Annotated in this window: 39 protein-coding genes and 1 tRNA gene (1 of these 40 cut by a window edge); 22 read left to right on the top strand and 18 right to left on the bottom strand. The window is 42.1% G+C overall.

The features are described from left to right. On the bottom strand, nucleotides 1-252 hold the start of the coding sequence (locus QGN29_RS14265) for an NAD(P)/FAD-dependent oxidoreductase (protein WP_310798550.1). The gene continues 714 nt to the left of window position 1, outside the view; the window shows 252 of its 966 coding nt (coding positions 1-252); the start codon lies at nucleotides 250-252; the stop codon falls past the left edge of the window. 105 nt (nucleotides 253-357) lie between these two features. Beyond that, complete coding sequence (locus QGN29_RS14270) at nucleotides 358-1137, bottom strand: ThuA domain-containing protein (protein ID WP_310798551.1); 780 nt, start codon at nucleotides 1135-1137, stop codon at nucleotides 358-360. A gap of 188 nt (nucleotides 1138-1325) precedes the next feature. Here QGN29_RS14270 and QGN29_RS14275 point away from each other — a divergent pair, with 188 nt between their 5' ends. Then, a complete protein-coding gene (locus QGN29_RS14275) occupies nucleotides 1326-1745 on the top strand; it encodes a hypothetical protein (protein WP_310798552.1) in 420 nt (139 codons plus the stop codon). A 62-nt stretch (nucleotides 1746-1807) separates the two neighbouring features. Here QGN29_RS14275 and QGN29_RS14280 read toward each other — a convergent pair whose 3' ends face one another. Continuing rightward, a complete protein-coding gene (locus tag QGN29_RS14280; protein ID WP_375164612.1) occupies nucleotides 1808-2902 on the bottom strand; it encodes a tryptophan halogenase family protein in 1095 nt (364 codons plus the stop codon). Nucleotides 2903-2963: 61 nt separating this feature from the next. Here QGN29_RS14280 and QGN29_RS14285 point away from each other — a divergent pair, with 61 nt between their 5' ends. The 4 genes from QGN29_RS14285 to ybiA all read left to right on the top strand — a co-directional run bounded on the left by QGN29_RS14285 (nucleotide 2964) and on the right by ybiA (nucleotide 6309). After that, the gene (locus QGN29_RS14285; protein WP_310800037.1) at nucleotides 2964-3290 is read left to right on the top strand and encodes a hypothetical protein; all 327 of its coding nucleotides are present in this window, start codon (nucleotides 2964-2966) and stop codon (nucleotides 3288-3290) included. Between the two features lie 30 nt (nucleotides 3291-3320). Continuing rightward, nucleotides 3321-4244: a polysaccharide deacetylase family protein gene (locus QGN29_RS14290; RefSeq protein WP_310798555.1), complete on the top strand. Its 924-nt coding sequence runs from the start codon at nucleotides 3321-3323 to the stop codon at nucleotides 4242-4244. A 131-nt stretch (nucleotides 4245-4375) separates the two neighbouring features. Further along, nucleotides 4376-5248 (top strand): endonuclease/exonuclease/phosphatase family protein, encoded by an 873-nt coding sequence (locus QGN29_RS14295; RefSeq protein WP_310798556.1) that lies wholly within the window; start codon nucleotides 4376-4378, stop codon nucleotides 5246-5248. 590 nt (nucleotides 5249-5838) lie between these two features. After that, nucleotides 5839-6309: a riboflavin biosynthesis intermediates N-glycosidase gene (ybiA, locus tag QGN29_RS14300; RefSeq protein WP_375164613.1), complete on the top strand. Its 471-nt coding sequence runs from the start codon at nucleotides 5839-5841 to the stop codon at nucleotides 6307-6309. A 122-nt stretch (nucleotides 6310-6431) separates the two neighbouring features. Here ybiA and QGN29_RS14305 read toward each other — a convergent pair whose 3' ends face one another. Further along, nucleotides 6432-7835 (bottom strand): hypothetical protein, encoded by a 1404-nt coding sequence (locus tag QGN29_RS14305; protein WP_310798558.1) that lies wholly within the window; start codon nucleotides 7833-7835, stop codon nucleotides 6432-6434. A gap of 281 nt (nucleotides 7836-8116) precedes the next feature. Between QGN29_RS14305 and QGN29_RS14310 the strand changes: the two genes are divergently transcribed. Then, complete coding sequence (locus tag QGN29_RS14310; protein ID WP_310798559.1) at nucleotides 8117-8587, top strand: hypothetical protein; 471 nt, start codon at nucleotides 8117-8119, stop codon at nucleotides 8585-8587. Nucleotides 8588-9152: 565 nt separating this feature from the next. Here the strand turns inward: QGN29_RS14310 and QGN29_RS14315 are convergent. The 10 genes from QGN29_RS14315 to QGN29_RS14360 form a co-directional block, all read right to left on the bottom strand. Continuing rightward, nucleotides 9153-9662: a hypothetical protein gene (locus tag QGN29_RS14315; protein WP_310798560.1), complete on the bottom strand. Its 510-nt coding sequence runs from the start codon at nucleotides 9660-9662 to the stop codon at nucleotides 9153-9155. Nucleotides 9663-9682: 20 nt separating this feature from the next. Then, nucleotides 9683-10444: a hypothetical protein gene (locus tag QGN29_RS14320; protein WP_310798561.1), complete on the bottom strand. Its 762-nt coding sequence runs from the start codon at nucleotides 10442-10444 to the stop codon at nucleotides 9683-9685. Nucleotides 10445-10447: 3 nt separating this feature from the next. Beyond that, entirely contained in the window at nucleotides 10448-12211 is a 1764-nt protein-coding gene (locus tag QGN29_RS14325; RefSeq protein ID WP_310798562.1) for a type IV secretory system conjugative DNA transfer family protein, read from the bottom strand. A 688-nt stretch (nucleotides 12212-12899) separates the two neighbouring features. Next, on the bottom strand, nucleotides 12900-13361 hold the full coding sequence (locus tag QGN29_RS14330) for a hypothetical protein (RefSeq protein ID WP_310798563.1): 462 nt from the start codon (nucleotides 13359-13361) through the stop codon (nucleotides 12900-12902). 471 nt (nucleotides 13362-13832) lie between these two features. Beyond that, nucleotides 13833-15050 (bottom strand): hypothetical protein, encoded by a 1218-nt coding sequence (locus QGN29_RS14335; protein WP_310798564.1) that lies wholly within the window; start codon nucleotides 15048-15050, stop codon nucleotides 13833-13835. Between the two features lie 12 nt (nucleotides 15051-15062). After that, nucleotides 15063-15656 (bottom strand): hypothetical protein, encoded by a 594-nt coding sequence (locus QGN29_RS14340; RefSeq protein ID WP_310798565.1) that lies wholly within the window; start codon nucleotides 15654-15656, stop codon nucleotides 15063-15065. After that, complete coding sequence (locus QGN29_RS14345) at nucleotides 15640-17565, bottom strand: UvrD-helicase domain-containing protein (protein WP_310798566.1); 1926 nt, start codon at nucleotides 17563-17565, stop codon at nucleotides 15640-15642. Before QGN29_RS14345 ends, QGN29_RS14340 begins: the two co-directional genes overlap by 17 nt. Next, on the bottom strand, nucleotides 17558-19513 hold the full coding sequence (locus tag QGN29_RS14350) for an ATP-dependent nuclease (RefSeq protein WP_310798567.1): 1956 nt from the start codon (nucleotides 19511-19513) through the stop codon (nucleotides 17558-17560). Before QGN29_RS14350 ends, QGN29_RS14345 begins: the two co-directional genes overlap by 8 nt. 121 nt (nucleotides 19514-19634) lie before the next feature. Then, on the bottom strand, nucleotides 19635-21722 hold the full coding sequence (locus tag QGN29_RS14355) for a hypothetical protein (protein ID WP_310798568.1): 2088 nt from the start codon (nucleotides 21720-21722) through the stop codon (nucleotides 19635-19637). 51 nt (nucleotides 21723-21773) lie between these two features. Then, a tRNA-Met gene (locus QGN29_RS14360) sits at nucleotides 21774-21850 on the bottom strand. 265 nt (nucleotides 21851-22115) lie between these two features. On the opposite strand from QGN29_RS14360, the gene QGN29_RS14365 reads away from it, so the two are divergent. Next, on the top strand, nucleotides 22116-22946 hold the full coding sequence (locus QGN29_RS14365; protein WP_310798569.1) for a response regulator: 831 nt from the start codon (nucleotides 22116-22118) through the stop codon (nucleotides 22944-22946). A gap of 11 nt (nucleotides 22947-22957) precedes the next feature. On the opposite strand, the gene mnmA is transcribed toward QGN29_RS14365, so the two are convergent. Then, the gene (gene mnmA / locus QGN29_RS14370; protein ID WP_310798570.1) at nucleotides 22958-24100 is read right to left on the bottom strand and encodes a tRNA 2-thiouridine(34) synthase MnmA; all 1143 of its coding nucleotides are present in this window, start codon (nucleotides 24098-24100) and stop codon (nucleotides 22958-22960) included. A gap of 302 nt (nucleotides 24101-24402) precedes the next feature. Between mnmA and QGN29_RS14375 the strand changes: the two genes are divergently transcribed. The 15 genes from QGN29_RS14375 (at nucleotide 24403) to QGN29_RS14445 (ending at nucleotide 43123) form a co-directional block, all read left to right on the top strand. Further along, complete coding sequence (locus tag QGN29_RS14375; protein WP_310798571.1) at nucleotides 24403-26592, top strand: flagellar hook-length control protein FliK; 2190 nt, start codon at nucleotides 24403-24405, stop codon at nucleotides 26590-26592. Between the two features lie 18 nt (nucleotides 26593-26610). Then, nucleotides 26611-27279, top strand: coding sequence for a flagellar hook assembly protein FlgD (locus tag QGN29_RS14380; protein ID WP_310798572.1), 669 nt, complete (start codon nucleotides 26611-26613; stop codon nucleotides 27277-27279). 122 nt (nucleotides 27280-27401) lie between these two features. Continuing rightward, nucleotides 27402-28811 carry a flagellar hook protein FlgE gene (locus QGN29_RS14385; protein ID WP_310798573.1) on the top strand — a complete coding sequence of 470 codons (1410 nt, stop codon included), beginning with the start codon at nucleotides 27402-27404 and terminating at the stop codon, nucleotides 28809-28811. A gap of 183 nt (nucleotides 28812-28994) precedes the next feature. Beyond that, entirely contained in the window at nucleotides 28995-29249 is a 255-nt protein-coding gene (gene sciP / locus QGN29_RS14390) for a CtrA inhibitor SciP (protein ID WP_310798574.1), read from the top strand. A gap of 253 nt (nucleotides 29250-29502) precedes the next feature. Next, nucleotides 29503-31233: a flagellar basal-body MS-ring/collar protein FliF gene (gene fliF / locus QGN29_RS14395; protein ID WP_310798575.1), complete on the top strand. Its 1731-nt coding sequence runs from the start codon at nucleotides 29503-29505 to the stop codon at nucleotides 31231-31233. A 17-nt stretch (nucleotides 31234-31250) separates the two neighbouring features. After that, nucleotides 31251-32267 (top strand): flagellar motor switch protein FliG, encoded by a 1017-nt coding sequence (gene fliG, locus QGN29_RS14400; protein WP_310798576.1) that lies wholly within the window; start codon nucleotides 31251-31253, stop codon nucleotides 32265-32267. Nucleotides 32268-32285: 18 nt separating this feature from the next. Then, a complete protein-coding gene (locus QGN29_RS14405) occupies nucleotides 32286-32915 on the top strand; it encodes a FliH/SctL family protein (protein ID WP_310798577.1) in 630 nt (209 codons plus the stop codon). Between the two features lie 66 nt (nucleotides 32916-32981). Further along, nucleotides 32982-33320, top strand: a complete 339-nt coding sequence (gene fliN / locus QGN29_RS14410; RefSeq protein WP_310798578.1) for a flagellar motor switch protein FliN — start codon at nucleotides 32982-32984, stop codon at nucleotides 33318-33320. 29 nt (nucleotides 33321-33349) lie between these two features. Next, entirely contained in the window at nucleotides 33350-34114 is a 765-nt protein-coding gene (locus QGN29_RS14415) for a motility protein A (protein WP_310798579.1), read from the top strand. A gap of 67 nt (nucleotides 34115-34181) precedes the next feature. Continuing rightward, entirely contained in the window at nucleotides 34182-35633 is a 1452-nt protein-coding gene (locus QGN29_RS14420; RefSeq protein WP_310798580.1) for a sigma-54-dependent transcriptional regulator, read from the top strand. 33 nt (nucleotides 35634-35666) lie between these two features. Next, nucleotides 35667-37772, top strand: coding sequence for a flagellar biosynthesis protein FlhA (flhA, locus tag QGN29_RS14425; RefSeq protein WP_310798581.1), 2106 nt, complete (start codon nucleotides 35667-35669; stop codon nucleotides 37770-37772). Nucleotides 37773-37854: 82 nt separating this feature from the next. Beyond that, a complete protein-coding gene (locus QGN29_RS14430; protein WP_310798582.1) occupies nucleotides 37855-38904 on the top strand; it encodes a flagellar biosynthesis protein FlhF in 1050 nt (349 codons plus the stop codon). Beyond that, a complete protein-coding gene (locus QGN29_RS14435) occupies nucleotides 38904-39689 on the top strand; it encodes a nucleotide-binding protein (protein WP_310798583.1) in 786 nt (261 codons plus the stop codon). The genes QGN29_RS14430 and QGN29_RS14435 overlap by 1 nt, the downstream gene beginning before the upstream one ends. 37 nt (nucleotides 39690-39726) lie before the next feature. Next, nucleotides 39727-42141, top strand: coding sequence for a hypothetical protein (locus QGN29_RS14440; protein WP_310798584.1), 2415 nt, complete (start codon nucleotides 39727-39729; stop codon nucleotides 42139-42141). Nucleotides 42142-42214: 73 nt separating this feature from the next. Next, a complete protein-coding gene (locus QGN29_RS14445; protein WP_310798585.1) occupies nucleotides 42215-43123 on the top strand; it encodes a DMT family transporter in 909 nt (302 codons plus the stop codon). 38 nt (nucleotides 43124-43161) lie between these two features. Here the strand turns inward: QGN29_RS14445 and QGN29_RS14450 are convergent, their stop codons facing one another. From QGN29_RS14450 to fliI, 3 genes are all read right to left on the bottom strand, one after another. Then, nucleotides 43162-44559: an aminotransferase gene (locus QGN29_RS14450; RefSeq protein ID WP_310798586.1), complete on the bottom strand. Its 1398-nt coding sequence runs from the start codon at nucleotides 44557-44559 to the stop codon at nucleotides 43162-43164. A gap of 142 nt (nucleotides 44560-44701) precedes the next feature. Further along, nucleotides 44702-45127: a flagellar FliJ family protein gene (locus QGN29_RS14455; protein WP_310798587.1), complete on the bottom strand. Its 426-nt coding sequence runs from the start codon at nucleotides 45125-45127 to the stop codon at nucleotides 44702-44704. 9 nt (nucleotides 45128-45136) lie between these two features. Next, entirely contained in the window at nucleotides 45137-46489 is a 1353-nt protein-coding gene (fliI, locus tag QGN29_RS14460; protein WP_310798588.1) for a flagellar protein export ATPase FliI, read from the bottom strand. Between the last annotated feature and the right edge of the window lie 221 nt (nucleotides 46490-46710).

A 46710-nucleotide genomic window follows, 5' to 3' on the forward strand; every position in this document is an offset into this window, starting at 1 on the left:
CACAAATTGACCCTGCCATTCTGAGACATAGGGAGAAAATATTTTCTTTTCCAAGAAGGCTTTAAATTCTGGAGAATTAACCGTAAAAAATTGAGCGCCGTGATCGAATTGATAAGGGGGCGCATGACGCGTTGACATACGCCCACTCACGCCCCTTGCTTTCTCAAACACTTGAACCGAATACTGGCCTTTCAAATGATGAGCCGCTGTTAATCCAGACAAGCCAGCCCCAATGATTGCAATTGTCTGCATCCAGAAATTCCTTATTATTCCGCTTACACTAGGGTCATCTTGATAGGGTGATTTTTCAGCCCCCAATCAGCGGCCTACCCAACTCAATCAACCGTGGAAATGCGTTTACAGTCCTTTACCAGTGGCGGCCCAGTAAATCCCTCCCAGAACGTGCTGAAGAAAGATTGGATTGGTATAGTTTTGCGGCGTATGCCCTAGTGCTGTGTAAAAGGAGCGACCTCCATCAAAGTTATGATACCAAGATATAGGATGAAATTTACCCATCCCCTTCCCCCTAGCGGGTTGCCCCCAATAGGCCTCAGTGTCATATGAGCTTTCGTCCACTGTCAGCAAATAGGTAAGCCCTTCAACAGCTTCTTCACTAAAATCATACCATTCGTCCGTCCATAGAATTTCATCAGGGAACAAGGACATACCGGGGAATTTACGTGTTACAACCTTAAGCTTTGCTGTCTGAGTTTCTGGATGTGTCACAAAATGGCGCCCAATTAACTTTTGATACCAAGGCCAATCATATTCAGTGTCTGACGCCGCATGAATACCTACAAACCCCTTACCAGACCTGATAAATTTCTCCATAGCCGCTTGTTGGTCAGCATTAAATATATCCCCTGTAGTCGAAAGAAAAACGATCACATCAAAGGATTTTAAAAAGTCATCGGTGATCCGATTACTGTCTTCGTGCCATTCAAGGGTGAAATCATGATTTTTAGCCATTAACTTTAATGCTGACACGCCGTCATGAATAGTTTCATGGTGCCACCCAGCTGTCTTTGTAAAAAGCAATACTTTAAACTGCGAAGCGCTCGCAGGCATAGTAGACCCGATCATCATAACGGTTGCTGCAAGCCAATATTTGATGACAGTCGGTGTAAATCTCTTCATTCTTTATCCCCTTCTCACTCATAGAACCCTCAGCTAAGGATAAGGATTATTCTTTCTATGTAAATTTGTATTTTTGAATAGGCTGGGAAAAACTGCGTTGAAAAATTTGACGTGACAAATTTTTCATTGTTAAACTTAAGATTATCTAGGGACAACACTACCCCTTCTACGTGGGAAAGGAATGAGCAATGAACAGACTGAATACAATGAGCCTAACTATTCTTGCGCTCTGCGCCTTTCTCGGGTCGCTTTGTACGATCACATCGCCGATTGCTGCGGAGGAGAAAGAATATCTTACGGCTTATATTGTGGTAACTGTTCCTGAAGGCACACCGGATGTGTTTATTACAGGCAATCTTGAATTTTTCGGCCCTTGGTGGGCAGATAAAGTTATTATGCATAAGGATGCTAACCGCAGAATTTATCAGATGGAAGTCCCGAAATATTTTCGAATGCAGTATAAATTCACCCTCGGGGACTGGAAGCATGAAGCCATTAAGAAAAATGGCCGAAAATATAAGAATTTCAAAATGAAGGTGACGAAGAATAATCAAGTTTTCCAGCATACCGTTGACGATTGGTCAGGCGAATGGAAAAAAGCTCAGTAATCTGACCATCTCATACTAAATACGCCTTTCACACCCTTCAAAAGAGGCATTGTGGTTTTTAACTATGACTGCACTTCTGGAGCCATTGCGCAATTTTGGGCAATAAAATCAGACTGACTTGGCATTGTCTCCACTGAACGGTCGATTACAGACTTCACGTTTTGTAGCCGCCGATCAATCTCTTCTTCGCTGTGGATATCGACAAGGGGATGATAGCCTGAAGGCCGAATTCCCTGTCCGTTTAAGACAGCCAGCCAACTTACGTCATTGAAGAGTTCATCATTTTCTCTAAATATCCGCCCACTGGCTTTGTAAATATCAATTTTATCCTGCAGAAAAGAAGGGATTTCCATCTGTTTGCAGTAGCGCCAAAACTCGCTATCTTCCCGCTCTGTCGCTTTATAATGCAAGATGAGAAAGTCTCTAATCCGATCATAATCCCAATGAGTTTGTTCATTATATTTATCTATGGTGGATTGATGAAAGTCCCGGTCAGGAAATAAGGCGAGAAGCTTCGCTATGGCTGCTTGAATTAAATGTATGCTCGTGCTCTCAAGGGGCTCCATAAATCCAGATGACAATCCTATAGCAACACAGTTCTTATGCCAGAATTTATTCCTTTTTCCTGTTGTAAAAGGGATCACCCTTGGCTCTGCCAAAGGCTTACCCGGTAAATTATTCATTAGGATAGATGTGGCCTCATCTTCACTCATATAGTCAGCGGCAAAAACATGCCCATTGCCTGTTCTATGTTGCAGCGGAATACGCCATTGCCACCCAGCTGAATGTGCTATGGACTTTGTGTAAGGTTCTGGCGCGCGCCCTGTTTCACTGGGCACGGCTACTGCACGATTGCAGGGCAACCAATGGGTCCAATCTGTATAACCTGTCTTGAGCGCCCCTTGAATAAGCAGTCCGCGCGTTCCCGAACAATCAATGAATAAATCACCATCGATTTTCGCCCCTGATTTTAAAGTGACAGCTTCAATAAAGCCATTCTCTTTGCTTGAAGCAACAGAATCGACCATACCTTCAGTTCGCCTAACTCCGCGATCCTCTGCATATTCTCTTAGATATTTAGCATAAAGGCCAGCATCAAAATGAAAGGCATAAACGATATTAGATAAAGGAGAATTTCCTGCATTCACAGGCCGCATAAACTTCCCCTTTTTTGCGGCCATGCAGGCTAGTGAATATTCTTGAAGGTCTGGCGCCTTATTGAAAAATACAGTTTGCCTTATTGAAAATATGCTGGACCCAGAAGCCATCGTTATCGGCGGTTCAGCGCCCCCACTTCTAATAAGAACCATTCTTGATCACATGACAGCCCTCCCCGCTTCTGTCCGCGGAGGCATGACCCCTGATCATGACAGAATTCTAATTTCAGAACATCAGGGGGATAGTTCTATTCTTGGAGCGGCTGTTTTGCCAATTTATAAAATGCTTTCACCGCTCTATGATGTTTTGCTTCAAGGCGATAACGCCAAACAGAAAAGGTCGGATATACTGGGGCACAGGTCTATTACCGGCGCTGGTCGATTATAACTTCTAACTTATGCCACATGGAGACATTTAATGAGACTCACCCTGATCACCATCCTTTTGCTACTCATCTCAGAGTCTGTATACAGCGATGACGTTCGTCAAAAAAGAATTGTCCTGAGCTATGATGACGCCCCCATGAGCGGCACACGATATTATTCAGGAGAAGCGCGAACAGCACAGCTGATCTCTTCCCTACGAGAAGCAAAAGCAGGGCCTGTTCTTTTTTTCGTGAATACAAAGGGAATAGAGAAGCTTGACAAAGGCATGGCTCGGTTAAAGTCATATGCAAAGTCTGGGCATTTGCTGGCAAACCACACCCATTCTCACCTATATGCACATAAAGCCTCTGTCTCTGATTTTTTAGAAGATATTGATAAAGCTGAGGCCCATTTATCCACCTTACCCAATAACCGTCCATGGGTCAGGTTTCCGTATTTAGATGAAGGACGTTTTCCTGAAAAGATTGCCCAATTGGCTAGAGGGTTAGCGAGCAGAGGTTTGTCCAATGGTTATGTGACTGTTGATACGTATGACTGGTACCTCAATGACCTTTTTCAAAAAGCCCTAAGGGATGGTAAACCTATAAACCACGATATTCTTCGCGATCTATATGTCCGCCTGTCTCTTGAAGCAGCAGAGCATTATGATAAAATTTCTTTATCAACTTTGGGCCACTCCCCTATTCATGTTTTGCTACTACATGAGAATGATCTAGCGGCTCTCTATGCCAAGGATTTGGTTCTTGCTCTGCGAAGAGCCGGTTGGCAAATCATGCATCCTGACGAAGCCTATAAAAATCCTCTGCCGGCACCCACAACACTTCATACATCACAGGGGCGCTTAGCTGCCCTTGCCATTGACAAGGGCATGGCTCCTAAAAAAACTGCGCATTGGAGCATCATTCAAACTGCGATAGATAACGAAATTGAAACACTGGGTGCATTTAAAAAATAAAACGCTTGAAAAGCCATGAATGCAAAGGGCAATGTTTAGAAAGCTGCTTCTTTCACTTAGAAACCAAGCAACACAGTCATCAAAAGGGCTTCCAAACTATTGAGGACACCCATTAAGGAAAAGACCGCACTATGTACCGCCTATTGATTGCCATCAACTGCATCCTATTTTCTGCTCTCGCGCATGCAGAAGAGAACCATAATGCCTTGACAATAATAACCTATAACATTCGAACAGATTGGCAGCAGGACGGGCCAAACAATTGGCAGTTCAGGCGTGACAACATGGTATCCCTTATTAAAGATCACACGCCTCATATCATAGGCCTTCAAGAAGTCCGACCTCACCAAATGATTGAAATAAAAGAACAATTAGGAGATCACTATATCTCATACGGTGTTGGTCGTGAGGATGGTCAACAGAAAGGGGAATCCGCACCGCTCTTCTTTCTTCAGTCTCGGTTCAAAATGATTAAAGCTCAAACTCTTTGGTGTTCCCCTTCACCGAATAAGCCTAGTAAAGGGTGGGACAGTGCCTATAATCGCACCCTGACGATTGTACATCTCCATGACAAACAAGCTGACCGCAGCCTTTATGCCATCAATACACACTTTGATCATGTGGGAATAGAAGCAAGAAGGGCCTGTGCCGCTATGCTCCTCCGACAGCTTCAGAGCCAGCAACTTGACCTCGCGGTGGTCATGGGAGATTTTAATTTTGACCGGGGCAGCCCGCCGTACAAGATTTTAAACGGCGCTAAGATCAAGAGTGGCATCAAACTTCTTGATAGTCGCCACCAAGCGCAACAGCGTGAGGGCCCAGACTATAGTTTTAATGGCTTTAATGCGAAATTCAAAGCCAACAGTCCTATTGACTTTATCTTCACGACCTCAACTCTGTCAGTGCTAACTCATCTAACTGATGACAGGCGCATAGACGGACGCTATCCCTCAGATCATTTTCCCATCTTAATTAAGACCAAGTATAAAAGTCAGGCCAACTAGAAAGATAGAAAAGAAAAACCCGCGATCTCTATTGAAATCAAGGGTTTAACTTATAAAATTGGTAGCGGAGGAGGGATTTGCCAGCCTCTGATACCAAAAATTAAATCCATAAATTTCAATATGTTATACAATATCACATTTCGTAGTGGCTCATTGTTCACGTAAATAACGTAAAATCAAAATCCTCTATTATGCAACAACTAACTTTGGCACCATAAGTGTTAATGGCGGACACAATTGCGAACAAGCTAAATAATTCTTATAGCCTTTAAAGGAAATAGACATTTGATGAGTTTGAAGGCATCTACTCAAGCATCAACTTAATTTGAGGGCGCACAGTGATTTTGAAGAAAAGGAAAAAGATAAAATAAAAAAACATGAAACAAAGGCGCTTGCAACACTGCAGTCAACTTGCTTAATATTAACTAACAATCAAGATAATGCACTCTCTTAGTTTAAACGCCATATGGTAACAATTTATCTGATAACGGACAAATATGACCTACAATGTAAAAGATTTAATCGCTCTAACCAGCAGGAAAAAATGTAAATACGTGCTGTTCTGGGGGCATAAAAATCGGGGAAAGGAGATGACCAAAACCTGTCTCAGCCAGTGGTACCCAAGCCCCTTTTCTGAAACAAATGGGATCAGATACGCTACTGCCGAGCATTACATGATGGAGCGCAAGGCAGTGATGTTTAATGCATTCGACCTGGCTGAGGAAATACTAAAGGACGATGATCCGGCCAGAGCCAAAGCTTTGGGGAGGCAAGTACCTAACTTCGATCCTGACATCTGGGACGCTAGGAAATATTACCTTGTGATTGCAGGCAACAGACTCAAGTTTTTTCAGAATGAGCCGCTCAAGACTTACCTGCTCTCGACTGGCAAAAGAATTCTGGCAGAAGCCAGTCCTAAGGATCTGGTTTGGGGAACAGGATTAACCGAAGACCACCCGGATGCAAAAAACCCAGCTCGCTGGAGAGGCAGTAACTTGCTAGGTTTTGCCTTAATGCGAGTCAGGTCCGAGTTATTTATGAGAAGGCAAAGGGGTGGATAAGTTATAATTCGCCATTAACACCTATGGTGCCAAAGTTAGCTAGCATTGTTAGAGTGATCTTACTGGGATTAAATATAGCACATCCTTAAAGTTAATTGCTCATTGATTATCATTTTAAAGTGCTATCCTCTCCTATTTTTATGCATATCTTTGTCATACTTTGCAATAGCAGGGATAAGCTTTGGGCTAAGGTTTTTTCTATGTAAGTAATCGTATAATCCCTTAGCTGTGTCTAAAAAATATTTATAATTATGTTGGAATTTTTCTGTGGTTAAGCCTCGAGCTTTAACATCGAATGAAAATGCTAAAATAACATGTTCTGTTGCTTTTCCAGCAAGAAGATAATATTCCCTCTTCTGTTGGAATTTTAGTTTCCCATACCAATTATTATCTTTTTTTATTAAAGATAGTGTATATGGATCATGCCATTCAGTTCCCCATGACTTTTCTTTTGTCCCTGAATAAAATTCTTGAGGGCCTTTCTGTTTTATTCTTTCAATTTCATTTCTGATAACACCTCCTGTCTCAATTGAGGTTTTTACATCGCCTATAGCAAGGAGCATGTCAGTGATTTTATAGTATTGGCCATCTTTACTAGTAGAGCCTATTTCGTATTTATAATTTGGTAATCCTCCCTCTTTAGCGTGTTTCACGAACTTGATTTTCCAATCCTTAGGGAAACCTAAATATTCATGCATGCTATTAGAGTTTATCATTGCAATTGCTATGTCCATAGCCTTATCAGTATGTATTCCTTCAGGGTAATGATCATCAAATTCTTTGTAAGCTTTAAAAGTATTGAGCTTCTTCGCAATCATCCAAGTAATATCTTGCGATAAATTATAAAAGGGGCTCTTCTTTTTATTCTCATACAATGAGGCTATATTATGAGGGTCATTTGATTGAGCTGCTTTTAGTAAATTATTTGCTTCAATAATGTCTTTGATGGCTTGACCGTATTGAGTTGAAGCCTGATCAATATTAAGTATAATATGGTTGCGAGATGCTTCAGTAAGGAGTTCCTCAATCAGTTCGATTGTCTGGTTAAATCCCATGACATTATTTGAATATTTTTCATTCAATGATTCCAATGTTTTATTGGCAACATCTTTTGAATAATCAATTGCTGTTGATAGAGTATCTTCAATAGTTAACTCACTAATTTCTTTATCTATTTCTTTAAAGTGGAGATAAGAATTTACTGAGTTTGATATATTGGTGTCATAGTTCTCATATATGTCGGGCCCAGTTTTAAATTTGTTCTCTAATTTTAAAAGAGAGTTTTCTAGATTTGATAAAAGTACAATTGTAGCTTTTGAGTTTAAAGAATGATCGAGACGATCGTATGTCTTTACTTGCTTCTTGATTTTGGAAGTTAAAATCAGACTGTTGCTTATATCCTGAGAAAGATTGTACTTAAATTCAGATAGCTTATCAATTCTGAGGTTATTGTAATAGAAATATGATCCATATCCTAGTGTAACAATAACTAAAAACATTACGATTTTAGATAGTAAATTATTCATAAATTCTCCCCTTAAAAATAACTTAGCTAATTACTTACTTATTTGTCAATTTCCCGGCCTTAAAGGCCTTTAAAATTATTAATAATTGAAAAACACTTTTTATTAATGCTTTGTAAGTTGAGTAATAATATTAAGCACGTGATTTGAATTTTAACTTGGCTAGTTATTAAAATTAATTTGAATTATTTATAACTTTACATAAGTCTTATCAGCTAATAACTTTCTACTCTGAATTAAGTGAAACTGTATTAAAAATAAATTTTATCCCCTAAGGAATTACAATGAATAAACCTGGTATTATTAATATGTTAGTTGGGCTATTTTGGGGAGTTGCAACTTTGATTGGTGTTTTTGTTTATGAGTATTTACTTTATATTTTAGCCATATTAGCACCTCTGCAGTTTCTATACGGTTTGGGGCAGTTTATTCACTATAAATTTCTTATGGACCCAGATGAAGCCGCGCAATATGACTTTTCGCTTGATACAAGTCATGTAAAAACTGGAAAATTTTGGTTGATTATTGCTTGCTGTATTGGAGTGTTTACAGGTTTTGACATTTATACTCGTATTGATATGGAATTTGTTGCAGTCCCTACATTGTTATTAGCAACATATTGTTTTTTCTGTTTATATGAAACTTATGATTTTGAAGGCTGGAAAAATAGGGCTTATTATACAAAAATGTTGTCTTTAGCTTGTTTAGGTGGAGCCATTTATAATGGCATTCGTGCATATAATATAATATTTTAATTATTAAAATTTAACGGATGACTATCTCAGAAACTCTGTCACTCGAAACCTTTTAATATATGAATATAAACAGTAGCTTATTCTTTTAGCTAAGCATTGTTCTTTAGTTTTCAATTATAGACGTAAATCAAAATAGCTTGTATTAATGAGAAAATTCTTACGGAGATAGTAAACCGCACCACGGCGGATTAAGTTCTGCACTTTTGGCAGCTTCAAACTCCTGCGAGGGAGCTTTTAGCTGTCATTTTAAGGTTAAACGGAACGCCCTAAAGGACCACTAAAAGAAAAACCCTCGATCTCTATTGAAATCAAGGGCTTATCTTAAAATTGGTAGCGGAGGAGGGAAGCGAAACCAATACCCTCTCAGTCTGAAACCAACAGTAATCCTAGTTCTTCAAAGCATATTGTTAACATGCTATTGGCACAGCTGTGCCAATAGCACTATTGAATCATTGTAAATGATTTTTGTCAACTGAATAGAACTGAACTATTAAAGAGAGTTATATGGCGATTTCATCCGACAAAAACCAATAAACGAAAGGCATAGATATACTCTTGTAAGCGGTTATTTAAATAGCCGCTTAATGCCAGCAATTACAGACGACCCTAAGCCACCCTCGTCGAATACTTGTTGTGATTTTATTTTTGTAATTCGTTCTTGCTCAGAATAATAGAAATAATCATTATTGGTAAAAGACTCTTCGGTACCGAAAGCCTTTTTCAGCATCTTTTGTTCTTCTTCTTTTGTAACCTTGAGCGCACTGGATAGATAGTGGGATAAAAACATTGGTTTTGCTTCTATCTGCAGAAAAATTTGACGTAAGAGTTCTTCACCTTCAGGAGATAGTTGTTTTGCACCCACCATTAACATGCGGTTAAAGTCTACGAATGAAACATTAGCGTCTAATTCTTGAATTTCGCTTTCAAATTCCTCTTTAGTGATATGTAGATGGTTCATAAAATCATATTCATGCAAATTTGAGAGAATAAAAGCTGCTTTAGCGATTAATTGACCTTCCGGTAAATCTTTAGTGGCGCCTAGCTTAATTGCTTTCAGAACGGTAATTTTAGACATAGTTATTTGTCCTCTTCTTTCTAGTGTGCGTTTCTGACAGAATTTTCTTGTTTGTCAGCACGTGCATTTTCTGCATATTCACGAAATTTCGTCATAGTGATGAAGGTGAACGGTTTTCTGTGTTCATCTCTGATATTAATAAGGCGTTGATTGTGTTTAACACTCTCAATACCCATCATGATTTGTTGAAGGCGCCGGTTAAATGCATCATCAGGTGTGATGTATAGTACCTTGTGGTATACGCCCTTATTCAGCTTTAATATGTGCTGATATGTCAATTGCTGATACCTAATGTGCGACTTGGTGGACCTTTCACACTCGATGCAGATAATCTGACCTTTCTTATCTGTAACAAGCGCATCTGGCTTTTTCTGTCCCTTGATTTTCATCGTGTTTTCATAATGAAAATCTGCCCAACCAAATGTATCGCAATGGATTTGAACTTCACGCAACATGACTTCATGGTCATACGTGCCAAAATGAAACTTTGCTGGCTTAAATAGCTTATAGGCAGATAAGTCTTCGTCGGGTTGTAGAGCCATTCCCAGCCCGTGAGGGCTCAATGACCAGATGGTTTTGCGTCTGCCATCATCTAAGCTAAATTGATGACGTCTGATCAATCCTTGTTTCTCCATGTTACTCAAAAGACGGTGGGCCATTTGGCGGGAGTTAAACCCACACAAGAGCTGAATTAAATCCTGTGAAGACCAGCCACTTACTTTCAAGTGGCAAAGAACCATCATAATATAAATTTCATGCTTTTTATTGTTAGAGATAGTCATGGTCTATCCTTTCGGCAGTAAATCATCATCAAAAGACGAGAAAGGCATTAGCTCGTCATTAATACTGCGTGGTGGTGTATGATTTGTAACGATTGGCTTATAGGGAACTGGATCAATCAAGATAGGCGCTGTAATCCCAAGCTGAGGAATGCCTCCTGCTCCCATAATAAGGCAGCAACGCTTAGGTAAGTTCATAAGAACATTAGTTGAAAAGTATGGCACTTGAGTTTGAGCTAATGTTCTTCCTCTTTTATGAAGTTCAGAATTAGCTTCATTGGTCTCAGTTTGTTGAATTTCATTATCCACCAAAATTGTTCCAGTTAGATCAGAGAACATCTTTGCAGTCTTTGGATTCTGACAACGATAAGACAGTTTAAGTCCAGTATTGTCTGTTACCGTCTGATAAACTACCTTTGGCTCCAGACCTGCTACCGCAATTTCAATATCACCTAAACTTTGATGACAAAGCCAATACGAGGCATTACTTGACCTTAGGGCCCCAAGACTATCACAAATTACACGCGATAATGAATATTTAAATTCATCTCCCACGATAGTAACATGGCTGGATTTATCGTCTCTATTTTCTACGATTTGAGGAATACGAGCAAAGATTAAACGCTGAAGCATTTTCACTGCATCATCCCGCATGGCACCCTTAAAATACCAAACTCCCTGTGAAGAGAGAATTTCCTCTAAATCATTCGGCGCATCAGTCTGCACGGCAGGAATCAGTGCAATTTCTTTGATTTTTTTATAAACATCACCCAACTCATCATTAATATCTTCTGCTAAATCCAAAAGTTTTGGAAAGCTGGGGTTCTCATCAATCATATAACATAGTGTATATAATGGATCGCGCTCATTAATACGATAGTGATCACTATCTTTATCGCTTAAGGACAAACCGAACGCCGAGATTAAAAGCTCATACAAATCTTCAGGCGTTATATTATGTAATGGATTAAACTGAGGTGGTTGATCTCTTTTTAAGTTAATTTCACGATAAGGAACACCTGCAATTTTTGCCGAATTTTCTAGTAATGCAGGCAAATAGACATCGTGCTTAGGGTCAATTGTGACAACAACATGCCTGCCCGAAAGGACTCTCTGGCAACAAGCAATAGCACATACCATGCTTTTACCTGCAGATGGTGCACCAACAAGCTGAACATTCGTTTCACGGTAGTAGTCTTCATCCAAAAAAATTGGTTTATGGTTTTCATCTAAACACAGAAAAACCTTGTTAAGTTTTAAAGCCTGCTGAAAGTATTTTGTGGGGTCATATTTAATGACTTCAGGAAATAATTTTGCCAAATCTCTGACATCTGTAAGCCCCTTCTTGTCGACACTCTTAAGTGCCCGTTTGGTCTTTCTATTCATGTATGGCTCAAGATATCGTGCAATCAAATGACGCAATACGAAGCCTGTTGGTAGACCTACCACTAATCCTGCAAATCCATACATATAAACCTGTTCAAAGTGATGTTTAAGCTGAAGGATGAGATCATATCTGGTGATAAATGCTGCAATTAAGCCTGTTCCAACAAAGAATGTAGCAGTATAGAAGATAACAATTAAACCACCCGATAGTAGTCGTGTAACAGATGGTAAGAATGATTTATCACCTTTGCATACGACAGATGTGCGATGAAGTGCAGGTAAAAGGCTGGCAATAAGAAAGGCATAGGTGAACAACCAATCTTTTGAGTGAGCGAGTGTGATGATAGAATATTGTACGAGGTCATGTGACGATAGCGAAAACATAAAGTTCTCCATTCTGAATATCGAAATTGGTATTGAAGGGGATGCCAAGCGCGTAGCGTGCGGAAGCCACTAGGCTGAAGTAACGGCAAGGATCATTTACACTTCAGCAGATGAAATACTGGTGAATGATCTTTGATCTCGTCTGCCGACCGTCAGAAATAAAAGACGGCATAAACGAGATCGCAGCAAATCAAGACCCCAGTCTTGAATTGACTGCGACCAAAGAGGTAGTGAAGGTTCCCCAGAACCGGAAAACAATGTGTACACCCAAGTGTAGGCATGGTGGCTGCCTCGCCGCCTGTCGGACTGCAAAGCGGTCCCGACCATCCGAGAGTTGGTATTGCGTACAGCAAGCCCTTGGGCCCTTGAGTGAGGACGGTCAACAGCAGATAATAAATCTGCCGTTCCTCGCACAAGAGAGTGCTCAGTGCTCGGATGGTCGGGACTGATCACCTCACTGAGGTAAGGACCAGACAGGCGGCAATTTGCAGGGGTAATATTGAACGGTACAGCATCGACTAGATGCCCGTTTAAGCCTGCAATACTAACGGTTTCAAGATATAAGGAGTGGCGTCCAGTAAACGAAGAAATATTCTTGAAACCCACATTCTGTCGTTGACATACCTTGTTGACGAGGATTGTTGACACCGCTTTACAAGCAGTGTCAACAACAGATGATGCCTTAAGCCTAGGCATTCCACTTACTCATGAATGTGTGTTTTTGACTTTCAGTAAAGTCGAAAATAACAGACAATGACTTTTCAACAAAGTCTTTCGTTGGTTGGATTTGAGCAAATGCATTATTGGTACATTTGATGAATGCAGCCGAGAATTGAAGGTTCTTCACATCAAAGCCATTAAAGCTCTCGCCACTCATAGGCGTAAAGATAAATCGGCGAATTTGATCTTCAATATGATCCAAGGTATCCACGCCGTAGCTATTTGCAACAGCATGCAAAGCAATAATGAAGTCTGTTGAAGGTGAGTATTCTGGGCTGTCTTTACCTTCATTGATCATGAGACAAACCATTTTCTTAACGAAAAGGTTTAACTCATCGTCAGACATCAGGCGGTATTGCAAACAAATGCCAGACGACAATAAATGAAAAATGGATTTTGGACATAATTGTCCTGTATAGTGAAAACTCATCAGTTTTCTCCTCTAAATAAATTCAAACAAAACGATACACTTCACCTGCAACACAGATGTTGACCGTATTTTTCATTTGTCAGTGAAGAGACTTTAAGGTAAGCTTCAGGTCTGAATCGGAGCTGACCTTGTGTCTCTTCATTAAAAAGCGTCATAGCCCTTGGGCATTGGCGCTTTTTTACTTTCCCACCCATTACGTATGCAATGAGCATCGAAGCTGACAATCTAGATATTAACAAAAAACTGCTACCACCGCAACCCCGAATAAATATTTTTTCTTTTGTAACCAATAGGTTACACTATGTTTTTTAATAAAATAGTATAATTATCATTTCTTCATACATTTCTATTTCTACTCAAATATTAAATAACACATCGACAACAAATTGATTATCAAGTCAGCCTGATAAATTTGAAAATGAATTTTCACCGAAGACGGACATAGCTGACTGTTTAACTGGCTTGGGGAGTTTAAGCTTTACCTGTATGAACAATTTTAGGAAACACACCTCTTTCAAGAGCGTGATTAGCGATATCAATTAAGTTATCAAAAAAATGATCTGAGCTAGTCGAATTTTTTGTTAATAGATGTAATTGAGGGTAGTCCGTCAAAACCACAGGAAGTTCCAAATCAACCATCAAATTTATAACTGGGTCACTACATTCTTTATACTCGTCATCAAACAATTCCTTAACAATAACTAGTCCAATAAGCTGTTTATCCAAATTCATGATTGAAATTGAGTTAGTTGCAGTTTTTATTGATATTCCATTGTTGTTTTTTGCATGGGTCATTGCTCCACACAATTGATCTATTGCTTTCGATATATGCCTTTTTATGGTTTTTCTTTTCCTATCTATCTTTCTGGTAAGAGACTTAGGCGTATTAGGACTATCTTTGGCTTGAATGAATAAAACTTCATGCTCGGTTACAACTAATATATCCGTTAATTCCTTATCTGTATCTATCCTGTATGGATTTACATAAATCTCAGATTTATCGAATATTCGTCTCATGAGGAGTGCTATATCACGCTCTTGCATATCCCCAGGATTTTTATCTCGATCGAGACTGGTCATTGCAATCGACTGCATATCATCATTAAAGCCGTCGAACTCTTCGCGGACATCTATAATAAGCGTATCATCAGGATAAATTCTTTTTTCGAACTTGATAGTAAAAGCATTAGCATCATCCGCAACATCTCTGACAGAAAATCTTCGTTGTAATCGTTTTAATATGCCTACAACATCACCTTTTTCTGAGTTATAAAACTTTGCCTGAGTAAGAAGATTGCCAAATATTTCATGCTTTTCATTGATTGCTGAAATTCCCATTATTTCTCGGTCAAGTTCATCAAAAAAGTATATATCAAACTCGGACTGATTAAGGGCATGACAAATATTTAGCATTAACTCGTCATCATCAAAAATTGGTGTCGTTAGTGTCAGAGGTTCGTCATGGTCATCAAAGAACGCAGTGATCAAACCTAAACTGTATAAATCATTCTCATAATCCTTTAAAAAATATACTTTAAATTCATTCTGTGTACGGGCTGTTAAAATCATTTCCTTTGTTGTTTTTATTACAAAAAACCATTTGCCAGTCTCATTATTTTTTAAAGGTATATACCCACCATTAAATGGTTGAATGTATTTGATAATTTCTGGGTATAAAATAGAGATCATTGTCATGTGTCTTTAAGTAGAGATGTTTAATACGCTAGCTAGATGTGAAAAAACGGCTGTTGTGAAATACTCAGAAAGCTCAATAGCAAGATACGCATCATCTTTAGATACTGGATTACAAGAATGTACTGCAGAATTTCTAATTTTTTTCTGTCTTTCCCATTCTTGTTTCAAGGTTCGCCCTGTATCACCAAACTCTTCTTCACTTAGGTTTACGCCATATTTTTCAAGAATTTTGAAAAGCAAATTCAAGAAATTCTTGTTTTGCATAACAATCGGAGCAATGATCTCATCAACACTTTCATCATGAATAAATCCCGCAACTACGGGTTCTAATAATACTTTTTTGATGAAATATTCCGTTGCCGCAAATGCAAAAACAAAAGAAGCAGTACTATCTACTTTTAAGATAGCTTTTGCTTTTTCTAAGTATTCTAGAGCTGGCGCAGCTAACTTCTTATTAGCTCTATAGTATGAAGATAATCGTTCATCCTGAAAATCAGCTATGATTTCATCTCGAGCACCTTCGATTATTTCTTCTACCATTTCATCATAGGCCGCTTGTTCAGCATACCAATAATCTCGATCTTCATCTGGGTGTGCCATTTACATTCCCCCAATCCAGTTTCTTTAATCCTAATGTCGATAATTTAGTCTCGTCAGCGCCTTCAGGAACCGCCCAAATGAGTAACTTTCTTGGCCTTGAGCTCGCTACGTAGGCAAATCGAGCTGGCTCTTGAGAACTATCCTCCAACCACTTTTCCCAATGGCCGTCCTTGCCCTTTGTTGGTGATGATACGAGCATTACTGCATCTAATGTATCCCCTTTGACTGAATGGATTGTTCTAATAGGAATATTCGTGGCGTTTCGCTTTACATATTTAATCGTCTGAATAACATTTTTACTGGCATCACCACTTGGCGAGCTAAAAACAAGCTTGCTAGGTATGCTGAACTGATATGATCTATCATTATATTCTAACAAATAATGACTGTTAGTGACTGCATTATGAAGAGTTACTTTTAGCTTTTTTGCCCATGCTGACCATTGCAGTTCTAGGTTTTTAACCTCATTGTCATCACATACCTTTGTTAAAATAGAAGCAATAAATGTACGCCAATTAGAAGCTGTAGAAACAATTGATGGTAAATGGAATTTGGAGGGGCTAGCTGAATTATCATTAAAATATTTATTGGCTAAGAATTTTCCCATCAATTTTAGCGCATCAATTAAACTCTCCTCCTCACCTTCACTCCAAATTTTAATAGCTAAAGCGACTTCATGTGAGGGCTTTAGATTGGCATTTGATGCAGGGCGCATTCTAGAGATCATCGAATGACCTCGTGTGATTATAGCTGAAGTTTTAAATAGACCTGAATTATCACGTTCTAGATATTGTTCAAAACTTTCAGATAGATCACTAATGTTCCTTTTGTCATATAATACATAAAAGCAATCTAAAGCAGGGATTTTGGCATTGCCTTTTATTGGAGTACTTAAATCAATAACTTTATTACAGAAATCGACAACACCTTGATGGCTTCTAAAGTTATTTGTTAACTTCAATACTTTCATCTTATTTTCATCAGCAAAATTTTGGACTAAACTGGGATCAACTTTTTTAAAGTTATAGATTGCTTGATCTAGGTCCCCTACCAAATTGATAGAAATTCCTTTGTCATGTAAAGTTTGCAATATAATTAATTGCCCAGCAGATAGGTCTTGGGCTTCATCAACAAAAATACAAGGAAAACGTTTTGCTAAGAAATCACATAATTCATCTTGCTTATCGAGCAACTCTTTACACATAAGCTCTATATCTTGATAATTAGCAAAGCCTGCTTCCCAAAATTTCTTTTTTGTATTTAACAATTCAGTATTTTGCCATATTTCTAAAGTCATACTGTTTCTAGCGGAATCTACAGTGCGTTTTCCACTTGCAAATTCCCATTGGCTACTTGAAACATCATAATGGTACTGATTAGCGAATGGTGTACCAGTCCCATTATATTGATACTTAGTAGAGTAACTATTAAGAAACCCCGCTTCTGATGATGGATCAATTAATCTGAACGACCTATCCAGATCATTTTGATCCTCTCCATTATATTTAGTGAGATGATGCAGGAAAGGGTGAGCAATATAAGAATGTAACCAGCTATCGAAGGTGCCAACAAAATGTGGGTAAACGATACTGCTCAACCCTGTAAATTCAGAAATTCGATCTGTGATGACATCTGCTGCATTGTTAGTAAATGATAGAATTGCAATGCCGCCATTTATCTCCCACCTAGAAATTTCATAAGCAGCTTTTATTGCGACTACTTCTGTTTTTCCACTTCCTGGGCAAGCCTTAAGAAATGTAGATTCATCTATTGATGAAAAAATATAGTCTAATTGTTCCTCAGTTTTTTCATCAATACGGCATGCCCCGTAAGATTGGCATTTATTACAGCTTTTATGTTTAGTTCCTGAAGGACATAATGCATTAAGTAATGATGATTTATTAGTCATCAACACTGCCTCCACATGCCCAAATGACAGCTTTATTTATGTTGTCAGGAATCGTGAAATTACTATCTTCTTGTAATACTTCAGATAATAACTGCGCATAATACCCTTTCCCCATATTATTATCTTCAATTCTTTTTAGAATGATATTTGCATTACTCCCCTTTATCTGAGGCTTTTCATCATTCCATTCTTTCTCTGCTATACTTTTAATCTCTTTGTAAACTGTTCCACGATTATGCCAATTATCCTGTAAGACTTTTGCCATGACCTGAAGGTTGTTACCTTCCATAGCCAAGTCATATTCTAGTGTCTTGTATGCTCCTGTATATAATCGACAATAATCTGATGAGTTAATCTTCGTTAAAAGGTTTAAAACAGGATTTTTACCGTCATTGTGATCAGGATCGATTGGAGTAGCGGGTATCGTTTTTTCATCCTTTTCGTCTTTCAACTTTTCAGGGTCTTTATCGGTAATCCCTGCGCATCTAATTTCTATGTTTTGGCAATCTTTGTCTTGCTTGCCAAAATTACAGAAAAGACGCATGAAATGCTTAAAATATATACCATTCATATTGACGATACTAACACCTGCCTTTTCTAAACTGTCTGGCAACAAATCTTTTTTGTCTTTGCCTTCATTATAATTTTTAAGGATGCTTTTTGCTAATTGTGGTACTAAAAAAGCCTCTGCGATGCCTTCGACCAAAATAACACCCTTGGCAAATAGTAAGGTTGATTTTGTCGTATCCAGCCACCTGCTTAAAAACAAATTACTTGCAGGTATTAAAACGTCTTCTTTACCATCAATTTCATGCTTAATATCTTTATCAATACCTGTACATATTATTGGCGTTGCATTGATGCTACTTGTGTTGCCTGAGGAAATATGGATAAGGCTCTCAATTGACGCTGAAGATGCCAACACAGGTGAGTGTGACGTAACTATTACTTGTATAGGAGATGTTTCATTTTTTGAAATCTCTTCAAGATATTTTAAAAGTCTTATTTGAAGCTGTGGATGAAGATGGGCTTCAGGCTCTTCGACCAACAATACTTTTAATCGTTCATCCTCTTCACCTGAGTCTATCAATTCTGCCAATACGGTTGCTAAATATAATAAGTTATTATGACCTAAGCTATTCTCATTTAACGAGCGATAATAATCTTTGTTTGTTCCATCACTTATGAAGTCTGGGAAGAAAAACAACCGTAAACTTTCCGCAATTCTATTAAAGCCTACTTCTGAAAATCCAATATGAGTATCTTGACCAAATACTTCACCAACAGCATCTGTTAGCTTACTCTTGATTAAGTCATTCATCTTTTTTATTGGAAGATCATCGCTTGTTGCGATGTCATGGTTGAATGATTGAACCTTCTTTTCTAATGAATGTATCTCACCTTTATCTTTAAGTTCTTTAAGGGCTTTTGCTTCTATATTTTTAAGTAATTTAGCCAGTCGAGAAGCTTTTCCTTCTTTAAGTTTTGCTTCAGCATCTCGAAGAGGCGGTAAATAAATGCAATTGAACTTTTCGAACAATTCCCATTCAAAGGCCGAAGATTTTGAACTGCCACCCCAAACGTGTCTTTTAAAGCGACCGTATTTTTCTTTATTTTCTACTTTTAAATTTAATGTGGCGTGCTGGTCTATATCATACCAAGGTAAGAAAGTAACTTTGTCATCCTTAGTTAATCCTGCAAAGCTTGCTTGAATAACAAAACTTTCAGAGGCTTGAGCGCTTACTTCGAAGGGTTTGTGAAAATCACTTTCTGATACAGGAGTATAACCAAATTCATCTTCCCTCAAAAGCAATCGTATGGCATCAATTATTGAGGTTTTTCCTGAAGCATTTTCCCCAACTATAACATTAAGCCCCTGCCTTAAATGGATAGCTGTTTTCTGCCCTATTCCTTTGTAATTTTCGATAGATATATTTGAAATGTACATTTATTTTCCATTACTTTTAGGTGTAAAAGTTAATAATTGCATATCAAATCGAAACTCTCCACAAAATTGTCACCAATACAACCACTATACAGGAAAATTAGTATTTTTCAGATACAGAAACCTACATGCACAATAGGTCTAGATCATGCTTTTTCATATACCGTTCAAAGTCAGCAGCATTCGCATCCATCATTTCCAGATGTGCGCGTGACCAAAAATCACGATTTGGTAATGGATGAAAGTCATTGTCCCCTAAACTCTCTGATCGGCCAATCATATTGGCGTTAGAAATAAGTTTGATCGGCACAAGCTTCAAATGGCTGGTCACAATAGGGATCACAGCGTTGATGTCGTTTAGAACAGGCATATAGCCCCCAGCATTATATACAACATCACCTAGCGTTGTTTTATTGTCATTGCGGCCCAAGAATTCTGCCACATGTCGACTCTCAATATGTCTACCGTCAATTTTCACCCTCCCTACTAGAGTTTCCACTGAGTGACGAAATCCTCCTAGCGTCATTTCAGGATACTTCATATCTCCAAATAACTTTGGTCTCATCTTCGTCCAAATAAGCCTATTAAAAACATCCCCTGTTGCTGTAGTTCTACTGGTAGGAATAAGCTCTGGGAAAAGAGCTCTTCTTCCAGCCATATGCGTTGCCAGCACAAATTCTTTAAACCCTAATCTCACTAGCTCTGGATGAACTGGAATAACCCTTAGGCTTGTTTTCTTTTTAATATTTCCCATGAGATTAGAGCGTATCACCACACACAAAGTTCCTGAGGTTTCCAGAAAGTCACTCGTCATTAAACCACAAGCTTCACTTGGCCTCATACCAGAATACCAAAGCAGTAGAGGCACCCAATATGCTGCGTCTTGATAGATGGCCCGCCCTGCTTCAAATCTAGGACTAACTTTTTTAGGGCCGTCAATCTTCTCACCGCGCGATCCTGTATAGATCGTAGTACTGAAAAGCTTAGTTGCATCACTTACCAAGATGTATTCTGTTCTTTCTTTTGTTGATCGATAATCACGCTTCGTAGTTTTGAGAAGGTCCCATTCAATTGTCGGAACAATGTACCCTTTCTTTCTATCGTCTGTCAGGAGCATTTTTAAAGCAGTAATTGATCCATTGATCTTGTTAATCGATAGCCCGTCGCCTTTTAAGGCACTAGGCATTTGTCCTACAACAAATCCTTTCTTTTTTTCTTTGTTTTCTAGGCATTTAAGGAAATTGGACAATTTTTCCTGTGTTACATCAGCTACTGTGTCATCAGGATAAATTTCAGTATATCTAACGATTGCAGTCTTATAATCCTTACCGCCCTTATTACCCCATTGACCTCCGCTCACCTGATCTTCTTCAAATGTCAGGAAACGCTCAAGCAACTTTATTCTTGGTGCTATATTTTTCTGATCTGGTAATTGTTCGAGTTCAGGGCGGGATTCTGTACTAAGTTGTGTTTGAATGGAATATTTCTCAACCTTATGAGGCTTATCAATTTCCTCACCTAAAACATTTAAATTAGCTTGCAATACTGCTTCTGCTATTGCTTCGCATACCAATTTCCAAACATCATTACGAACACTAGAAGTTTTCAACAGCTCAAACTGATCAAGAATTTGATCACGGTATCTTGCTGCGACGCCCCTTGTGTCAAGCTGGGAGGCAATCATTTGAGAAGACAATTCCCCACGTAGCTCCGAACTGTTGATTTCAGGGTTTCCTTCATATTTAAATAGGCTAGGTAAAGCGCTGTGAATAGTCCGCCATTGATTATTCTGTGAGATATACTCCTGTAGTGTGGCTTCATTGTCGTCAGACATTTTCAGTTCAGCTTGAAACTGGTTCAACAGTCTATCGCGCTCAAAAGAAACGACATCTTTAAAGGCTTCTATTCTTTGCTCTGATGTTAAAAAATTTCCACGCCCTTTTAACTCGACCACACTTTTTTCCTCAATAAACACTACTAAATAATCACTTATACTTTTAGCTAGTGTCTTGCAGTACGTTTTTAAAGATAGGCGCAGTTCTATTTTTTCACCGCCGCATAAAATGACTTTGCGAAAGTAGTAAACCGCGTTGCGGCGATATAGGTAATTTAATGATGGCATTGATACCCTCCAAATTGAGGAACTGCCTTCTAGATGTGCATTTTGGCACAGGTTATTGGCACAAAATTCCGACCAAACCGATGCGCGCAAAAAAAAGAAGCCCCCGACTTACTTTGAAGTCAAGGGCTTAACTTTTAAAATTGGTAGCGGAGGAGGGATTTGAACCCCCGGCACATGGATTATGATTCCACTGCTCTAACCAACTGAGCTACTCCGCCATATAGATAAAGCCAAATCGGGACCTGAAAGGACATGATACTCAGAACAATGCCTAACGGTTTCCGTCAGAAGCGAGGGCGTGTATACTGCTCCCCATCTTCACTGTCAAGCATCTGATGACAGTTTTTTTGTTTTTTTACATTTCCTCATGCGGACAAGAAAAAGTTCATGATTAGAGCTGGCACATTGCTTGCAAAGTTTTACCCTAGAAAAAGAATGACCCTAGGGTCTGCATTTGATAATATAGGGATCAAGGAGCTCAGTATGAATGAAATGTATGAAAAGGAATTGCCTGCAATTAAAGCCTTAATTTGCATTGGTAACGATCATATATCCCATCCAATTTATGAGTATATCAAACGCTCTGGCTCAGTCAAAACTACCATAGCCACCAATAGCTTAGCTGCGATGAACGAGCTATATGATGAAGAATACCACTTCTTCTTAATCGCCCAAGAATTGCCTGACGGCGATGGGTTGGATCTCTATAAGAAAATGGTAGACAAGGGCTTTATCACTGCACAAAGTCGCTGTATCTTTCTCATGGAAAATCCTTCCCGCAATGCGGCAATAAAAGCCGCTGCCATGGGTATCGAGCATATTCTTGTCCCGCCTTTCTCGCTTAAAGCGGTTAGTGATCGCATGAAAACCATTTATGCCTCTGTCTTGGAGAAACCAAAACCGTTGAAAGGTGTGGCTGTGATGGCGAAAAATGCGCATATGGCAGAGACCCTTAAAAATCAAGCGGTTGAAAAGCGTAAGAAGCGGGGCGAAGTCAGCATGAAAATTCATGCTCCCCACGAAACGGCAGACTTGATCTTAAAAGATCAAAAAATCATTAGAAAACCGCGCAAAGCCACAGCGATTCTGGCCAAAAGAACCGAAAACAAAATGTATAAAGCTGAAGTGACCAAGCGCCGAGCGCCCATCGCTCCAGCTCAAGAGATACCGCAAGAGGCCGCCGGAAAAGCAGAATCTGGCATTAAACCACAGCTAAAGATCAAAGAGCCACGTCCGATCGAAAGCCTTCCCCCTTATCCTGGAATGACAGCCGCTCAGAGAGAACGCCTTCATACTTTCGCGCGCGTTTCCTAAGGGGTAAAGCCCTATTGCAATCTGGGGTCATTGCTGATGGCGGCATTGATCCAGCCTCCACCAAGCAAGCGATCTTCACGATAAAAGACAGCTGCTTGTCCCGCAGCAACCCCGGCTTCTGGCTCATCAAGAATAATGCGAGCCATCCCCATTTTTCCGAGCTTCAAAGTCGCCGTCTTTCCGGGCCGAGTTGATCTTACTTTCGCGGAAACCTTAAGGCCTTCTTCCGGAACATCTTCGCCGAGCCAATTCATCTCTTTAATCAAAATTTCTGACGTCTCAAGAGCTTCTTTTGGGCCAACAATCACTTGGTTTGTCTTAGGATCAAGTTTCACCACATATAATGGATCAACTGTCCCGCCAATATTCAGTCCGCGCCTTTGTCCAATCGTGTATTTGACAATCCCATCATGCTCACCCATTTTATTGCCGTCAATATCGACGATGTCTCCGGCTTTAAGGGCTCCTGGTCTCATACGCTCAATCACGGAAATATATTTGCCCTCTGGTACAAAGCAAATATCCTGACTGTCCGGTTTATCAGCCACGATCAGGCCAAAACGATCTGCATGACGGCGGGTTTCGGCCTTATCCATATGACCAAGGGGAAATCGTAAAAAATCGAGCTGTTCTTGGGTCGTGGCAAACAGGAAATAGCTCTGATCTTTCCCCATATCCGCTCCCCTCAACATCGTGGACTTGCCGTTCTCGATAAGGGACCGCTGGACATAATGTCCCGTCGCCATACAGTCAGCGCCTAAATCTTTCGCTGTATCTAACAAGTCCTTAAATTTAACTGTCTGGTTACATTTCACACAGGGAATAGGCGTCTCCCCTTTAATATAACTATCTGCAAAGTCTTCCATCACTTGCTCTTTAAAGCGATTTTCATAATCCAGGACATAGTGCGGAATATCAAGCATTTCAGAGACGCGGCGCGCATCGTGAATATCTTGACCGGCACAACATGCCCCTTTTTTCTGAATGGCAATGCCGTGATCATACAATTGGAGCGTGATCCCAACAACATCGTATCCCTCTTCTTTCAAGAGTGCCGCACAGACGCTGCTATCGACCCCCCCTGACATGGCGACGACCACCCGTGTCTCTGCCGGAGATTTCTGAAAGCCTAAGCTATTTACAGTAGTACTCATCTTTATGACCTTTAACAATTTGGCTCTGATATAAGCGTTTCCTTGTGAAAGAGCAAGAGCAACCGAACGTCAGGCAGAAGATACCGCCCAATGGGCAAGAATTTTCTCGTCCGGACCTTTCTCTGTCTAATCTGAGTGATTTAACATTCGAACAATGTACCTTGATCTCGTATAATCTCTTGTAAATCAAGGCCTTCTAAAAACTGGCATCCAACTTGCTAATCATAGGATGTAAATTTGAAGGCAAAATGCCTATATGTCTCGCAAGAAGTGCTGCATCTCCAGTTTAGTTTGGTTTATTTATGACTGACGCAGTGACAAATATGATGAATATCCTGACGCCTAATGCATCAGGAGGTCCGCAACAGAACCCTGCTCTAATGACAGCGATTGATCCAGCCAGCCCTGAGTTCAATACTGCACTGGCAGCTTTATCGATTGATCCTTTAACGCTTGGACAAACCGTTTCAGTTGATCCGATTCAGCTTGAGGGACTTTCAGTTGATCCATCGGCCTCATCAGAATCCTCACCTGCCTCACAACTGGCTTTTATGCAAATGATGCATCAAGGGGATATTATACAAAATCAAGGCGACCAAACCCCTTCGGCTGTTGGCACGACAGCAGGGAAAATTCCCGCGTTAGGTACCAACATGAATGCAGAAGGCTTGATCAAAATCGCTGAAGCCGCTGTGAATAACCCACACATGCTGCCCGTTCAAGATCTGAAGGCATGGTCTGCTTTGAGCACACCGACTATGCAAGCCCCTCATCCAACTCAAGGGGCAATCCAAACAAACCTTAATGAGGACCAGATAAACCTTGTCGAAGGTCAGATAAACCTTGTCGAGGGCCAGATAAACCTTGTCGAGGGCCAGATAAACCTTGTCGAGGGCCAGATAAACATTGACGAGCTAACGGCAATCAGCTCTGACAACTATAGCGCCTTACCTACACTCATTTCAAATACAGCTTCCCATCAGGCCGGTATAAATTCAGCCCCCTATGATTTAGACCCACTAACCGATCCCTTCGAACAGGTTGAAGCTCTCTTTTCTACGGCTCAAAGTCCAGAGGAAATTCTAAACAAGAATGATTTGGGTATTAAGGCGTCAGTCTCTTTTGGGGCAGAAACGACCCTAGTTGGCAACTTAGATGCTGCCCTTTCAAGAGTTTCTCCATCAATAAGCTCCTCTAGTACGCAACAACAGGCTGCCCAAGAAGGCCTCACACCCCTTATGAAAGCACCGGACCTTGCGGTGTTAACGTTAGGGTCCGAGGCAAAACCTGCTCAGGTTATAGCCCTTGCCCCTACCCTAGAGAAGGCAGCGCCTCTTCCCTTCGCGCTGCAGGGCCAAACCCAACCCTTTTCAATTCTAGCTGATGGGAGTCTGACGCTCGTCCAAACAGCTGAATCTACCAAAGCTGTTGAGCAACTCTCAACCAGCGCCGCTCAGACGACCGCTGCCCAAACTGCACAACAAATGCAAAGCTCTCTCGCGGCTGGAACTGGTCACGCTACAGGACTTACGGCACAAGGGGCGGCACCAACTGGCTTAGAGCAAGGGTCAGGACAGCCAGCACAGCAAACGTCTATGGCATTCGCTCTGCCTGTCATGCAAGCGATGGCCATGACCAATAAAGCAGCACCTGAGAGTTTTTCATCTAGTTTAAAAGCACTCTCATCGGAGGCAGGCTTTAAGCTTGAAAATGACACGGATTTCATGCGTCAAATTCACTCACCTTCCACTGAGAGCGGCATGAGTAAAAATGGCAACTTCGGACAGCAGCATAATCAAGCCGCCTTAAGTCAGCAAATGCCCTTGCAACAAACTGCTGCCTTTAAGTGGGCCAGTGACGGCGCGACCACAGTTTTTGCCGACTCCCTTTTCAACGAACAATCCTCTGCTTTCGGGTCGATTTCAAGCGGGATGAACAGCATGAATGGTCTACGGAGCGATGGTTTCGCTGGGACTGGGTTTTCCACAAGCACTCCTACGTTAACGCAGCAGGCCCTAGGTCATCACGCGGCGAACCAAGTTGGCTTAGCTGTCACAAAAGCTGCCAATGCCCAAAATAATCAGTTTAATATTAGCCTTCGCCCTGCAGAACTGGGCGCTGTGAAAGTGTCGCTCACTTTTATTAAGGATGGATCTGTTCAAGCGCGCATCTTAGCAGAGCGGCCTGAAACTTTGGACATGCTTCAAAAGGACAGCCGTAGCATCGAGCGCATACTTGAACAATCTGGGCACAAGGTAAGCCGATCCAGTCTTGAATTTGATTTAGATGAGCAAAAAGGCCAAAGCGCAGGAAAAACTTGGGCTGAAGCTGTACAAAAAGAATCGATGGAACACCAAGCATCAGGCGACAGTAAGAGCGATAGTCGATCACTGAATGATCAAGATATACCATGGCCTGAAGAAGAGGAAATCAGTCTAGATGACATCCTCCCTTATGTAACAGCCGAAACTGGCCTTGATATAAGAATTTAACAAAGAAGAGACAAAGTTATGACCGATGCAATTTCAGCTTTAACGTCCACTGCAGCGACCAGCCGATCGCAGGAAAGTGCAGATAAATTTGATCAGGAATATACAGATTTCCTGTCACTTCTGACGACGCAATTGCAGAACCAAGATCCCACGAGCCCGATGGACAGCACTGAATTTACGAACCAGATTGTCCAATTTACAAGCGTTGAACAACAAATTCAGACCAATCAGAATTTAGAAAATCTGACCAGCCTGATGACGTCAAGCGTTAATGCGGATGTCACCAGTTATTTAGGCAGAGATGTTGTGATTGATGGCGGCTTTGGTCAATTGGAGAACGGCACCCTTGACTGGACTTATCAGATGCAGCCCAATGTGACTGCAGCTGGCCTTGCTGTCTTCGATCAAGTGGGCAATCAAGTTGCATCTTATGATGCCGATACCCTCGTCGGTCAAAAGAGCTTTACTTGGGACGGCATGACCACTGAGGGTGAGACAGCCCCAGAAGGTATTTATGAATTACGGGTTCTTGCCTTTGATAGTGAAGGCAATGACATCAATATCCCTACTCAAGTGAAACAAAGAATATCTGAAGTTTCTTTGACAGGGTATGAGCCAACCTTCCTAGCAGGTGGGTTACAAGTAACAAAATCAGATATTCTGAGTGTGATGCTGCCTGAAAATTAAGGCATATATAACCTCAAATTAAGGTGTTATTTCAATAACACCACCCTCGGGCAAAATGCTCGGGTCTAAAGCAGAAAGCAACAAGTGACAATTGTGAAGCGAGTATATTTAGGAGAGATAAAATGGCATTCACTTCGTTGGCTGCAGGCGTATCAGGACTACAGAGTTTTTCAGAAGCTGTAGGTGTGATCGCTGACAACATTACAAACGTAAACACGGTGGGATATAAAGAATCCCGCTCTAGATTTTCGACACTGGTGACAGAAACTGCCGCGATTGCGAGTTACTCACCCGGGGGTGTAAAATCGACAACAGAAACACTGGTCTCAAAGCAAGGTTTGCTTCAACCATCAGGATCTTCCACAGATTTATCGGTGGACGGTAACGGTTTTTTTCCTGTGCGACAGGAAGCTAACAACACTTCAGAAGTCATCTTCACCCGAGCAGGAAGTTTTACTCAGGATCAATCTGGATTTTTGAAAAATACAGCGGGTCTATATTTGATGGGTTGGGAGTTAGACTCTGACGGGTTACCCCCTGTGAACTCATCGCAGCAAACTGCACTCGAGCCCATCAACTTTATTAGTCAGACTGGTGAAGCCGAAGCCACAGCAGGTATTTCTCTACGAGCAAATTTCTCTGCCAATTCAGATGTGAATACAGACTATGCTGCTGAAGTTGCAGGAGATGGATATACTGCTGGTGAGATAGCGGACGGTACAATTGCTATCGCCGGCGATGACTTTGAAGAAGATATTGATGTAGTCGATGCTCAAGGTAATACAGTCACACTCAGGTTAGCGGCTGTAAAATCAGGTGTGAATGAATGGACCTATGAAATTTATGCACCAGATGCTTTTGCCGACACTCTGGATAGTGCTGTTCACGGCACGGATGGCCTTGTGGCTTATGGTATTCTAGAATTTAACGGGGACGGTACGCTCGATCTTGCAAATTCTGAATTCACAGCAGAAAGCGCTGCATCTGGCCTTACCTATCCTGTTGACTTATCATCAACACCAGATCTCACTCTTGAATTTGATAATGGGGCTGCAGGCACATATGGTTCAGAAGATGTCACCATTGGTTTTGACTTTGGTAACGGATCAGACTCTAGCGGTATCAACCAAAAAGGGGCGATTACTTCCCTTCTTTCTAAAACAGTCGATGGTGCCGCCTTTGGTGATGTGGTTGGCGTGCAAATCGCATCAAACGGTGATGTAACAACGCTCTTTGACAGTGGCCTTTCACTTACCCGCTACCGCATTCCAATCTCAACATTCAATAATGCGGATGGCCTGATCAGACGCCAAGGTAATGCTTATGGTCGATCCGATATTTCTGGTGAGCCAAGCTTTAAAGAGGCTGGGTCAGCAGGTGCGGGTAAAGTGTCATCAAATACACTAGAGTTATCTACGGTAGATCTAGCGAACGAGTTTGCTGAACTGATTAAGGTTCAAAGAGCGTTCTCCTCATCTACACGGATTATCTCCACATCAGATGAGATTTTAGAAGAGCTAACAAGACTTTAAGTCTTTTTAAGCTTCACAATCTCTCCTTAGGGGGCTGGCAGCTGACGTTGCCAGCACCCTTTTTCTGGTTAACTCTTTGTTATGCTTTATAAAAACTTAACAACAATCTTCTATTCTTTCAATCTTCCTTAAGACACATCCTTATATAATTCATTGTGGGTCGAGTACTACGGAGTACTTGATATGAATATGCAGAGAATAAGGAAAAGTTATAAAAAAGAAATGACTTTGGAAGATTTACCAGCTGCGAATACTTCACGATGGATTGCAAGAAGAAAAGCGGCCGTGATACAAGGTGTTCAATTCGGCCTTTTATCGAAAACTGATGCGTGCGATTTGTATGAAATCAGCGAGGAAGAATTTGATTCTTGGGAAAATGCGATTAAGACGAATGGCATAAATGCCTTGAAAATTACAAAATTGCAGAAATATCGCTAAGATCACAGTTAAGTGTTTATGACGCAAAACAGGAGGTTTTCTTCCTAAATATATAATATTTCAGAAAAAATATAAGATTCGTCGTTTTTTTTAATTGATTCTAGGCAAATTTTTCCTAGAATTAACACACTCTTTACCAATTTGAGTAAAAATACGCCAAAAGCATTTAAACTCTTTGCGATTGAAGTATGGTTTCACTCCTGACTAAATGATTAACGAGTAATGTCGCGGACTAAAGAGTGAGAGGGAAAAAATGGACGGAATTATTCAGTTCTTTAAAAATCTTGGCACTGTGCGCCTTATGGTATTTGGCGTTGTCGGTGTTATAGTTGTCTTTCTATTTTCAGCGATTATAGGCAATGTGGCCAAAGGCCCCATGGAAGTGCTCTATACGAACTTAGATCAAGACAGCTCAAACAGGATCATTACAACCTTGCAGGCACGAAATATTGATTATAGTGCTGAAGGCGGTGGGACCATCCAAGTGCCAAGCAGCATCGCACGTACTTTGCGGATGGAATTGGCCGAGCAAGGCATGAGTGGAACTGTCCCTGGTTATAAAGAATTATTTGATAGCGAAGCCGGCACTTTTGGTAAGACCAGCTTTGAACTTAATCTGAACAAGAAGAGAGCCCTAGAGGGCGAACTCGCGAAAACATTTAAAGCACTCAAAGGTGTTTCCAATGCTCGTGTGCATGTTGTTCTCCCTGAACGCCGTGCTTTTGGATCTACCCAAGAAGCAACAGCTTCTGTTGTGATTACTCCTGCGCGGGGTGGTGTCAGCCTTTCTGAAGCACAAGCCATGCAGTCTATTGCAGCATCCTCCATTCCTGGCTTGTCACCTGACCGTGTAACAGTTGTTGAAACCTCCGGCCGACGCCTCACAGATGGCTCTGGTCAGGATCGTATGGGCAATGCCAGCAATATTGAGGACATTCGCCGAACAAAAGAAGCGCTCTTCAGGGATCGAATTGAAACGCAGTTAGAACGTGTTGTAGGCCTTGGACGCGTACAAGCTAATGTCACACTTGAGATGACCACGTCACGCGTGACAGAGAATGCCACCGTCTACGACCCGGACGGTCAGGTTGTCATTGGGCAGCAAACCACAGAAGAGGAAAGTAACGATCTTAATCCTGAAGGTGGTCAAGCAACTGTCGGCAATACACAACCAGGGACAACGGGCGCGGGGGCTGGATCTGGCAATAGCTCCACCAAAACGTCAGAGCAAACCAATTTCCAAAACTCAGTGACTAAGCGTACTACTGTTAGAGAACCTGGCGAAATTACAAAGATGTTTGTCTCTGTTCTCGTTGATTATGAACGTCCTATTGACCCGAACACACGTCAACTTCTCGCACCTATTGAGCGAGATACGACCGCGATGGATAGGATCCGTAACCTTGTGATCGCCTCTATTCCAATTGAAATTGATACACAGAATGCCGCCAACAGCCGCGATCGTCTGCAGGTAGAACAAATGTTATTCGCTGAAGAACCTGAGATCGAAGAGGATGTTGAACCTCTTGAAGTCTTAGGTTTCAGTAAAGAAGATCTTATGCCGCTTGTTTCCACTCTTGTCTGGGGCTTGCTGGCTATTCTTTCTCTCCTTCTTGTCGTAAGACCTCTTATCGGGAAGCTAATCGAAGCAATCCCGGATAAAGTACAACAACCAGATCCGGACCAAATAGAGAATAAAGCGACCATGTCTTCACCTATTCTCATTACAGCTGATGGCCAACCCATTTCTCAAGAGGTCATTGCTGCTGCAGCCGAGGGCGACGAAGAAGCCACCCAACAAGTTCTTGAAGCGCGTCAAACAGGTCAAATTGTCGAAGAGAATATGGGCATTGAAGCCAAGATTAACGTGGCCCAAGTTGAGGGCCGTATTCAGGATAGTGCCTTGAAAAAGGTTTCTGAAATTATTGCAACAAGTCCTGTTGAATCTGCGGCGATCATCCGCAGTTGGTTGTATGAAGATTAGAGTTAGGATGGTAGGCAATGGCTGATATTGAAGACTTTGCAAAAATGACCGGCACCCAAAAAGCAGCAGCTTTCATGCTTGCAATTGGCGAGGAAACCGGGCGTGGTATATGGGAAATCCTAACAGACGACGAGATTAGAGAATTATCTCAACATATGTCTAATCTTGGCTCTCTTAGAGCAGGTTCTGTGGAAGAGCTTTTTATTGAATTTGCCTCTAAAGTCTCCACAGTAGGTAACTTAAACGGTTCCTTTGAAAGCACTGAACGCTTACTTGGTAAAATTCTACCCGGGGACCGAGTTCAGCAGATTATGGACGAGATTAGAGGCCCTGCTGGTCGGACCATGTGGGACAAACTTGGGAATGTAAACGAAGTCGTCCTCGCAAGTTATTTAAAAAATGAATATCCACAAACGGTTGCTGTTGTGCTTCAAAAAATCAAGCCTGAACATGCTTCTCGTGTCCTTTCTGTTCTGCCCGAGGATTTTTCAATGGAAGTTATCATGCGGATGCTGCGGATGGAATCTGTTCAAAAAGATATCCTCGACAAAGTAGAACAAACTTTGCGCGTAGAATTTATGAATAACTTAGCGCGTACATCACGACGAGATAGCCACGAAACAATCGCGGAAATTTTCAACTATCTTGATCGCAGTGCAGAATCGCGCTTCTTAGCCTCTCTCGAAGATCGGAACAGAGACAGTGCAGAAAAAATTCGCGCTCTCATGTTTACATTCGAGGACCTTGCCAAACTTGATCCTGGCGGGGTTCAAACGCTTCTTAGAAATGTCGATAAAGACCGCTTAGCTCTCGCTATGAAAGGGGCTTCAGACACCCTAAGAGATTTATTCTTCTCAAATATGTCAGAGCGGGCTGCAAAAATCCTTAAAGAAGATATGGAAGCCATGGGCCCTGTAAGATTACGAGACGTAGATGAAGCTCAGATGGATATGGTGAACAAAGCCAAGGATCTTGCTGAGGCTGGTGAAATTATGCTTTCTGATAATAAAGGCGAAGACGAGCTTATCTACTAAAAGCTTCTTAGGACACTTATGGAACCTGTTAAATTTACATTCGACAAAAGTTTTGATGCTGGAGCGAGCAATCGTCACGAAGAAGAGATGAGTAACCTTCGCGAACAGGCCGATGCTGACAAACAATCTGCGCATCAAGCTGGTTTTCAAGAAGGGCATGCCCAAGCGCTTTCAGAAATTGAATCAGCCACTCAAGCAGTCATGGAACAACTACATCAGACAACTGTTGGTCTATTTAATGAATTTCACACTATTCAAAATCAAGTGTCTGCCGAGAGCGCTCAAATTGCACATATGGTAGGCTTACAGTTAGCAGAAAATCTAATAAAAAAAGCCCCAATTACTGAGATTGAAAAACTGCTCATGGGCATTTTTGATGATCTTCGTGATCAACCAAGACTTATAATTCGTGTTAATAACGATGTGGCAGATGCCATTAATGACCGTATCAAAGAGTTGCAATCACGTGCTGACTTTGAGGGCGAAATAGTTCTTGCCGCTGATCCTGCCTTTAACCCTCAAGATATTGCTGTTGAATGGGCCGATGGCGGAATTAAACGAGACTTTGAGGCAATTCAGCAAACAATTAATGATAAAGTAGCAAATTTTGTGACAGGACTTGTTGGTGAACAAGAACAAGCCTCATAAGAGTATAACAAACCCTTGTTGGGTCTAGAAAATCCCACTGGGGAAGAGGAATCAGGGAGTTAAAGAATGGCAGATGAAGAAGACGTAGGCTTAGAAGAGCTGAATAGTGAAAAAAATGTGCCTGATCTAGCTGAACATGATGATGGCATCATGCGGACAGGTGCTGAGCTTGAGCCCGTGTTTGATGTTCCGGTTAAAGTGCAGGCTGTTCTTGGGAAATCCGTATTAGAGGTGAATAACCTTCTAAAACTAGCCCCTGGTGCTGTCATTGAGCTTGACCGCAAAGTTGGCGAAGCCATTGATATCTACGTTAACAATAGATTGGTTGCCCGAGGGGAAGTGGTTCTAGTTGAGGACCATTTGGGTGTTACCATGACAGAAATCATTAAAATTGATGGCGGCTAAGGTTTGAAGCCACTGGGGAGGTCACTTCTATGAGTACATTTTTAGGTATGCTATCTGCTTTTGGGTTAGTTATTGCAGCTATAATGATTGGCGGCGACCCCCTTAAGTTCATTAATTTACAAGGCATCTTGATTGTCTTCTTTGGTACTTTTGCCGTCACAGGTATTAGTTTTCGCTTTTCAGAGATCATAGGAATGCCAAGCAATATCTTCAGAGTGCTACAACGGGGCCATATTGATCTATCTGAAGAAGCCATAAAAATGCTCAAAATCGCGCAAGAAGCTCGCAGGCTAAACGACGACCTTAAATTGGAAAAATTATTGCCTGCTGTTAAATCAAGCCCAGTTCTGCACAAAGCCATACAATTGATCGTTGATGGCCATACAGCCGATGAAATTGAGCAAGTGCTAAGGCGTGAATCTAGTACAAATTCTGACCGACATATGCGCGCGGTTGCCTTTTTACGAAGAGCCGGCGATGTTGCTCCAGCTATGGGGCTTATAGGTACATTGATCGGCCTGATAAAAATGCTCGGAGCCCTTGACGACCCGTCTGCAATCGGTCCTGCGATGGCTGTTGCCCTCTTAACCACCTTTTATGGTGCTCTGATGGCTCATCTTGTTTTTATCCCCCTAGCCGCAAAGACAGAGCATTGCTCTAGTGAAGAAACGTTGGTTAATAATTTATATACGATGGGCGCAGCCTCCATTCGACGAAGAGAAAATCCCCGTCGACTTGAGATGCTCTTAAATACAGTTTTGCCCCCAGCTAAGCGGGTAACGTTTTTTCAATAACAGAAAAAGCGGCAACTAAACCATAAGAATAGAAAGCCGACTAACGGCGCTATGTAAGGAAAAGATCATGCGACTTTTGATCGTTGGAACATTAGATGGACAATTGGGAGCTGCGAGCCGCATTGCCATGAATCGCGGGGCTCAAGTCACCCATGCAAATGATATTGAAACAGCCCTTTCTATCTTAAGAAGCAAAGGCGCTGACTTATTGATGGTTGAAATCTCTGTAGACATCCCTAACCTCATTCCGCGCTTAAAAGCAGAGCATTTTGCCCTCCCAGTGGTGGCCTGTGGCATTGGAACAGATCCAAAAACAGCCGCTGCGGCCATCCGAAGCGGTGCAAAGGAATATATCCCACTACCGCCAGAAGCCGATATGATTGCTGCTGTCTTACAGGCTGTTGCAGAAGATGACCAAAATTTCATATACCGCGATGATGTGATGAAAAATGTTGCTGCATTAGCGGATCAAGTCGCGCCGAGTGAAGCCAGTATTATGATCACAGGAGAGAGTGGAACGGGTAAAGAAGTGATGGCGCGCTATCTTCACGGAAAATCTCGTCGTGCTAATTTGCCTTTTGTCGCTGTTAATTGCGCAGCCATTCCAGAAAATTTGCTTGAATCAGAGCTCTTTGGCCACGAAAAAGGCGCTTTTACAGGCGCTGTCGCCAAACGTATTGGTAAATTTGAAGAAGCCGATAAAGGCACTCTTCTTTTGGACGAGATTAGTGAGATGGATGTCCGTCTCCAAGCTAAGTTGCTCAGAGCCATTCAAGAACGACAAATTGATCGCGTGGGAGGATCCAAACCTGTTGATGTGGATATTCGTATTATTGCCACGTCTAACAGAAACCTTCAAGAAGCTGTAAAAGAAGGTACATTCCGAGAAGATCTATTTTTCCGGCTCAATGTGGTGAATCTTCGCGTCCCCCCACTGAGAGAGAGACCAAAAGACATTGAAGCTCTTGCTCAGCATTTCTCAGATAAATATGCTGAAGTCAATCAAATGGGAAAGAAAGCGATAACAAAATCTGCATTTGAAGCGCTTACACATCATAGCTGGCCTGGTAATGTCAGAGAATTAGAAAATGCCATGCACAGAGCGGTCCTATTAGCCTCAGGCGATGAGATTGGTCCAGAAGCAATAATGCTACCTGATGCAAGTGGAAATCTAACACTGACAATGGGAGGGGCCACAGCGGCATCTGCTCCTGAAATGACAGGTGGAAATCCTGCTAACCTTGCAAGTGAGACAGCTGCGACAGGTGCGTGGGCTGCAAACGAAGCTTCAACAGCTTCACCTTCTCAAGAAGAAGACGCGCAAACAGCAAACCTTGTTGGCCGTACTGTTGCAGAAGTTGAGCGCGATCTTATTATCGATACACTTAAGCATTGCATCGGGAATAGAACACATGCGGCTAATATTCTTGGTATCTCCATTAGAACCCTCAGAAATAAATTGAACCAATATCAGACTGATGGAATCAATGTTCCTCAGCCTGGTGAAGGTGTTCGATAATTTTATTTCCCTTGAAAGTAGGATCTCTGAGTAATGAGTGAACAGGCATCAAATGCAGGTGAAAATAGTCCTTTAGGTATCAACCTTAAGGGCATGAAAGTCACTGACATCGCCTTTGCCGTTGGCATGGTCATGGTCTTGATGATTTTGATCATCCCTATGCCTCCTATGATTTTAGATCTTGCTCTCGCCTTGAGTATGACGTTCTCAGTCATGATCCTCATGACCTGTCTTTTCATTGAAAAACCTTTAGAATTTAGTAGTTTTCCAACTGTATTGCTTGTTGCTACAATGTTAAGACTGTCATTAAACTTGGCGTCTACTAGGCTTATCCTATCAGAGGGGCACACGGGATCTGATGCTGCAGGATCTGTAATTGAAGCCTTTGGCGGTTTCCTTATGGGCGGCGAAGTGGTGATTGGTGTCATTGTATTCTCTATCCTTGTTATCGTGAACTTCATCGTTATTACAAAAGGTTCCGGTCGAATTGCTGAGGTTGCGGCACGGTTCTCCCTTGATAGCTTGCCCGGGAAGCAGATGGCTATTGATGCAGATTTATCTGCGGGCCTTATTGATGAACAGCAAGCTAAGGAGCGTCGGACAGAGCTTGAATCGGAAAGTACTTTTTTTGGTGCAATGGACGGTGCCTCTAAATTTGTTCGCGGCGATGCCGTTGCTGGCATCCTTATCACTTTCATCAATGTCATCGGAGGCATCATTATCGGCGTCGTTGTCAACGACATGGACTTTGGTAATGCTCTTGATGTTTATACAATGCTGACAATTGGTGATGGTCTTGTCTCTCAAATTCCAGCGCTCATCATTTCTACATCCGCAGGTCTTCTTGTCACAAAAGCAGGCGTTTCGGGGAAAACTGATGAGGCTCTCTTCGGACAGCTAACAAGCTATCCTAAGGCTTTGGGGGTTAGCTCTGGCCTGATGTTTACGATCGGTTTAATGCCTGGATTGCCCTTCCTTCCTTTCTTTGCAATGGGAGGAACGCTGGCCTATCTGACCTTCTCTCTCTCTCAAAAACAAAAGGTTAATGAAGCAGAAGCTCAACAAGTTAAATTACTCGAACAGCAGAAAGAATCTGCGCCAGTAGAAGAACCTATCAGCAAAGCCTTAGCTATCGATAGTCTGCGGTTGGAACTTGGTTATGGTCTTCTCACACTGATCAATGATGACAGTGGCTTTAGATTGACTGATCAAATAAAATCCTTACGCCGTCAGCTGGCCAGTGAAAATGGCTTCGTCATGCCTAGCGTGCGCATTCTAGATAATATGCAATTACCGACGAATAATTATGTTATTCGCGTGAAAGAATCGGAAGTAGGTCGCGGCGACCTGAGACCTAATATGCTTATGGTTATGGATCCTGCAGGAGCCCCTGTTGACATTCCAGGTGAACCGACAACAGAACCTGCCTTTGGCTTACCCGCCACGTGGGTTGATGAAGGCTCTAAGGAGGAAGCAAGCTTTAGAGGCTATACAGTTGTGGATGCTGCGACAGTTATTACAACCCATTTGACAGAAGTTATCAAAGATAACATGTCCGACTTGCTTTCTTATGCTGAGACTCAGAAACTTCTTGATGATTTGCCAGGGGAACACCAAAAACTTCTTGAAGACATTGTCCCTAACAATATCACTACATCAGGTATTCAGCGCATCTTACAGGCTCTTCTTTCGGAGCGCGTCTCTATCCGCGACTTACCCACGATACTTGAAGGTATTAGTGAAGCGACTGGCTTTACGCAAAATATCGTTAATATAACCGAACATGTAAGAACCCGTATGGCTCGCCAATTATGCGCCGCTTATGGCAGCATGGATGGATCAGTCGTCCTCTTGACCCTTTCCCCAGAATGGGAACAAGCTTTTTCAGAAAGTTTAGTCGGAAATGGGGATGATAGACAATTAGCGATGGCTCCTATGAAGCTTCAAGAATTTATAGGCGCCGTGCGAATGTCTTTTGATCAGCAAGCAGAGCGCGGTGAAAACCCTGTGCTGTTGACGAGCCCACTCGTCCGCCCCTATGTAAGATCAATTATTGAGCGCTTTAGACCTCAGACTGTTGTCATGAGCCAAAATGAAATTCACCCGAAGGCAACCATCAGAACTTTGGGTACTATATAAGATAGTTAAATATTTTAATCACTCTTGGCTGTACGACTAAAATAGATTAAACCAGCTAGAGAATAACAGGAAATCGAGTTAAATGCGCCTCAAGACCTTTCATGCCAAAACAATGCAAGACGTCATGGAGCAAGTGCGTCAAAGCTTGGGGCCTGATGCAATCATTATTTCCATTGAAGAAGGCAAGAACGTTGGCGGGGTTCGCATTACAGCAGCCCTCGAGGCTGATGCGACACCCCCTGTGGCTGAAAAAGCGCCAATGCCTGAACCGACACCTGTTTTTTTAGACGATGATATTGAAGAAGAAGGCCCCGCAAGTTTCGCGTCTACGCCTGATTATGATAAAGCTGATATCAAAGCGGTCATTAGTCACCATAACTTACCATATGATACTGCAGAACGATTGTATCAGGCTGTTGAAAGCATTGATGCCGCCAGCCTGCCAGAAGCCTTTGCTTTTGCCCTAGAAACAATGATCCGCATCAGCCCGTTAACTGACTATACTGCACGTCCTATTATGCTTGTGGGACCTGCTGGTGCAGGGAAAACTGTCTGTACGGCAAAACTTGCTGCTGACGCACTTCTGCACGAGCGCGGGGTAAATATCATCTCAACAGATGTTCAAAAAGCCGGAGGAATTCAACAACTGGATCATTTTTCGCAGCTCATGAAGCAAAGTGTTCAAACAGCGGAAAATGAACAAGAACTGTCCTATCTTCTAAAGCAAATATCTGACCGAAATGAGGATAGCCTTACAGTTATTGATACCATGGGAATTAACCCATTTGATATTGACGACCTCGAGGCCTCGCTTAAAATTATTAAAGCTTCTGATGCTGAGCCAGTTCTGGTCTTACCTGCTGGCATGGAGCCAACGGATGCGGCTGAAATTGCAGGCATATATCAGCGTATAGGATGTCAGAGGTTTATTCTCTCTCGGGCCGATGCAGCCCGAAGGTTTTCAGGCTTAATAACAGCAAGTCGACCGGGTGGTTTATCAATAGCAGCAATTTCTAGATCGCCTTTCATTGCAGATGGCCTAGAACCTGCAAGCTCTTTTGCACTTGGACGATTACTGACATCCCTGCCCCGCAGCGGTATGCTCAGTGCACAAAAAAAACGGATGGCATAATGAAGAGTAAAGCGCCCATATCAAATGACAGCAAATTAATCACAATTGCTTCTGGAAAAGGAGGCGTTGGTAAAACTTGGCTCTCTACCACACTCGCTCAAGCCCTCTCAAGGCGGGAGAAGAAAATTGCCCTGTTTGATGGCGATTTAGGGATGGCAAATATTGACATACAAATCGGGCTCATGCCGGATGAGGATATTGGTTCGGTCATTTCAGGAGATCGCAAGCTGGAAGAGGTTGTCACTCGTTACACCGAACCCGGCGGCAAAGGCGGTTTTGATGTATTGGCCGGAAAGTCAGGATCTGGTGCTCTTGGCTCTTTAGCAAGAGAAAAACTGAGAGATCTAAGAAATTCAATAATTCAGTTCACCGGAGCCTATGATCACGTCATTTTAGACATGGCCGCTGGCATAGATCCTAGCGTGACAACTTTATCGCACCATAGAGGACGCATTCTTGTTGTGATGACGGCCGATCCCACGAGTTTAACAGACGCCTATGCTTTCATTAAAGTGACTCAAATGAGAAACCCTCAAGCAAATATCTCTGTAATTGTAAATAATGTGGCGACAAAAAAAGACGGAGAACGTGTCTTCGAGGCCATTAAAAAAGCCTGCGAAGGATTTTTAAAGATTTCACCGAAGCTTGCTGCTATTATTAAAACAGATAATAAAGTGCAGGATGCTATCAGAACTCAAACGCCTCTGTTTTCTCGCCATCCACAATCTGAAGCAGCGGAAACAGTCTTAAAGTTAGCTGACGATATAATCAGTGGTAGACTCTGATCGCGCTTATCCGCATCGACTGCGAAGGAGCAAGTAAATGTCAGACCTGGGAGCCCCATCCGGCCCTCCAAAAGTGACACAGGTCCAGCGACAACAGCCGTCGCCGGCCGAACAACCGAACCGTGCTCATAGACGCGATGAACATCCTGATACCCCACCTCAGCAACAACAAGAAAAACAGCCCCAGCAAGACCTCCCTCGCGATTCCTCTTTCCGTGACCCTGCAGTCTCTATTGACGCTACGACAGCACATATTTCAAAGGGCGAAGTTTTGACACCGACTGTTCACTCTATTGATTCTGAAGGGCGGCCTATAGTAGACACTGAGAAAGCTATGTTCGCCCTCAGGCCTGATAGTGGTCTAAAAATTGGGGATACATTGACCCTCAAAATTATAGAAGCAGATGCCACCTTAAGGGCAGATCTACTGAAGCAAAATGAGCGGAAACTTGAACCGCCAATCCGATTACAAATGATCGTAATCTCAAAGCATAACGTGGAATCTGAAAATCTCCCGACTTCAGCTTATTCTAAAGAAGGAACGCACTCTCTAAGTCAGACTGCCCTCGCTCAACTATCCGTAAAAGACATAACATTAATGCCAGAAGTGGCTCAGAAATCAATTGCTGATTTTTTAACGACTATACCCAATTCTGTCACGACAACTCTTCATGCCGCGGCCAAACCCGATCCAATGGTTTTACAAACTTCGCGTGAAGATATGTCTGCCCTTCTTTCGCTTCAAGCTGATGTAAGTCAGACAAAAAACACAGCGGTTTTAGCTAATTTAGCTATATTACCTAAACCGCAATCGACACTCTCGCTTCAAGTATTAGACTTAAACAATAATGCTCGCCCCTCTCAATTAGTCTTGACGATGGACTGGCAGACCAACAATCAGACCTCCTCTTTTCAACGGATTGGTGCCAGCGAGAAGGTCATCTCTCAAGTGCCACTGTCACAGTCCGTCTTAAATCAATTTGGCATGGGTCATCAAAATAAAATTCATCCAATTTACGAGGTGCAAACACAAACCTCTAGATTTTTGGTAACGTTGCCTGAACCTATGGACCTTAGGGGCCAGACTATTGCGCTCACGCCTTTTCTCAAGCAAATGACAGTACCGTCAGTTTCAAACTTCAATAGCCTTGTAAAAAGCCCTGATCTATTGCAGGGAAATGACATCACGTTAAACAAGAGTGTCTTGACCACATCGCAGGGGGATAAGTCCTTAGTAATCCTGCCCCTCCACACCATGAAGCTTCCTTCAGCGGAACAAACCAGTCAGAATCAAACAGTGGGAACCGCAACAAGACATGGGGCAACATCTATCAACCAAATGTCTTCCTCTGTAGCTGAGGACATTCTTGTCTCAATCCTATCAAAAAACGCCGCAACGACTGGCCTTGTATCTTCTCAATCTCTTCAGATTCAAACTCCCTCAATTGAGAGCAGTAAAATGGTCACCACCAAACCCTCACCCACAGGGCAGGTTGCCACCTATCAGCTCCAAACATCTATGGGATCTCTCTCAGTAGATATAAATTGGCAAAGTGACGGGGCTCAGTTAAAGATCGCTCCAGATGCCATGCCTCAGCCCTTCAAAATTGGCCAGACCTTGACACTCATTAGGGAAAACCCTGTTGCAGCAGAAAATGCCAAGATGACCTCCCCCCAAGCTGAGACCGGCGCAGTGCAAACGTCTATGGCATCGATGTCAGCCCAAGGGGGCGAAAAAACTAGCGGTCAGGCTCATGCCGTAACGCCCTTACAAGATTTTTCTGGATGGCCATCATTGAATATGCTTTCTGAGAGTTTCTTTATGGAAGAGCCTCTCTTAGGAGAACAATTTGCTGGCCTTACGGCGCGAGACGGCAGTAATCTGGCCCCTGCTCTCGTCCAAACTCTCGTCGCTCAATCCCTTGCAGCAAAGGATCCTGCTATCGCAGCTCAGGCGCTCACGCTCTCGTCGACACAGACACCAGAAACCGCTCAAAAATCATCCACTTTTATGGATCAATTTGTTAAAGATATTATGGCCCAAAGCCAAGCTTCACTCAGAGATGGACAGGGTACTGAGTGGCGAGCCGCCGTTCTTCCAAGTGAACCCAGAGATCCTTCTTTATCGCTTTTTGCCTTTCTTTTCCAAGAAGAGCCAAAGAGAGAGGATCTTCCTGATAATTCAGACCAGAATGAGGAAGATGGTAAGAATAGAAAAGAATTTATTGTAGAAGTAGACTTCTCAGAATTTGGTCCATTGCAAATTCGAGGTCATCTCTCTCCTGATCATCTAAATTTAATTGTCTATACCCATATAGACTTGCCAAACGATGTAAAAGAGACGCTTCAAGATATTCTTTCCTCGACCTTGCGTGACAATCAGATGCAAGGAAAGCTAAGCTTTGAAATCAAAGAACACTTCGATCCAAATGCAAAAGATTTATTTACCTAAAATCGTATAACTTCTAACTTGTCTTCTTTACTACACCTCACTAGTGTCGCTCCTACTTTAAGGAATGATGAAAATGATTAATGCGCTGACCTATATTTTAACTGTACTGATTTGGGGGTCCACTTGGTATGCCATTGAATTCCAAATTGGTGTTGTGGCGCCTCAATGGTCAATTTTTTATAGGTTTGCCTTGTCGGCCCTGGTCATGTTCTTGTGGGTCGCTCTTAAAAGGGATGCTCTAAAAATTGAGAGGAAATATCATAGCCAGCTGTTTTTACTTGGCTTATTTCTCTTCTCTAGTAATTATCTTATGATCTATTTTGGGACGGCATATATCACGTCTGGCTTGGTAGCTGTCTGTTTTTCCTTCTTAACCTTTATGAACATCATTAATGGTCGGATCTTTTATGGGACTGCAATCACTCGGGAAGTCATCATCGGTGCCAGTTTTGGTCTCGCAGGGCTTATCTTAATATTCTTACCTGAAGTGTCAGCCTTATCGCTCGCAGATAGAACTACGGTTGGAATCATCTTCTGTCTCATTGGGGCAACTTCAGCTTCTCTGGGCAATGCCGTTGCTTCCTCTAAACGTCTCTCAGATTTACCGATCCTTAGCATGAATGCATGGGGCATGTTATACGGGGCATTGATCAACCTTATTTTTGCGATCCTCTCTGGTGAACCCATGAGATTTGAGTGGACAACTGACTATGTGGGTTCTCTTATCATTCTCGCCATTCTTGGAACCGTGATAGCCTTTGTGATGTATCTGTCTCTCATGGCAAAAATTGGAATGACGAAAATTTCTTATGTTGGCGTTTTACTGCCACTTGTCGCTCTCTCAATATCTACGATTTTTGGGGATTACCGTTGGACGATCGAGGCCCTGTTAGGTTTGGTTCTTATTGTTCTTGGAAATGTGATCATTATCAAATTCAAAGCAAAAGCTCCGCCAGCGAAGCCTTTGGAAGCTGCGGAATAAAGTCTACCTATAGGAGTGACTAGAGTAGAAGACCTCAACTAAGCCAAGCCTTCTGCCTTTAACCGATCATGTACGAATTCTATGGCCCGTCTCAGACGCCTCACAAGCGCATCTACATCTTCATGGGTGAAAATGAAAGGAGGACAGGTCACGATAACATTGCCCGCAGGACGCACAATCACTCCTGTTTCAAGAGCTGCCTGGGCGATGTGCTGACAAAGATAATATTCAAGAGGGTACTGATCCCTCGTCTCTTTATCTTGGCAAAGCTCGATGCCCGCCATTAAGCCGCAAGTTCTAACCTCGCCAATGATAGGAATATCTAATAGTTCTTCAAGCTTCGTTTTAAAATATGGGCCAATGTCATCACGAATACGTTCAATGAGTTTTTCTTTTTGAAGGATCTTAATATTTTGAGCAGCAACTGCACAGGCCACTGGATGTGCCGATGTGGTAAAACCATGCTGTAATACTCCCTGCTCGCCTTCTATGACACTGGCGACCCGATCATTAAAGAGCGTGGCAGAAATAGCTTGATAGCCTGAGGAAAGACCCTTTGCGAGAGTCATAATATCCGCAGAAAAATTAAATGTTTCCTGCCCAAACCATTCCCCTGTTCGGCCAAGGCCTGTAACAACCTCGTCAGCGATCAATAAAATATCATGATCCCGGCAGATCCGTTCTATCTCTGGCCAATAGGATTTTGGCGGAATAATACACCCTAATGTTGCTTGAACAGGCTCTCCGATAAAGGCTGCGATATTATCAGCGCCGACTTCAATAATTTTTTCTTCAAGGCATTTCGCAGCATAACGACCAAATTCTTCAAATTCCATTTCGCCGCCAAAGCGATACCAAAAGGGAGCCTCTACATGAAGTGCGTCTTCACTGGTTTCAGTACCGAAATCTTCGTGCATCACCCGCAGCCCGTTCAACGCAGAAGAGGCGATGGTACTGCCGTGGTATGCAAAATCTCGGGAGATGATTAGATGCTTATCTTCCCGTCCTTCTCTCTTCCAGTATAAGCGGGCCATCTTAATTGCAGTTTCAACAGCTTCAGAGCCTGAATTCGCGTAGAAAACCTTGTTAAACTGTGAGGGTACAATTTCCATCAGCAATTCTGTCAAGCGAGCAGCCCATGGGTTCGTGATGCCGGCAAAGGTATGGTAATAACTCAAGTCACGCATGACGCCATAAGCAACTTCAGCCATTTCAGCTCGGCCATATCCTATATTCACATTTCCAAGACCAGCCATCGCATCCAAGAGTTGAATGCCTTGCCCCATCACCTGACTGCCCGCTGCCTTTTGCATAAGAAAAGGGGGAGCTTGAACCATGGCTTGCGGATCCGTAAAACTGTGTAAGTGAGCCTGTCGATCCAAAGCTTGTAACTTTTGAATTTCTGTGAGACTGACATTCCAGGTTTTTTCTGTCACGCTGCTCCACTCCCTCGATGAAAATTGGTGCGAAATATAAATATAAAATGATATATTTTTACACCATAGTGCGGTTTATTAGAGACCGCAAGCGCAACGTCACCATCCGATAAAAGCGTCATGAATTGGGAAGAATTTTGATCTAACTATCTTGTTTTCGAACAAAGGATTGTAGACCCTGTTCGTCTAAAATCATTGTTTCTTGACGGGCTAATTCTTTTTGTTCAGCTTTACTTCTATTCTCTTGTGCCACTTCGTAGGTTTTTAAAACCTGAAACGCCTCTGTCACAATTTCTTTATGGGTCTCAACCTCTTCATTTTTCAGATTGAGTTCTATTTCTAAGGTTTCACGTTTATATCGAATGCCATCAGCAAAGGCACCCATCTGAAGGACTGAAAAATCATTAATTTCTTGATTGTAGTTATGGCTTTCTTGTTCCAATTCAGCAATGAGAGCATTCAGTTGATCAATAATCAAATCACGTTCTTGCTCTACAGCCGCAAGATCGCGCCGTTTATTATCCAATTCCCATTTTTGAAAACGGATGATACTGTCGAGCTGAGCCATTTATACCCCTTATGCAACCTGGGCAGCAGTAAGCGCCTCTGCAGCGGGTCCCATCATCAAGATTTGCTCCATCAATTGATATGTTTCTGGCAAAGTGGAGCTGTCTTCTTTCCACTGACCCAAAAATTCTTCAAAAGGGGCAAAATATTGTATGGCAGCATCAACTTCTGGGTTGGTGCCTGGACGATAAGCACCAAGCCTGATCATCTCTTCCATGTCGTTATAGATTGAAAGATATCTTTTTGCTTCACGAATGAGTAAATTCTCATGGCCTGAGTTGCAGGCAGGCATTGTACGAGAGACTGATTTCAAGACATTAATGGCTGGGTATCGACCACGCTCAGCAATTGCACGCTCCATAACAATATGGCCGTCTAAAATACCCCGTACAGCATCTGCCACAGGTTCATTGTGGTCATCGCCGTCAACAAGCACTGTGAACAAACCAGTGATGTTACCGACACCTTTTGGGCCGGGACCAGCGCGTTCTAATAATCTTGGAAGCTCACTAAATACCGTTGGAGTATACCCCTTACTTGTCGGTGGTTCACCCCCTGCCAGGCCGATTTCACGTTGGGCCATCGCAAAGCGCGTGATACTATCCATGAGGCACATCACATGTGCCCCTTGATCTCGGAAATATTCAGAAACCGCCATCGTCGCATAAGCTGCCTGGCGTCGCATTAAAGCAGATTCATCTGACGTCGCAACAATGACGACAGAGCGAGCCAATCCTTCAGGGCCCAGATCATCTTCAATAAATTCCTGAACTTCACGGCCCCGCTCACCGATCAGACCAATGACATTCACCTCGGCACTTGAATAGCGCGAAATCATTGACATAAGAACAGATTTTCCAACACCAGATCCAGCAAAAATACCCATTCGCTGTCCTTCACAGCAACTGGCAAAACTATTAAGGGCACGCACCCCTAAATCAATTTTCGATCCCACACGTTGTCTGGTACTAGCAAGTGGCGGTGAAGCTTTAACGGAAACTGCGTGCAACCCCTCCCCAATGGGACCTTTGCCATCAATGGGCTCACCAAAGGCATTGATCACACGCCCCAGCCATGCATTCGACGGCCGTAAGACTGTTTCAGATTGCTGTAGATAGGCTTTGCAACCGATACCAATACCATCAAGAGCATTATAGGGCATCGCCAATAAGGTATTATCCCTAAAGCCAACGACCTCACAAACAACTCTTTGACCGCTGCGCCCATCAATGATGAGGCGACTGCCAATAGATGTATGATGTTCAATGCCTGAAATTTCGAGAAGGAGGCCCTGAATCCCTCTGACCGTCCCATAGAGATGGTGGTTCTGAATTCTGCCGATTTCCTGAGCTAATGTAAGCACAAAATCCCTCTCGAATGAAATGAGTTTCTGGTAACAATAATACCCAACACTCATTAACGAATTGTAAATGAAAATTAATTTATAGTCTATCTCAATTTAGATCTTTGAGTGACTATTCGCCTTGTAGATGGATTTTTCCCTTGGATATTTAAACAACACTAGTTACGATTAATTTAGATAATGACTATTCAGTGATTATCTTCGCATTTAGGAGGGTGTTA

It is taken from the genome of Temperatibacter marinus, from assembly GCF_031598375.1.
Classification (GTDB): Bacteria; Pseudomonadota; Alphaproteobacteria; order Sphingomonadales; family Kordiimonadaceae; genus Temperatibacter; species Temperatibacter marinus.

Bases quoted from the DNA above. Each gene is read 5' to 3' on its own strand.
- QGN29_RS14270 (WP_310798551.1), bottom strand. From the start codon at position 1,137: ATGAAGAGATTTACACCGACTGTCATCAAATATTGGCTTGCAGCAACC.
- QGN29_RS14275 (WP_310798552.1), top strand. From the start codon at position 1,326: ATGAACAGACTGAATACAATGAGCCTAACTATTCTTGCGCTCTGCGCC.
- QGN29_RS14280 (WP_375164612.1), bottom strand. From the start codon at position 2,902: ATGCGGCCTGTGAATGCAGGAAATTCTCCTTTATCTAATATCGTTTAT.
- QGN29_RS14290 (WP_310798555.1), top strand. From the start codon at position 3,321: ATGAGACTCACCCTGATCACCATCCTTTTGCTACTCATCTCAGAGTCT.
- QGN29_RS14295 (WP_310798556.1), top strand. From the start codon at position 4,376: ATGTACCGCCTATTGATTGCCATCAACTGCATCCTATTTTCTGCTCTC.
- ybiA (WP_375164613.1), top strand. From the start codon at position 5,839: ATGACCAAAACCTGTCTCAGCCAGTGGTACCCAAGCCCCTTTTCTGAA.
- QGN29_RS14305 (WP_310798558.1), bottom strand. From the start codon at position 7,835: ATGAATAATTTACTATCTAAAATCGTAATGTTTTTAGTTATTGTTACA.
- QGN29_RS14310 (WP_310798559.1), top strand. From the start codon at position 8,117: ATGAATAAACCTGGTATTATTAATATGTTAGTTGGGCTATTTTGGGGA.
- QGN29_RS14315 (WP_310798560.1), bottom strand. From the start codon at position 9,662: ATGTCTAAAATTACCGTTCTGAAAGCAATTAAGCTAGGCGCCACTAAA.
- QGN29_RS14320 (WP_310798561.1), bottom strand. From the start codon at position 10,444: ATGACTATCTCTAACAATAAAAAGCATGAAATTTATATTATGATGGTT.
- QGN29_RS14325 (WP_310798562.1), bottom strand. From the start codon at position 12,211: ATGTTTTCGCTATCGTCACATGACCTCGTACAATATTCTATCATCACA.
- QGN29_RS14330 (WP_310798563.1), bottom strand. From the start codon at position 13,361: ATGAGTTTTCACTATACAGGACAATTATGTCCAAAATCCATTTTTCAT.
- QGN29_RS14335 (WP_310798564.1), bottom strand. From the start codon at position 15,050: ATGATCTCTATTTTATACCCAGAAATTATCAAATACATTCAACCATTT.
- QGN29_RS14340 (WP_310798565.1), bottom strand. From the start codon at position 15,656: ATGGCACACCCAGATGAAGATCGAGATTATTGGTATGCTGAACAAGCG.
- QGN29_RS14345 (WP_310798566.1), bottom strand. From the start codon at position 17,565: ATGACTAATAAATCATCATTACTTAATGCATTATGTCCTTCAGGAACT.
- QGN29_RS14350 (WP_310798567.1), bottom strand. From the start codon at position 19,513: ATGTACATTTCAAATATATCTATCGAAAATTACAAAGGAATAGGGCAG.
- QGN29_RS14365 (WP_310798569.1), top strand. From the start codon at position 22,116: ATGAATGAAATGTATGAAAAGGAATTGCCTGCAATTAAAGCCTTAATT.
- mnmA (WP_310798570.1), bottom strand. From the start codon at position 24,100: ATGAGTACTACTGTAAATAGCTTAGGCTTTCAGAAATCTCCGGCAGAG.
- QGN29_RS14375 (WP_310798571.1), top strand. From the start codon at position 24,403: ATGACTGACGCAGTGACAAATATGATGAATATCCTGACGCCTAATGCA.
- QGN29_RS14380 (WP_310798572.1), top strand. From the start codon at position 26,611: ATGACCGATGCAATTTCAGCTTTAACGTCCACTGCAGCGACCAGCCGA.
- QGN29_RS14385 (WP_310798573.1), top strand. From the start codon at position 27,402: ATGGCATTCACTTCGTTGGCTGCAGGCGTATCAGGACTACAGAGTTTT.
- sciP (WP_310798574.1), top strand. From the start codon at position 28,995: ATGAATATGCAGAGAATAAGGAAAAGTTATAAAAAAGAAATGACTTTG.
- fliF (WP_310798575.1), top strand. From the start codon at position 29,503: ATGGACGGAATTATTCAGTTCTTTAAAAATCTTGGCACTGTGCGCCTT.
- fliG (WP_310798576.1), top strand. From the start codon at position 31,251: ATGGCTGATATTGAAGACTTTGCAAAAATGACCGGCACCCAAAAAGCA.
- QGN29_RS14405 (WP_310798577.1), top strand. From the start codon at position 32,286: ATGGAACCTGTTAAATTTACATTCGACAAAAGTTTTGATGCTGGAGCG.
- fliN (WP_310798578.1), top strand. From the start codon at position 32,982: ATGGCAGATGAAGAAGACGTAGGCTTAGAAGAGCTGAATAGTGAAAAA.
- QGN29_RS14415 (WP_310798579.1), top strand. From the start codon at position 33,350: ATGAGTACATTTTTAGGTATGCTATCTGCTTTTGGGTTAGTTATTGCA.
- QGN29_RS14420 (WP_310798580.1), top strand. From the start codon at position 34,182: ATGCGACTTTTGATCGTTGGAACATTAGATGGACAATTGGGAGCTGCG.
- flhA (WP_310798581.1), top strand. From the start codon at position 35,667: ATGAGTGAACAGGCATCAAATGCAGGTGAAAATAGTCCTTTAGGTATC.
- QGN29_RS14430 (WP_310798582.1), top strand. From the start codon at position 37,855: ATGCGCCTCAAGACCTTTCATGCCAAAACAATGCAAGACGTCATGGAG.
- QGN29_RS14435 (WP_310798583.1), top strand. From the start codon at position 38,904: ATGAAGAGTAAAGCGCCCATATCAAATGACAGCAAATTAATCACAATT.
- QGN29_RS14440 (WP_310798584.1), top strand. From the start codon at position 39,727: ATGTCAGACCTGGGAGCCCCATCCGGCCCTCCAAAAGTGACACAGGTC.
- QGN29_RS14445 (WP_310798585.1), top strand. From the start codon at position 42,215: ATGATTAATGCGCTGACCTATATTTTAACTGTACTGATTTGGGGGTCC.
- QGN29_RS14455 (WP_310798587.1), bottom strand. From the start codon at position 45,127: ATGGCTCAGCTCGACAGTATCATCCGTTTTCAAAAATGGGAATTGGAT.